Genomic DNA, 57,671 nt, shown 5'->3' with positions numbered 1-57,671 from the left:
GAAATAAGGCAATAAGCTGGGAGCGATGACGGCTGGCAATAATGGGGCGCATCATAGAACCAGGAAATGGCTCTCAGACCAGCATGCCGAGGTCTTAACTGAAGCGATGATCGGCCCGGCGGCGGCCAATCCTTTTTATCGCGAGGTTCTAGCGGTCAGCCCTACCCACTACTTTGGCTTGCGCGTGCCTTTGCTGAAGGATGGAGCCATCGAGTCGATCTTCGAGCCTGTGCCAGTTCAAAAGCCTGATGCCATTGTCAGCAGGGCTTTGGCGATGCCCGAAATCCGTGGCTTCGTCAATTGGATGCGCTTTCCAATTTACGAGGTTCAAGCGCGACCTCACCACCTTTGGAGCAGGCGCCTTCTGAGCTGATCCTCATACAAAGACGGTGGATCAAGATTCTCCCCCGCTCCTATGCCTTCTTTCCAGTCGACTGGTTCGGTTTTTCTGCCCCCTGGTGTGGTCACCTCGTGGGCCGGTCCCTGGGTTCCAATGATGAAACCAGGACCCCACTGCTGGGAATGGACGATAGTCGATTGCCCTGTCCTATAGCGAAGTCCATGAGTATTCCAAAATACAGATTGGGTGCTTGTTTGCCCATGCTTCATCGTTCCATAGTCACGATATCTCGCTTCGAGTTGGTCGCCATCCACACGCATGGAATCAAAGAGAACGGCCTGGGAGAGATGCATGTGAAAGTCGGTCGTCATATACCCCTCACGCGCTTCGCAACGCAGGAAAACGATCCCACTTGAACCCATGGACTTCACATCAAAGTTATGACGCCCGCCGGTTGCCTTCGAGTTTTTGACCAGAACCTCCTGGGCATTCTGCAATTCAAAAAGGTATCCATTGCCACCGGCTCCCTTATACTGCGGGTAGGAAAGCTCACTCCCATCAACGGTTATAAAGCGAACTTGATGCAGGGCTATCCCACCGGACAAAAGATGCACCGGGCTTTTATTTTCAGGCAATTGAAAGCTGCTGATGCCATGGATCCAGCTATGCTGCACATGATTGAAGCGGAGCAGGAATGCCCGGTGAGACTGATAGCCAGCTGTACCCTGCTGGCTGAAATCATTCTCACCCAAGCCTGGAATGGTTTGCTCCGCCATGCCAAACGCCAAATTCTCAATACCAATTTCCAGCAGAGGTGCTTGAACCTTGTGAACGCGAGCCATATCTCGAACTTTAAGTGGGAAACGCAGGGGAACATCGACCAGGACGCGTCCTGTCATCGGATCAATATCGACAATCTCACGATAAAAGTGAGGGCCTTCAAGTCGTTGGTCCCACAATCCTTCCATTCCAAGTTCTTTGGCAAAATCCAACGTCACATCACTGCGGATGATGATGGCATCACCTTTCTGAAGACCAGTATGAGTTTTCAGATCAATGAAACGTGAGCGTTCGGCGCTGTCACGGACTAAAAAATGCGGAGGTTCCTGGCTCGACTGTTTCCACGAAGCGACAGGAGGAGCGACACGAATCAGGCTATTATCGCGCATCTTCGTCTCTCTCGTGAAAAGCTGGGTCGCAGCGCCTTCACCCCGCAGAATGATGCCAGAACTTTGTATTTTCAAGGCAGTTTTCTGACCCGGCGGCACCTCAAGTTTAAAGCGACCCGCGGGAATCAACACGACACCTCCTCCCGCTGCCGCTGCATCATTGATCGCCTTTTGAATGGCAGGGGCTGCATTGGATTGCCCTGTTGCATCCGCAAAATAAGGCGCATCGGTCACCCGACGGATGGATGCTTGGCTTTGATCGGCGGTTCTCACCTCGCTACGTTGGTAACCGGCAAAGGAAAAGTCATGCAGGAAGTTGCCTTTGGGATCCGTCCACTCAGGGGTCCAATCATTGGGATACAGAGCACTTCGCCAGTGGGATGCGGGGGGCCCGGTTTCACCATGCATCGGATAAAAAGGACAAGTCACAGCCAAAATCATGCCAATTAAAGTTTTGCGCACTTTCACCTCTCCATTCTTTGCGTCGTATATGACATGAAAGGCTGGCGCGAAGCACGAAAAAAATTGAAATGCTTGGCTGAAAAAACCGAGAAGAATCGTCTCTATTTGCGAACATGCAAGTTCAATATCAGGTCAGACTTTCTGCTGTTGTCAAAAAGAAATGGACGGGACTCCTGCGCGAAGCCTTCCCGGATGGACAGTTTTTCGATCGAAATCCACGCCCCCAATAGCGTATAATGACCAAAATCCTTCGCGTTAACGTGAGTCGCTGCAATCGTGAGCTGATCAGGACGCAAAACAGGGAGTTGGGATGGGAAAGTTGCGCTTGAGTCTTGGTTGCATAATCCTAAGTATTATTGGTATTTTGCCCCTCCATGCGCAGACCGTGACGGACCCCTGGGATTTCTATTGGCAGCGATTCATCGAACCTGAAGCCCTGACTGAGGCACCTGACTACAAAATCAGCGGCAGCAGTGGCTGGAATAAGCTCCTGGATAAAACCAGCGGCAAGCCTCTCGGTCCGGAAGGTTACGGGACCTATCGTTTGGAACTGACCCAGCTGAGCCCTCGCAAGGACGGCTATGAGCTGCATTTCCCATTTCTATCAGCTCATGATCGCCCTGCTGTCCATGTTCGCGTTGGTTGTGATGGTGCGGGCCATCCGCATGCAGATGGAAGGCGCGAAGCTGGCGCTTGGCAGTGCGCTCGTTCTCGTGGTAACGATAGCCTATGATATCCTCGTCTCGTACAATGTGTTTCCTCAGCCTTATATCATGCAGTATGGCATTGACGTCTTTGTCTTCCTGCAGAGTCAGGTCGTAGCTCGACGCTTTGCGACCGCGTTTCGAACTGCTGAACGCTTGCAGAATGAACTCCAGATCGAAGTGGATCGCCAGACACAGGATATTCGTTCCCTCATGGAGCATGTGCCTCAGGTGATTTTCCTGGTGCTCGATGATATGACTATCCAGCCGCATTATTCCCGGTATCTCGAAGATATTTTGGGTCAAAAGGAATTGAGTGGGCTGTCGGTCACCGAACTCCTCTTTCAGGGTCATTGCATCACCCCGGAACAAAGATCCATCATTGAGACAATTATGCTCAGCGCCTTTGGTTCCGACTTGTACGCCTGGGACGTGAACTCCTGGCAGTTGCCGCGCGAGTTGAATTTCACCCGAGGCGACGGACAGCAGCGCATCCTGGAGATCGACTGGAACGCCGTGGTCAGTAAATCTCAGGAAGTGGAACGGCTTCTCATCACCATCCGCGACGTGACCAGCATGCGGGCGTTACAGGTGGAAAAGCAGCATCGACAGGCGGAACTCGACTGTCTGATCGAGCTCCTTGGCGCGGAGCTCGGGACCCTGCCGCGCTTCTTCGAGCTGGCGAATATTCATCTGGAAAAAAGCCGCAACAAGCTGAATTCCACGGAGGCGACTGATCAAATCAAGCGCCTTGTGTTCATTGAGTTGCATAGCTTGAAGGGTCTGGCCCGATCCCAGGGACTCAGGCGCCTGACCAGCGCCGTGCATGATGCCGAGCAGCATTACGGCCCCAATGAAAAGTTCCAACGCGAAAAATTGCAGTCGGACCTGACTGAGCTCGCGGCACGCCTGCAGGAATATCAGCTGATCTATCAGCAGAAAATCAGCCGCGAAGCCAACAGTGGCGCCGAACTGCCTCTGGAAAAGCACCACCTCGTTCTCTTGGAATCGAAGCTGCACCCGCTACAAGATAACCTCCCGCTCGATGCGCCTTCGCGGGAACTGATGCATGCGGTGCAGGACTTTCTGAGTGTCTACCTCTATCGGTCGGCCCAGCATGTCTTCGATGGGATGTTGAAGGAAGTCGATCGACTGGCTGTGGATCTTGGCAAGGAAAAACCCCGCGTGAGTCTCATCGGCCTGGAAAGTCTCATGCTTCGGCCCCGAACCGAAAACATGGTGCAGTCCTCCTTTTTGCATGTTGTGCGCAATTCCCTGGATCATGGGATCGAGAATGCCCAGGAACGTCTGGATCAAGGCAAGGCCCCCCAAGGTCACATCATGCTGGTGGTGCGTGAAGTCGATGGCCGTTTTGAAATCACCTACGAAGACGATGGCCGCGGCGTGCAAATCTCCAGGATCGAAAAGAAAGCCCGCGACCAGGGCCTCTGGAAATTGACCCGGCCCATGACCGTTAGCGAGGCCACAGAAATGCTCTTCCATCCGGGTTTTTCGACCAAAGATACGGTCAGTGAAATCTCCGGGCGCGGGGTGGGACTGGATGCCGTGCGGATGCAGTATCGGGAACTTGGCGGCGACGTCATCTTCAATCTGGACGGCGTGGATATTGAAAACGCCAGCAGCCTTCCTTTTCGTCTCTGGGCCTATCTGCCGTCTCATGTGGCGGCACGGGTGTCCTGATGCACCCGATGTCCCTCAGCAGGTGCATGCTTTCATATAATCCTGGGTGGGCAACTTCCTATTTCAGGGCTTCAAACAGACCCGCGCTTCAGAAAACTCCAGACCGGGTCGGCAGACATATCCAGTTCCGCAATCACTGTCCGCTTCACAAAAGCAATCATGGCTTCGGGCACAGGCTGGATAGCGGAGACTGACGTCCTTGCCTTTCAAACTGCGGAAGAAATCATTCTCGAACAAGCCTTGGGGATCCAGGTTCTTTTGGACCTTCAAGAAATTGTGCCAATCCGGATAACGCTCACCCACTCCAGTAAAGACCGGCCGGCTGTTTTTTCCCCAGTGCGGGCGACCCTGGTATTTATGCAGGCTTAACTGCAAAATTTCATCATAGACTTGGACGGACTGTTCAAAAATATCCTGCTTGTCCACGGTTGGGATATGGATTTCAAACATCACAGTGTCCTCGCCGCGCGCCATGGACATCCAGGATTCCGCAGCTGGACTGAAGCGCAGGTAAAGACCAAGCACAGGGAAACAACCGTGATCCTTGGCGAGCACCTGCCGAACATCTTGCATCCAATTTTTCAGCTGCGACAGAGGAATTGCCACTTCAATGCTTCGATTTTTAGCACCGTAATCCCAAGGACACTTGCCAGCAGCACAAGCTGATCCCAGCATTTTATAGGCAAAACCCACAGGTCTTTTCCAATCGTCGGAACCTACATTCTTCACAGGAGCCAGCCAGACTCGTGAACGTATAGCCTCACCGGTGCATTGCAAAATGCGGGGGCCAGCGTTGATGAGGGTATATGGCAGATCTCCAACCCAACGGAAGGCTCCGGCGGTGCTGCTCCAAAGATTATTTTCTGAATCACCGTACTTGCTGACCGGAACCTTATCAAAGTATTCCAGGACATAGCGTCCCGCACCGGCAAACCAGGATACCCGACCATAACTGTGCTGGCGGACAAGCGTTTCAATCGTGTGTTCCAGGCTTTCATCGCTTTCGGCTTCATAGCCATACTGCAGTTTGAATTCCGGCTCCACGCGCAGAGTGATTTGCGTTACCACGCCCAGGACACCCAAATGGGTTGCATAGCGCCGGGCTTCTGCTCCTGTGTAACGATGCAGTTCACCTTGGGCATCAACCAATTCGAGAGCTTCAACATATTCGCTCATGCTCACCGGCAAAGTCAGAGAGGAATGGTGGGCGGCAGTGGCAATTCCGCCGGCAATGGTAATACCGGTGTAATCCGCAGTCGTGGCAAAACTCAAACCTTGGAGATGCAGGGCCTGGCCTAATGCTTCCACTGTCACACCGGGCTCTACAGTCACAGTCAGAGCCTTCGGATCCACGGCCAGAATCCGGTTCAAATGTTTGACATTGATCAGCAGGCCGCCTTTTTCCGGACAAAGAATTTCACTGTAGCTGTTGGGTTTATCAATGGAGACGACTTTAATCTTCAGCTGACGCTCTGCAGCCAGGCGCACTGCGGCCTGAACAGCTTCCAGATTTTCTGGTTCAACTATGCTTTGGGGATAGCATTGAATCGATCCCGAGTAGTTGGCAAAAATCTTTTGGCCCAGAGCTTGAGGATCCACTTCCCCTGCTTCGTTTAAATAGCCCGTGATATAAAAAATACCTCGGCTTAAAAGTTCCGCGAATTTCGGGTCCAGCTGCGTGTTATCATCGTGGCCCAGAGTGGTGGCGAAGATTTTGGCTTTGCCGGCCTGATGCAACCAGGCAACAGTATGATTACCCGATTTCAACAAGGGTATGACATTCTCCTGCAATTTCAAAGTCTGGTAACGCTCATCCCGCGCCAAAGTCCAATGTTCAGGCAAATTTCGAATGATCGGATGTGATCCCACTTTATCGACGGTAAAAGGACCGATCAAATCGTGATTAACAGTATCCATCCCAGTCAGCTGCCAGAATGCAGGAAATTCTTCCTGAGGCCAGGCCTTTGACCAGGATTTCTTCAAACGCTTGGTTTTGCCCAATCCGTGGACGCCAGGATCCGTTGAGCTCCAACGGAAATTGTGCATCGCGCAGTGCAGGAATACGGTTGGGACCCCGCTACTGCGAATTTCCTGATTCAAATTTCTCAGCAGAGCCAGATCGGTGTTATCGGCAAAACAGGCATTATAAATGAACAGCTGATAGCCTTGCAAAAAACCCGGCTTTTTCAATAAGTCCAGACTGTCCTTGCTTTTCCGCCCCACCACGGTAAGGTCGAGGTTGATGTTTTGGTAAAGAATTTTTTGCAGATTTTTTTGAGTTTGATTGTAGTTGTGATAGCGATTGTTAAAATCGGTCACATACAGCGTGCGCAATCCTGCGTCCGCAAAAGCCAGCCCTGCACTCAAAAAGCAGCAACTCATAACCAGATATCGAAAAAGGTATGACATCATACTAGGGGTCCCTCAGCGTTGTGGGGGGCATTATTAATGGAGTCCGAGGAAGGCGTCAAGGCCGCATCGTCCGTTTGGATAGGAATTCAGGGTCAACCTGGAGCCAGGATGGAGAAGTTTTGTAAAAAGCCTCCGAAACTTTGAGTGCTTACAGGACAAAGATGGAGTTGGCATCGTAAGTATCGTCTGGAAGCATGGCATTCATTGGCCATACAGATGGTCATGGGAGGCGAGCCCCCACTTTAAAAATTATTGTAGCTGGAATGGATAGAGTCCGACCATGAGCCTCACATCCGCATTCTTCGGCCAGGGCGTTCCACGCGGGATAATCTGCTCGATCACGCGATGGTCACCGGCGCCCGAATGCACAGTCGGCCCCCGCATGAAACTTATCGTCCGGCTTTGGGTCCGATCCGTCACCAGAAAATCGAAATCCTGGTCAATCCCTCCGCGCACTTCGGCCGTCAACAATCCATCCTGAAAAAGGTTCGGAGCGCGGATTTTTAACGAAAGAAGCGCAAAATCCTGCGGCTTTGGCACCGATGGAGAGTCTGCGGTCAGAAACGTGCCTGCCATCGGCATGCGCAGATCCTTGTTGAGAAGCCCTAAGCCGGCAATGGCTGGGACATAGGTCCAGTCACTGCCAGCTGCCGGATTGGCAAAGAAGCTCGCCATCGAACCCGATCCCTGATCGGCCTGGAGCTGCCCCCGGAATTCGAGGGACTTCAATTTCACCTTGATCCCTTTTCCACCAGGCTGACCAGCCAGTAATAGCTATCAAAACCGATCTGATTCAAACTCGGCATCATGGAGGGCTGATTGACCGAGAGGCGGCGCACTTCAAGAACGTCCGCGAATGCAGCTGGCGAAGACCAGGGCAGCGCCTTCAAATGCTGATCTGTGACCTTCACCTGCAAGGTATCGGTGAATGCCGTGAATCGGCTGCCACCGATTTCCAAGGCTCCAACCTTCAGCCCATGGCTCATCCATTGGCTATCGATCGACACCTCATACGTCTGCCCCGGCGTCCAGAAATCCCGCGGTCTGATGAAGATCGTGTCCGCATCGGCCGAGACCTGCCATTCGAAGGGAATCTCCGGATTCAGTTTGATTTTGGTGCGACCGAGCCAGGCATTGACACCACCTGGCTGCCTCTTGCCATCCTTGTTTCGTTCCAGTTTCAAAGCCATGATCGAGGCAGCGCCGATGGCCGAGGATTCGCCTCGTGGAACAATGCGCGACCCTGGAGTCAGGACGTGCGCGACGATCCCATCCGGAGACTCGGGCAGATTCACGAGACTTCGAGGATCCTCCGGATGCAGGAGGGGGTAATCATACGGCACCGACCAGATCGTCCCATGTTCCCCACCTATGATCACCGCAGTATCGGAAAGAGTCGGCGATGCATTCAAATCATTGCGATCCGCCAGCTCAGAACTCCTGGAATTGGTGTCAAAGGCCCAGCGCAGCCTGCCATCGGCATTGACCGCGTAGAGCAGGCCGTTACCACCGCCGAAATAGATCACATCCTCTCCATCCGGCCCTTGATTGACCACCGGCGATGAACGAACCACATCATGACTGTCAAAGGACCAGAGCTGTTTTCCAGTGAAATCCAAAGCGTAGAGCCGACCATCCGTGCTCGTCGCATAGATCCGCGAACCCGTTACCGCGACCGAACTGTAGATGTGGTCTTCTGAGTTGAAAGTCCAAAGAATATGGCCGCTATTCCGATTGAGTGCATAGACCTTGTGATCGAACGAAGTGCCGATCACCATATCTTCAAACAGAGCGAGTGAGCCGGAATTGAAACCCAGGCTGCGCTGCTCCCACATCACCTTGCCGTCCGATATCCGCAGCTTGCGAAAGTGAAAATCCAGGGAAGCAATATAGAGATAGCCTTCCTGGTCGAATGCGGCCGCTGACCAGTTCATATTTCTCGCCGGAAAGGACCAACGCAAGGATCCGTCAGCACCGACCGAATAGAAATTCCAGTTGGTGTTGCCCGCGTAGAGATTACCATCAGGCCCGATCGCCACATTGCCTTCGAACCAGTTGTAGCCCTTGCCATTGGGATGCGGGTGAGCGGCGGCATCAAAGGTCCAGAGCTCCTCAGGCTGCGAGCGGCTGTCTTCCTGAAGTTGAAGCTGATGCAGATACCCGTCACCTGAGGGCACGGTCAGATAGCGACCGTTCGCGTCGCGACTGAGGGCTGCGGACGAATCGATGATTTCACCAGTCTTATAGCGCCAATTCAAGGAACCATCGGCAGCTATCGAATAGAACCAGGTGTCAGCTGATCCTACAAAAATGGATCCCTGATCATCGATGACCGCGCTGCTGAAGATGCCTTTACCAGTTTGATAGGACCAAGTCTGGCGCATCGCGTCGGATTGGAAACGATGATTTTGGTGGCCATTGTTCCTTGGATCCCCACGAAACAAAGGCCACTGCCCATGCGGAGTCAGGCCCGCAGCGGACAGCTCGGTGCAGAAGCTTAGAATTATTCCTGCCTGGAATAAGCGCAACATGGATTCTCCTTTGCAGTTGAACTGTGGGAAGGTATCTCATCCTGCCATTGAAATCCTGAACAAAGTAGGGAACGATCCGAGAAAATATGTTTTCCTCGCTTTGGAATATTTGCTGGACCCAAAATGAAACATTGTCTTTACATCGCCAGGTGTATAGGACGATGAATTATCAGTCGACGCTGACAGCAGGTGCAGCTGAAGCAGGTTGGTCGACCGCGCCCTGCCTTGGAATTCTGATTTTGTTCAAGACCGATTCCACTTGCGTCGAATCATGGACCAGGCCTCCCGTGATCACTACCGAAAGTGGGACACCATTCTTATCGCATGCAAGGTGGATCTTCGTTCCGAATCCACCGCGGGACATTCCTAGCGCATGACCAGAGGGTTCGCTCTCAGGACTTTTTTTTGCTCCGGCGGCGGATCGACTTGATCGGATTATGGTGGAATCGATAAACGCTTCCGATATATCAATGTATCCATTCTCGTCCAGTTTTAGATGAAATCGAGACAGCATTTTTTCAATGGTTCCATCTCGACCCCACCGACGAAATCGGTCGTATACTGTCTTCCACGGACCATAGCGTTCAGGCATCTCACGCCATTGAGCTCCGCTGTATAGAACCCAAAACATCCCGTTTAAAAGCTCGCGGTGATTTTTCCACTGGCCACCTCTGTTGCCATTCATAGGAAGCAGATCTTCAATCAACTCATACTGCTCTTTACTAAGCTCATGCCGCCGCACCATCGCCTCCTTGCGAGATCGCGGCAATGTATCACAAAATTAGGCAATCGTCAGACACAGCCTGGAATGACGAAATCTTCATCATAAATAGGGTAAAGGTTTTAACCCATTGGACGATGGAGGCAAGCATATCGAAGGGGGTCGCTGATGCGGATTTTGTCCCGTTTTCGCAACCTGCCCATGCAAGCCAAGACCTTTTGGTCCCTTGGTATCATCGGCGGATTGAGTTTATCCGGCATGGGTTTGGGGTTTTTATGCTCCCGGATCGTGGCCGCGGACTATGCTCATATGGTGAATTCCAACAGCCGCCTGGAAGTACTATCGATTCGCATCGCCGATCATATCCATCGTGTGTCCCGTGACGAGTTCGCCTATATCATGAAACGTGATCAAGCTATGATCGAGCGGCGCAAGGAATCCTTGTCTCATGTTTTTGAGGATATATCTGAGGTGAAAGCTTTGGACCAGGATGTGATTCCACGGACCCAGGTTGAATCCTTCGAAAGCGAGATCAAATCCTATCAGACCTATTTCGATGTCATCAGTCAGCGTTTGGTTGAAGAAGGCGATGCTTCCTCGGGGTACCTGGGCGAATTGCGTGTTGTCGCACATAGCATGGAAAAAATTCTGAAGGAAAATAAATCACCGGACCAACCGCGGGTCATGGTGTCCTATCTGACGATTCGTCGCCATGAAAAAGATTATCTTGCCAGACGGGAGCGATCCTATATTGATAAGATGGATCAGGAGATAACCTTTCTCGAAAAATTTCTGAAAAATAATTCTCATTTCAAACCAGAAGAACGTGCCGGCATCCTTTCCGGTGCTGCCGCGTACAAGGAAAAGCTGGGTTTGATCAATAACGGTTATACGGATTTGATGGCACAAAGGCAAAAGCAGGAAGGCGCGCTCCAGAACATTGAAAACTTTATTATCAAGGTCAATGAGCAGGTCCGGATTTATAACAACGCGCATATGAATTCTCTCCAGACGCTTGTCAGTACCGTGAACTTCATTTTCCTGGGCGCGGCAATCCTGACCGTCCTTGTCATTATTTTGTCCACCCGCGAGTTTTCTGCTTTGACCCGCAGCTTAATCGATCTATCGCACATCATCCGCAGTTCCGGCGAAAAAAATCTGAAGGCTTCAGTGTCTTTGCAAAGCACATCGGAAAAAACTTCAACTGCGGTCAGTGAACAGGCGTCTGCCATCCAGGAAACAGTATCGACCATCAACGAGATATCCGCGATGGTGGACAAGAGTGTCGAGAGCGCGAATATGTCGGCGCAAAAAGCCGAGATGAGTCTTCACATTTCCACGGAAGGCAAGGCTTCTGTGGCCAATATGCGGGAAGCGATGGAGGCGATTCAAGGCGCCATGTCGGGGATGATAGACCAGAATCAGGCGGGGAACCAGCGTATGGTGGCCATGCTGAGCATCATTGAAAAGATAGCCGAGCGGACTCAGGTCATTAACGAGATCGTTTTTCAGACCAAGCTCTTGTCTTTCAATGCTTCGGTTGAGGCAGCGCGAGCAGGCGAGAACGGTAGAGGCTTTTCCATAGTCGCAGAGGAGGTCGGGACCCTGGCCCGTATGAGTGGTGAATCGGCCCGCGCTATCACAGAGCTCCTGCGGACCAGCCGTGCGGAAGTTGCTGCCATCATCGAGGAGTCACGCGGTCAAACGGAAAGGCTTTCCCAGGCAGGTGCTGATAAGGTAGCGGTTGGCATGCGCATTGCCAATCGTTGCGAAGAAATCCTATCGGAAGTCGTTGAACACGTAAGTTCCGTAAAAGCGCTGATGGGCGAAATTTCATCGGCAGCTCGTGAAGAGGCTGATGGCATTCATAATATCACGACTGCGATGAATGAACTCGATGAGACCACGGCCATCAATTCCAACATGGCCCATGAAACGATGACGTTGTCCAGCATGCTCAATCGGGAAGCCCAAACCCTCAACCGGGCCGTACTCAATCTCAGCGGGATCGTCCTGGGCCAAAATCATTCCGTGGCAGCCCAGCCGGATGATCGCGAAGCTCCAGCCGATTTTGATGAAGATGATCATGATGAAGAAAGTCCGAAGCCGCTGCACCTGGCGTCCTGACCAAATTTCGATCTGGATTCAAGCTCCCGATGCACGAATCAGGAAGAGGGTTTGCACCGGGGCCTGAGCACTTTATAAAGAGCCATGACAATCAAAACTAGGCCACTACCGAACAGCACAATATTCGCGGCTGTATCCCAAAAACGCTTCAACAGCATCGATGCATGAGCCGCGAAAATCAGCAGGACAAACAGCAGCTGCAGGCTATCATTGCGCGAACGATGCGCGATGGAGGCTCCCAATTGAGTGCCCCCAATGACATCCGCCATGAGCAGCAGGGCAATGGGAATATTCGATAGGCCAGCTCCATAGGTGATGGCGGCCATTGGCACTCGTTAAAAATACAGTCGCGAGGCTGGTGCCCACGGCTTCCTTGATGCTGCAGCCGCCTAATAAAACAAAGGCCGGAATATAGAAAAATCCACCACAAAGACCGGTCAGAGCCGAAAGAATGCCGACCAGAAACCCCACTATATCAGGGGCCACCAAAGGAATCGCATGAGGATGCCCGCTCGAGCTTATTGTCGAATTTTACTCGAAATAAGTTGTTGGTATTATTTGGTTTCTTTTGGAGAAATCTCGAAGAAGCTCGATAGCAAAGAAAGACCCCAAATGGCGGAAGCTGTTTGGGGCTTTTTTTAAGGAAATGTTCTATCCAACCATTCGATGTTCGTCGCGGCTCATAGGAAACGCAGTTGACCACCAACTGTCTGGTATAAGTTTTTGCTAAGAAATCCATGATTGCAGGTCTTGAGGCTCAGATTCACCATTGTGAACTCTTATAGAGCCTTACGATTTTCATTCCGGTCGAGAAGCGACAGTCCTTTTGTGGCCAGGGGATTTGCTGGGACGAGGTCAGATGGGGTTCGTTGATGACGGGTTTGTATTTCCCTACAGCCTTATATTATTTTGCGGATCGGGGATTTGATCAGTATCGAAATCAACTTCAAAAATTTGTTGAACTCGACCGGTTTGTCTATGAAAAAAACATTTTCATAGACCTTTGCCGAATCCTGGATGATTGGCACGAAGGCCGATAGAAAAATGACAGGAACAGACTGATTCGGTATTTGCAGGTTGCGCAGGATACTGAGGAATTCCATCCCGTTGATCACGGGCATCTCGTAATCCGTGACGATCAGATCGAACGTGTGTTTCATGCAGGCCAGCAGAGCTTCAGCACCATGATTGCTGACGATGACCTCCTGCACCTGAAACGACTCGCTTATAATATTCTCAAGCAAATCCGATATATCCTTGTTATCATCGACAATTAAGATTTTCACAGTCAACCCCTCAAATATTTACCATAAATCCATCATTTCATTTTAGCTGAAAGTTGATTTTCGGGAAGTGCATCAAGAAAAAATAATTCCAGGCGGGTCCTGGACAAACCGCCTTTGGACTGATTCAGTTTATGGTTTCGAATTTCCGGCAAGAAGTACCCCCAGCAAAGACCAATGAATTATTGAAGGGCCGTTTCCACAATGGATGTTGCTGTCCGATACATGGCGGAGGATAATGGACTGCTGACGCTGGAGCCTATCGGGTGTGCACTGCCATTCCAGGTTCCTGCGGTTAAGCCAAGGGCACCTGTCGAGAAATCACAGGAGTTGCCGCCAGCGGACACGAGATAGCCCGACAGTGGAATGGCTGCGGCGCTGCTCGGATCAGCCGAGGCGGTCTGCAAGGCTGCACAGTGAGGAGCACTTTGAGAGGAATACATGCCGTCAATAGTCGCGCCGAGGAGAAAACTGAACGTCCCCCCGGACGCGTTGGCTGCAGTATTGCACGCCCGTAACAGGGATTCCGCACCTGAAATTCTGGGGGCAGTTTGATCCGTGTCAACGCCTGGTAATTCCCGAACCAAATAGTAGGGGGCGGCGAGTACCCGGTAGGTTCTAATAGTGAGGTTTTGGATATTGAGGCCGGTCAAGTACCAGCTGTCCTGATAGGTAATCCACATCTTGTCGTCATCACCGCTGGCATCCCCTGAAGTTGAGACCTGGCTTACAACCGGACCTTTGAATGCAGTGCCCAACTCGATAGCACCAAGAATGTAAGTTCCCTGGTTCACGTCGGTTCCGTCCGATGATTTCACAAAACAAGCCATCTTTGCTTTTGTGGCGAAGTCCACATTCTCCACATAACGAATCCTTGTATAGAGTTCCGTAGCCACACGGGAAGGGAAGTTGGTCCACGGTCCATCTTGAATCTGAGACACATCAAAATCTGAATTCGAGTACGTTGTGCCAGCACTCGTGATAACCGCTTCGTTGATACGTGTATGATAGCGGGGGAAAAGGCTGGTCAAAAGCCCATCCGTTGCAGTCAGGGTATACTGGTCAATGCCCGTCGAGTTGGGCCGAAAAATTGTAGTGCCGGGTTGGTTGTTGACAAAACCCGAATAGAGATTGCCTTCCGCATCAGCTTTAAGACCAGAAATATTTTGGTAGCGACTCTTCTCTTCGCCGCTGAGGGTCGCCCAAATTTCAACTTCATACATATCGACCAAGGTCACAACACCCGGTCCATCCCCGTTGGGAGCAGACAGCCAGACACGTATGCGATTGAGAGTCATATCCTGTCCTTCGATGGCTTTTTCAGGGTAAGCATCCATGACAAGGATGGCATTGCCTTCCTTTTCTTCCTCATCCTTCTGACAAGACGTAAGACTTGATGAAAGAACTAAAGCAGCGATGGCGCTCACGAAGCACTTTCCAGACATCATTTGATTTGACTCCGTTGATTCATGAAAGCCTTTTCGGCTTTCCTTCTGGCAACCCACGAAGAACCCGCTAAATAGCTAATTTTGGTCAAAGAGCATCCTGCCGACGGGATTCGACTCTGAATTTTGCCGTAATTGAGTGCCTTTATAATAGTTCATGTGGATTGGAATCAGGCCGGGTGCGGATGTGAGCGCATGGAGGAGCTTACCGTGGCTCAGGTTTCAACGGAATGCATTACATTGATAATATACTGCCTGGTAATGTTGATATTGTCGTAACAGGAGCGAAGTTTACTTGAATTATTCGGAATTCATCCTTAAAATTGGCATGATTTCGAGAATAATTCATTCAATTTCTGAATCTGGTTGGGGTGAAAATGCGAAAAGGAATTCTATGTGCAGAACTCTTTCTGGTCTGTTTTATCTTTTTGCCAGTTTCCTGCAAAACCAATAGCTCTGTCCTTCAGCATGACAGCGGCCAATTTACAAACCAAGCTTCACCCTGGCAATGGCTGGCTCGCGATCGTCAACAATTTCTGGCTATGAATCAATTCCGACTCGATTTCCTCGGAAAAACGCCAGTTGAATTCTCTGATCCTCGGCAGGCCAAGGTGCAGATCATGCTCGATCGCATCCACCAGCAGCTCAGTCAGCACCATCCTGCAATCAAGGACATTCCCAAGCCCCAAGCTATTGTACTCGTCAATTCGGTTGGTGATCCCGACGCCAGCCTGAATGCAGCGGCTTGGGATGGTGGTCACTGCTACAATCTCGCGATCGAAACCAAAGTCACAGGCGCAGAAGGCGGTTCCACTGGAACATACCCGCTTCGATTAAATACCGCCGGAGGAAGTTTGGATAGACAATGGACACCCTGTGATCAGGCTCTGTCTGTCAGGCAGGAGAGTCTTGCTTCTCTGCAAAGTTGGTTGCAGTTCCATTTGCCATCCTGCCTTATAGAAGTTCGTAAACCTGGACTTATTTTCCGGGACCAGGACCAGCAAAAATGTCCTATGGCTATGTCGGCAAAGCAGCTTCAGCTTCCGCATATGCTGAACTGGATCAGTGTTGACGCCGGTCTCTTGAAAAATTTTTCAGAGGCCGAGATTTATGCGGTGTTGGCTCATGAGGTTTCTCACTACTATCGCGCTCATACTGTCCAACCCCTGGGCGCATATTCCTATTTTTTCGCCAATGATCGCAATCGAGTGGGAAAACCGCTCCGCGACCCTCAAATGGATGAGAAAGGCCGGAAAATTTTAGAAGCCGTTAAACAACTCCGTATTGATCGAAAGGTGGAAGGCTCCGTGTATCCACCGCTTCTGCTTGCCATAGCGGGTGAAGCCTATATAGGTCTCAATTTTTCCAAAAAAGGCTATTGCAGCCAACGCTGGTATAGAGAGGTTGCATGCACAAACCCTTGCAACGCACTGCATCAGTTGGCAGAAAATAGGGACTATTTCACAATGCTCGACCTTATTGCTGCGTTTGACGGCGATATCAATCCAGTTGCCTATCTTAACGCTGAAAAAGTGGCCGTAGATTGCTTTCACTCCTTGACGTTTAAGAACCCTGGCATCGCCAAAGGCTTTATCGATGCTTTAAATCTCCAACAGAAGTTGCTGAAATTGCCCCCCTTGAGCGAACAAAATTTTACCAGCCTCCATGAGTATGGAATTGCGCTCAACGTTGAAATGCCCAGGATTGTTCAAGAGCACAATGCTCCTGCTGTGGCTTTCCTGCAGGATGCTGCGATAGATCAGGATCTGGGATTCTATAGCAAGGAAGTCGAAGCTGACGAACTGGGGCTGGAAATCTACCTGCGAATGGGGTTTGATCCGAAGGTCATGATTGAAACTTTCGTGAAACTCGCTGAAGATGAGACCAACCTTGGTGTGCCTTTGGCATTTGGCGAAGTCGGGGGAAAAGAATGTCGGAAGCTCATGGATTTGGACTGGTCCAAGCGTCCACCCATAGCGCGCATGACAGACGAACATCTCTCGCCTTGCTACAGAGCTTTCAATATAGCGGAAGAGCTGCGCAGGCATCGTGAATACTACCAAGGATTCTCTCAACCTTAATCGATGACCTTTACATCCGACTGCCAACGACCTGAACGTAAGGCCAGGAAATACTTTTACCTCGGAGGATGGTCCGTTTGTGGTCAGGAAGGTGGCGCGTCATCTGCCTGGCATGCCCCGCCGTGAGCCTCCGCTTTTGCGTGCGGATTCGGGGTTTTGCAACAACGCAATGTTCAAGGCCAGCAAGGAGATCGACTTGGTTCTTTGATGGCCATGCAGGAGAATATTTACAGCCCGCTTCTGCGCCGGCGCATCCCCTGGCGGGCGGCCCGGAGGGATTTGTCACCCTGAAATGTGACAATTGCGTTTACTCGTCCCATCTTGCGCGTGCCGCAGAAAACAACTGGGCCAGGGCCTCATCCTTGAATTTTTGCATGCGGTCGGTCAAGGATCTTGAGAGCATACGGTTGTTGAAGGAAACCGATGGATTCTCGCTCGCGGTCTGCTTGCGAATGCTTTCGAAACCAAACACATTACACTTGTTAGCGCCCCACTTGTTGGCCTTGAAAATTACAGTCTTTTGGCGAGGGATAATCCAGGCCTCATCCGCAGACACCGCTGAGCGGGATCCCGAAAGTTGACCGTATATTGCCTCCTTCTGTTTCGTAGCCTGGAGCCCCGTTTTCGCAGCCCGACACAGGGCTTGCTACGGCTCGGGCGACGCTTTTTCAAAGCCATCAGGACCAGCACTCGCCACGCCTTGTCCAAAGGTCTCATGAACTTTAATCGCCGTGCTCCTGACAAGGCACGAAACCGCGAAGGGCTGTTTAGGTGATATAATGGTAGGAACATCGAAGTCGATAGGAAGTCATCCCCATGCAGCGAGTCGCAGCTCGAATTGAAAGCCTGCTCAAATGGGCCTACAACGTTACCGAGGAGCGTTTTCCGGATCTGGTCCACAGGACCGAAGTCGTCGGGGCCATCTGGTTCGCATTGATTGCCGTCATCACTTACATAGTCTACATTCCAGTTTTCCTTTTCGTGTTCCCTAACTTGCAAGCGGCGGCATCACTCGTCCTGGTTGGTCTCTCCAGTACCGCCCTGAGCCTCTGGATCATGCGCCGGTACAAAAGCCTGTACCATGCGAACCTGATAGGGTGCATCGGCGGGGCGCTCAATATGATAGCCATCTCCTGGGTATCGGGAGGCGCATGGAGCACGGCGTTTGCATGGATTGCGCTGTCGGTGATTTCAATCTTTCTCATAACGACCACGAAAACCGGCGTCTACTTCACAATAGTCTTCGCTTCTCTTGCCGGTGCTGTGGCGGTTTCGATTCATCCGCGAGAGTCAGGGGATTGGGGCTTTCAATTTCCACTCTTCAGTCAGCGTCACGTCTACTTCAATGCCATCATCCAATTCGGTTCCATCCTTTGGGTGGGGTACTTCGCCTATATCTTCAAGTCAAAGCAAACGGCGGCCCTCCTCGAGTCGGAAGTCGCGAAAAAAAGAGTGAGGACACTGCTTGACCATATTCCACAAGGCGTGCTTTCCATCGAGGCGGACGGCCGGATATCGAACGATTTCTCGGCCCACCTGGCCGACGTCCTCAACACGACCCCGGCCGCCGGAATGAGCTTTAAAGACCTCGTGCTGGATCGCTGCACGATGGGATCGGACGAAAAGGATCAAGCGTGGCAGGCCATCCTCAGCTCCGCAGGCGAGATTTCCCTTAACTTCGACATCAATGTGAGCAAGTTGCCGACCGAGTTTGTGTTCGTCGGAGGCGGGTCCCCCAGGTACCTGAAGGCCACCTGGAACGCTGTGATGGACGGCGGCTTCACGACTCAGATCTTGGTCACCTTGCTCGATGTCACCGAGGAGAAGGCACTGGAAAGGGAAACGCAGGTCCAAAGGAGCGTCCTCGAACTGATCCAGGAGCTCCTCATCGTGCCCGCAGGGAAGATGTCGCAATTCTTCTCGACCACTATCCCGCTCCTCAGCGAAAATCGAAGGATCGTGGAGAACGTTGAAGTTCCGCTGACGGATTCGTCCGTGCGCATGCTCTTTGTCAATGCGCATACGGTGAAAGGAGCGGCAAGGACCCTGCAGCTCAAAGCTCTAGCCCGTACGATTCACGACATGGAGGAACGTTATGCCGACATTATCAAGCGGGGTTTGCCAATCGATCGCAAGCGTTTGAAGGACGACGTCGATGAAGCCTTTCGCGTCCTCAATGCCTACGTTTCCGTGAATCGGGATAAGCTGAACCGGACGGACAGCTATAGCAAGGTCATCATCGAGCGGGATTTTTTGGAAAGCCACTGCCATGTGATGAAAGATATGATCAAAGGGCCCTTTGTTGATGTCGAGAAGATCGTGCTCTGGCTCAGGGACCAATGCGATGCGCTTACGAGCATGATCTTTGAACAGCTTCCGGGCATTTTCGATGGATACAAGGAGCAGGCTATCAAGATCGCTCGCGATATAGGCAAGGCCGATCCGATATTTGATTTCCAGATCGACCCAGTCTCGATCGGACCTGAGCAAAGGATAGCCATCGACAACTGCATGATCCACATCCTGCGCAACTCACTTGACCACGGAATCGAGATGCCAGCCGAGAGATTGGCGGCAGGCAAACCACAGAGCGGTTTCCTGTCCATAGCAGCGCAAGCCGGGGAGATTGCGGTCAGGATTACGATTCGTGACGACGGGCGGGGATTGGCACTTGGTAAACTCCGTGAAAGAGGTTTGCAGAGTGGCATGCTCAATAGCTCCAGCTCCGATCTGGAAGTGGCCCAGACCATCTTCGCTCCAGGCACGTCGACGGCCACCGCAGTTTCAGATATTTCCGGCCGGGGGATCGGGATGAGCGCGGTCCGAAGTTTTATCGAAAAGGTCGGGGGGACCATCACGATACAACTCAGAGAGAGGAAAGACCCCGCAGGGAATTTCTGCGATTTCGCGTTCGAAATCACGCTGCCCCTGGGTCATGGCGCTCACTAAAAGCGCGTTAAGCAAGGATTACAGTCTGCCGCCCGGCTGTTTTACGATGCAACCGCAGGCAAGTCATCAATTTCCGCAACTGATACCCGGGGCCGCTGGTTGTCCAGACATGGTCAGTGTCTGATCGAAAAGTTCCAAGGCAGAAGAGCCTTGATGTCATCGGCGGAAGTGGCCCTGGTATACCTACCCCGTCCTCGCCTTCTTGAGCACCTACAAATACGCATGGGGTCGACCTCTGACAGCGTAATTTCAGAACATCCAACTCAAAGATATCCTGACAGCTGTGAAAGACGACAACAGTCGAGGTCTATTCAAGCTAAAAGGAGTTGAGAGCGAAATTCCACTTTTTGCATTTAAGTATGATATTGAAGTCACAAAGAAGATACATAGGTTGGATTCTGCTATGGGTGCGAATGGAGCTGCCCCCCTGGCCGATGGATCGCATGATTCTATGGCATCGCCAAGGAAGGTTGAAGTGAAAGCACAGAAACGAATGACCTATGCTGACTTTCTAGTAAAAAAGCGTGCATTGAGCTCTCAATTGAAACGCAAATTCGCAGACATGGCGGCCGGGGGAGGATCGATGCTTGCCATCGTGGCTCTTGGGGGAGGAGATCTGATCCTGACCAGCGTGAGCGCTGACGTTAACGGCCATGATCGAATTCATATTGCGAATGGGATTGCCACAATTTTGTACTTACTGCTCATTCTAGCCTGGTACATATGCGAGTATATTTCCATGCGAAGACGCATGATTCTTCGATTCTGCCTGGTCGTGTTTTTCTTTGCGTTCATACACGAAAGCATGATTTTGCTGGGTCCCTTGCTGTCGATGAGGATCATTTATGAATTCCTTTGTTGGAAAGCGATCGTGAAAAACGTTGATTCGCCAACTTGAAGCCTTTGCGCACCCCTACAGTCATCCATTCCAGTTAATGCACGACGAGGAGCGCAAAAAAATAGATTCCCGCCACTCTCCAACAAGAGACGTCCGCTCGAACTGCAGTCTCGGAAACTGCTAGCCAAACCCCATCACGATCCTTATATTGAGTTTCAATTTCATTTACACACACAGATGGAGTATCAAATGATCGTCCATAACTGGAAACTGGGTGTTCTCCTCATCGGAGCGTTGGCAGGTTGGAAGGCGGAAGCAGCTCAGTTGCGTGACATCGGTGTTATAGGGCTTATGTCTCATGATATATTTTCGTGGGATAACAAGAAAAATGAGAACACCGAAAACGGCCGCTTGGATCTGAGTACTATTTTTGATTATGGCACGGGCAAGAGCTGGGAAGCGGGCGGCAATCCAAAAAATTGCGAGAACGCCCCTGTCTGCACGATCACAATGAGCCTCGTGGGCCACTATCAAGAGAAGCTGAAGACAGAAACCGCTGATGAGGCCCGACGCAGCACAGTGGTGCTCTTTCAAACGTGGGTAAAAGAAAGCTATGTGCGCTTGAGTGGACTGGACCTGCCGACGGAAGCCCGGGATGAGCCCGCGAACAATGTGGAGCAGGCTGCCCTGCGCGCCATGCACGATATTCTGCCGGGCAAAGTCCAACTCTTTAACCGGCCCTTGCTCAAGGATCTGGATCTGACGAACGTCTTATTCGCCAAACTCCAGCTCAACGAAGACGAGCTCAATCAGGAGATCGCTCCATTTGATGGTGATTATGATCTGGAATATAAAGCCATCAAGATTCCTTTCAGCAACGTGGTGGTGAACCTGAAGGAAGTCGACCGCAAGTTCATCGAAACCTACAGCACCTATAAGCAGGCCGATATGCTGGCAGAACTCCGAAGTGCAGGCTTAGGAGAAATCAAAGTCCAGGACGTGTTTTTCATGCACCATATTTCGGATTTGGTCGCCAAAGCCTTCTGCTCCAAGGACAATGCCTGGATGCCTAGCGACCTTCCCTGCCTTTGACAAAATGGTGTTATCGCGGCATTCCCACGCCGCGCGAGCATCGTGCAGCCACTGCACGCGATTGCGATCGGCTGCCGCGCGAACTTTTCGTGATGGAGTATTAGGAAGCGGATTCCTTACGCTTGTGAGCGTGGAATTTCAGCATCAGAACGGTGGAGTCATCCTGCTGCTTGCCTTGCCAGTCCGGATGGTCCGTGTACTGCAGAATATCCTTCTTCAATCCATGGAGCCCCTTGCCGGCTGCAATGAGCCGCTCCAGGCTTTTGGGGTTCAGGCTGTGTGACGAGCGGCTCCCGTTTTCCACCAGACCATCGCTGTAAAGAATGATCATGTCGTCTGCCTGCAGGGGGACATGGATGGTTTGAAAGCTCGGTTGGGTGGTAAAGCCCAGAACACTGCCCCGACGCAGATGAGCTTGCACAGTGGGGCCTGATTTCACGAAGATATTCACATGCCCGGCATTCAAATACGCGCAGGTGAGGGTCACCAGATCAATCACAAGAAGCGTGCAGGTCATCATCGCATTTTGTCTCGCGCCCACCCGCAGGATGGTGTCGTTGAGTTGCCTGGCGAGTGATTGCAAGGCGGCTTCCATGCTGAGGTCATGGGCGAGGCCCATCACCGCGGTTTGAAAGCTGCCGGCGGCGGAGCCGGTGATCAGCGATGTGGCGATCCCGTGACCCGTGACATCACCGAGGCAAACATAGAGCCTTTGCTGATCATCCCTTTCCATGGAGGCGAACCAATCGCCGCCCAATGCGTCCGAGGGACGATAGACGAAATCCAGTTCCACCTGAGTTGTGCGGAAGTCGGCCAGGAGAAAAGATTCCTGCACGACCCGCGCCACTTCCAAACCATGCTGCAGATCCTTGCGTTCCTGCGTGAGCTGCCGCATGCGATCACCGAGAGCCACCGAGAGCATGATCACTTCCAGGGCGATGCCCACGTGCAGGATGTAGATGTTCGTGCCATTGGCCGTGATAAAACCAAAAATGATGGCCAGGTAGTAGAAGGCAGCGAGGGTTGGAAAACTCCAGGAGGCTAGGTAATAGCGGGCCGGGCGGAAACCACGGCGAAACACCATCAGCGCCACGGGTGGAACGCACAGGCAGAAAAAGATCGTGCAGAGTCAAGCCAAGAGCAGCATGGACGTGTAGGGAAGAATCAAGGCCGCAACGGTCAGGAGCAGCTGCGAGACCAGCCAAACATTGATCATGCGGTTGACGCGGGGCAGCATTTCATAGGTGCGCAGGAACTCTTTGGCAAAGAGAGTGCCCCAAAGCGTGCTCATGATGATGGCCAGAACATAGGCACGGTTGGTCCACCAATCGCTTTCGGGCCACAGCCAGGCAAAGGCGTAACCGTCGAGCGTAAAGAAGAGAGAAAACCAGGCGAGCAGGTTGATCGAATAGATCAGATAGGCCAGGTCTCGGGAGAAGATAAAGACGATCAGGTTGAAGATGAACATGACCCCGATCAAACAAAAGAGCACGCCGGCCCAATATTCCTTCAGGCGTTCATGCTCATAGTGAGCTTCCTCAGCTCGCAGGAAGAGCGGCATGATGAAGGCGTCCGCAGTCTTGACCCGCAGATAAAACACCTGTTCGTCCTGCGGCGGCATAGGAATGAGGAAGGTCGGAAGTATGGAGTGAATGGATCGACTCTTGAAGGGTAGTAGATCACCGAGCTCTTCGCGTGACCATTGGCCAGGACCTGTCGGCCGATACAGAGTTACAGAATCGAGCCAGGCGCAGCCCAATTGCAAAAAGAGTTCTCTTTCCTGGGCCTCTGGATTGCGAAGGACAAAGCGGAACCAGTAGCTTGAGTCTGTGAAGCTATAGAGTGGTATCTCATTGCCCAGGGATTGAAAGTCGGCCGCGTCCATCTCTTCGATCGTCTGAGTGCCATCCTTGTCCTCAAAGACGTCCAGATATGGACCCAAGCTCTGACTGCGAAACCCACCATCCAGTGTAAGTACGCGCGACACGGCCCAGGTCTCAGGAACCAGTCCCAGCAGAATAGAAATGATGATGACCAGGGTCCGCAAGATTCAGGGCCTCCAGAGACTCTCAGTTTTGTGAGATCTTCGGTCATCCCAGTATTTTCTTGAGAGATTCCGCGGACCTGAAGTTATTATCTAGGAGTTTTGAGGGATAACGTCGCACCCTGCTCCTTGGAATTGCCGTAGCGATCGTGGCCACGCTCCGCGGGTCACGGGAACGTCGGTGGATTCTTCAAGATCCGGAAAAAAGCCTCCGCTCCGATTCTGGCAGGACGCACGAAGCTCCGCGAGATCTTAACGATGACAGTACACAAGGATAAGCAATACGACCCAGTAATTTTCAAATGCGCGCTTTTGTCGATGCAGTCATTTTAACATAAATCGATGATTTCACTAACGTATTTAAAAATATCGGAGGCCTGCAGCGACTGCAATATCCTCTCGGCGGCAGTGTCCGTTGCCTATGTGGTCGTACCTTGCGGCCAAAAACCTAATTGTTAGAGGCAACTATGGCCCGTCTTGCGATTTCAACGTGCTTACTTTTTATTGGTCTAGTATCCAGCAGCGCCTTTGGGGAGAATTTCGAAAGGATTCTTGTCATTCAACAAGCTGCGGTTAAAAATCTGGAGCGGAAAGTTGAAGCCCAGGAAAAGCTGATTGGCAGCCTGATGTCGCAGCTGGCAGCCAGCAAAGATGCAGCTGACAGAAAATTCGTGGTTCAGGAGCAATCTATTGAGAAACTCAATTCTGAGTTGGCCTCGTCTGTTGCACGCGTTCAGAACCTCGAAGCTTTCGATGCTTCTCTCAGCAACGGAAGTCGCAGCCTCTGGCTTCAGAACGTGAAAGTTGTCAACGACATCACCGGCCATCATCTCTACATTGATGATGGTAGCTTTAGGATCAACTCACCTGCCAAAACTATTTCAGGCGCGTCCAAAATCGAGACCTGGGACTTACAAGCGGGTCATGTCTACGGCACTATGCACCCGAAATGATAAACCGCGGGATAGTCCGGGCACAATAACCTAATGTTTCAAAAAGATGCTGCTTCCGCCTGAAGGCTCGAAGAAGCTCAATAGAAAAGCGTATAAAAAGACCCCGAATGGCGAGAGCTGTTTGGGATTTTTTTTAAGGTTTTGCCCCTCGGGCTAGCTTGCCACAGGCGCAGGCATCGTGAATACTACCAAAGATTCGCTCAACCTTAGCCGGTAACGTTTGCATCGGCTGGAGTTCACCTGGACATCGCCAACGTTGCCGATTGATCCTGAGGACCTGAAGTTTCCACTCAAGGTAAAAAAAAACAGCTGACGAACTACAGCACCAAACCCAGTTCAAGATAAACTCGTCGCTGTCGGTGGAATTCGTCACGTGCATCGACTTTGAGCCGGTTCGAGACATCGAAATCGTTCCCGTAGGTTTCCACCGTTCTTGTAGATAGTCCGTAGTGATATGTTGCACGGAGGGCGGTGGAGACTCGCCAGAACTGAAGCGACAGGCCAAAGGACATGAAGGCGCCATCGGTTTCATGGGCATCAAAGTAGTATGAATCCATGTAGGCTCGACCAGAATCACCCATTCGCGGATACTGGCCTTCGAATTGTCGGTGTCGGGCTTTGAAAAGACCTATCTCCCCGAAAAGGACTTCATAATAATGTCGGTAGCCGATTTCATAGGTCTTGAAATCGATGTCGCTATTGGGACTCAGATGCCAGGTGTAGCGTCCCAACAACAAACTGTTGTCGCTCAAGAATACGCCCGCGGCATAGCTGCTTCCGTAAGAACCCGTAATGCCACCCTCCACCAGTCCGTACCTGGATTTACGGCTGTCGGAATAATCGTCGCCATTCCTGATCACATGAGCAACTGAGGAAATCGTAAGATAAGCCAGACCATAGGCCGCCGCTGCGAGAGCCAGATAAGCGAGAGTTTCATTCGGGTTTGCCTGATAGATTCTGGATTGAGCGTGGACCTTGGGCTGAACAAGCATGGACATCACGATTATGACAGAAATAATACCGCCCATGGGAGCTTGGTTCCTTCTCCGTTAAGAAATGCAAACGTTGATTTTCTTATCGGAAAAGGACGTTTATGGAATTAAAAGTCAGGCTTTACTTGATGATACATAGAAGGTGGGCTGGCAGCATTACATGATGTCCTCATCTTTCCCCATACCATGCGTAATAGATCTCACAAAACAATTCTGGACTTTTCTTTCGCTCCCCACATATAAAACGTGAACCATCAACAAACGCAAAAGGACGTGTCATGAAACTGGGAATTTTCTTGTTGGCTGCTTTTTTTTCATGGGTTGATATTCCTTATGTTTTTGCAGATAAAGTTGAAACACAGCGTGAAGCTTTAGGTCAAAGCCCCCTGCAAGATTTAGAAAGCACCGAAGCCGTGAGCTATTATCAGAACATAAAGCCGATTATAGACGCGCATTGCGTCGGGTGTCATCATGTCAACGGTCAGGCACCCTTTGCTCTGGACACCTATGCTGCGGTGAAATCCCGGAGCTCTTGGATTGCCGGTGTCACGGCAGCTAAAATCATGCCGCCTTGGGGCGCCAATCCCATCGCGGGCCATGAGCTGAGTTATGACACTTCCTTAAGCGATGCAAAGATCCAGCTCATCCAGGACTGGGTGCAAGCCGGAAGTCCTGCTGGAGATCCGTCACGACCTGGTCCTGCCTTGCTGCTGCCTACGCCTCAACTGACGGGAACTGACATGACCTTTCAAATGAAGGAAGCCTGGACAACAGTTGCCGGCGAAGAGGATGAATATCGCTGCTTTCCCGTTGTTGTTGATGCACAGGACGAGTTTTATGTCACGGGCTATAAGCTGGAGCATGATAACGCAAGCCTTGTGCATCATGCCTTTGTCTACTCGTTTGATCCTGAGTACGCACCTCAGGTCGAAGCCATGGAGAACTCGGATGACCGTTATGGATATCCCTGCATGGTGGCGCCGACCACCGACGAATATGCAGGCATTCCACCGCATACCCTGGCGGTCAGTGGCCTTCAGGGATATGAATTCACATTTCCAAAAGGCAAGGGCGTTTTGGTAAAACCGGGTACAACCCTGATTTTTCAGCTGCACTACAGCAAGCGCTTGATGCACGTCGGACACAATGATGCTACCCATGATACCAGTCGGACCCGGATACACTTCAGTACAGAAAAGAAAGTCGAGAAACCCATTGAACTTGCGTATTTTGTGGATCTCAAATGGATGGAGCCTGATAGTATGAAGATACCGGCTGGAGAGAAGGACGTGTCTTATTCCTATAAGGAATACGCGACCCAATCGATGGCCTTCATGATGACCAAGGGTAACCTCAACGTCGATAGCGGCTTTTTTATCAACGGTATTTTTCCGCGTCAGCATCTCTTGGCTCGTGGCATGAAGGTTTGGGTGGAGCGCAGCAGCGGCGTCAGTGAAATCATCTTTGATAGCATCGACCGCTACAATTTTCACTTTCAGTCGATTTTCCAGTACGAAAAACCCATCTTTGTCGCCAAAGACGATCAGCTCAAACTTACCTGCACCTGGGATAATTCTGCAGAAAATCAGCCGATTGTAGATGGAGTGGCATTGGCACCCATCGACGTTTACTGGGGCGAGGAAACCAAGGATGAAATGTGTGTGGCCACACTTATGATTTTTGAGCCCTAGTCGCCACGAATGGTGCAAGGACCACCGGAGCCGAGTGAGAGAAGCCTGATGTTTCACATCAGATGATAGCAATGGGGATTGACTGGCATAAGTCATGTATGTTGTTCAACATCCGACTCAAGCCAGGAAAATAAATTGTTCTCGAGCGGCCGCTTCCGCAGAAACACCGAAAAATTTTCCCCAAAACGCCGAATAGCAGTTCAGGAGAATGCCATGACCCTGCTGCTGCTAAAAAGGTTGTTCTTCCTGCTCCTCTTCGGGGGCGGATGGTGGGACGAGGCTTGGGCGGAACGCCGGGTGAAAAGTTTTCGCCCGGATCTGACTCATGAAGAATTCTTCTTATTGGGTCTCGATGATCCTACGGGCCTATTGGTTCAATCCCGTGCGGAACTGCAGAAAAGGGCAGGGGCAACGCGGGATATCGTGTGGGCCCGCCTCCTGGCCGCGCAATTGCACACCGAGTGGGAACTCAGTGAGATCGACAATGACTACTTTCAAGCGCCTCTGATCGAGGAAGCACGAGCGATTGCCCTGAAGTCCGGCGACAAATGGCTCGAGCTTCGCCTCGCTCATCTGCAGGAAGGCCTTTTATTAAAGCAGGTGCACATCCGTCCGGTCGATGTCGAGGCCGCTCTGGTCATTGCTGAGGCACGCGCGCAACGTATGGGGGGTGGCCTCTTTTTGGTTGATACCTGGCGGGAATACGCAAATTTTTTCAGCTTCGCCCAATCACACAAGAGAGCCCTGGAACTCGATCATAAAGCCTTGGAATTGATTCGGCGCGAAGGGAATCAAGACGACGACCTGAGGGCGTTGATCCACAATGATACCGGCATTGTCCTCGCGGAATTGCAGCAGCATGTGCAAGCCCGTGAGATGTACAAGGAAGTTCTGGCTTTTTGCCGACGCATGAAACTCCGGCACCTGGGTGCAGTCGTCAGCCATAACCTGGCCCGTATTTACGTCAAGAGCAGTGACAGCACGGAATGGGACCTCGCGGCCGAATTATTCCAGGAGTCTATTCGAACGTCCGCTGCGGTGGGAGAAAAACTGGTTCTGGGTTATTCGACATTCGGTCTCGCCGACCTGCGCGTTGTGCAGAAAAGATGGAACGAAGCGCTTGAGCAGTATCAACAGTCGGAACAGGCCTTTGAATCGATACAGGGCGATGACCTGGCAACCCATACGCTACGTGCTGATGTGAATGAGGCCCGCGCGAGGATTTTTCTGGAGTTGGATCGATGGGACGAGGCTCTGGTTCAGATCAATCGGGCGATTCAGCTTTATCCCGGCACCATGGTCGGTGAACAGGCTGCAGCTTACCGGACGCTGGCTCGAATTCAGAACAAGCGTCGTGACCATGAAGCTGCTTATAACGCACTCCATCGATTTACCGTCATGTTCGAAAGGATTCAGGAGGAAAAAAAGCAGCAGTCGCTGGATAAACTTCAGGTCAGCCTGGGGCTTCAGGTCGAGGAACAGCGTAACAATCTTCTGAGCAAGGAGAATGAGCTACAGGCGCAAAAACTGCGGTCGGTTGAAATGCAGAAGCGTGTGGGGATGAGCCTGCTGCTCTTCAGTATTCTGGTCATCGGGTTTCTCGCAAGCTTCTTGCGTCAGGCCCGGCTGATCAAGAAAACGAGACGGGAAATGCAGCGTGTGCTCGACAATATCGAGGAAGGGATCCTGACGATTGGACGCGACCTGCAGGTTGATACCAATTTTTCACCCTATCTGGCTAACCTTCTGCAATTGTCCGCGAACGACTTGCATCGCCGGGATCTTTTTCTGCTCCTTTTGCAGCGGTCAGATTTAACCCCTGATCAGCAGGCCACGATCAAGAGCTCATTGGAAGCGTCGATCGGCGAGGCGCCCTTGACCTGGGAGCTGAATGTGGGCCAGTTGCCCCATGAACTCGTGGTGGATCAGCGGGTCATCGCCTTGCATTGGCAGCCGTTGCTCGATCGGCATGAGGTGATAGTCCAGATTCTGGTCAGCCTGCGAGACCACACAGCGCGGCGGCAATTGGAAATCCAGTTGCATCAAAAATCTGAACGTTCTCATCACCTGGTGAGTCAGCTCCGCGACATCCTGCAAGCCGACGTCAGGCGTGTCAAGCAACTGATGCAGGAAATGGAAGGAGCCCTGCCGATCCTGGCCGTTGAACTGCGGCAGAGCCTTTGGATTCGCAAAAATTTCCGCATACTGCATACCTGGAAAGGGGTGGCGCGTACATTGGGGCTGAAACCATTGGCTGCTGCCATCCATAGCGTCGAAGAAGTCCTGGATGCCATGCATGATCGCGTTCGTGATTCTGAGGTCCTCGATATTTCGTTGACTCAGCTCACGAACGAGGTTGGGATGTACTCCGAGCTGATCCTGCAGATGAGCCAGCTGGGAGGCGCCGCTATTCTTCCGGAACGCGTGATGAATCTGCATGAAATCGTCGGTGAAATCAAGACCCATGTCCAGAAGCAGTTGCAGGTTGTAGGATTGAGCCTGGACGAAGTTCAGGTAATCGATGGGATCAGTACCTGGACATCAGCCCTTTCCAGGTCCGTACAGGAGGTTCTGAGTCACGGGCTCAGCAACAGCATTGATCATGGCTTTATTCGTCCCCTGCAGGAAGGGCGAACAGTGCGACCGATTCGGCTCTTTATCAGTGCGCATGCTACGAATAATCGTCTGCAGTTGCGCATCCGCGACAACGGAGTGGGGTTGGACAGGGCCAGGCTTGAAGAACTGGCGCGAAGGCATGCCTTTCATCCGAAGTCAGAAGCCGAACTTTCTGATATCCTCTTTCTCGATGGCGTGACGACGGCGGATGTTGCGACGCAAAGCAGTGGCCGTGGCGTCGGACTTTCTGCAATTCGATCCCTATGCACAGAATTACAAGGCGAAGCCCACATTCACCCGACTTCCGACGTAGGGACGGAATTGGAAGTCGAGTGGCCGCTCACAGGATGATGGGCTTGCTTGTTGGAGGTTTTCCCCGGGAGGGCTGATTTTCCATTCTCCTTTTACTATCAGAAATATCAAAACCAACCAACCGATAGAGAATATTGGCATCAAGCCTCCGATGTTGGCAAATTTTAGGTTATCAGGTATGAATATTTCACCGGGAATTTTAACTCCTTGATTTGCTCATTATTGGTGATAACGATTAGGGGGATTGCGTTCACACCGGCCTTAAGGTGAATGCAACAGTTCGCTACTATTGAAAACTATCAAGTCCCTCCTTCCGTTGTCGCGGTGTCGGGGGCGTGCATCAGAAAGGAAGATTTTCATGAAGCTTCAATGGCTGCTCCTTCCCCTATTACTTGTAGCGTGTCGCTCGAGTGATCCGACCGTCTCCCAGCTTTCCCATGAAGTCAAGACTCCCGTCCTGGATGCCAATCCCTTTCAGTGGGTGCGCATTTCTCAGAGCGAATATGCGTCGGTTCTTATGTATGATCACGAAACTGAGTTTAACCTCGTCAAATCCGGGATTGCATCGATCCATCATCCGGCGCGGCAGCGTCTGCAGTATTGGGTGGATGTGTTTGAAGCTGCAATCCGAAGTAAACAAGCCGATGCGATGTCGGGCGTGCCCAAGCCTAAGGCTCAGCTGATTCTGACTGCGGAATCCAATGCGTATGTCTACCCGATCAGCGTCTGCCTCGATCGAAAGGGCAGCATGACCTCGCAGAAAGCTGGTAGGGCGAGGTTCTGGCAGTTTGAGCCCACTGACCAAAGCTTTGTTCCGGATCAGGATCCCCAAAAACTTGTGCTCTGTCTTCACCGGAAGTTTACGGCCAATGAGGTCAAGGATCTTCTGAACTGGTCGCTTGCGGGATCATTTTTTATTCTTCGGGACGATACGATAGAATTTACCTCCGGCAGTGAAAAGTTTTTTCCTGCGTCCGCCCCCGGTGCAGCTGACAATATAGCGATTCAGCAGATTCCCGATGTGATCAGCTTTTACGCGGGTTTATTTCTGGACGCGGATGAAACATCACTGGCCTTTTTCGTTGCTCATGAGCTGGGGAACTACTATCGAGCGCACGGACTTCTGCCGAATGGCACGTTTGGAATTTACTATGATTTGAAGCAGAAAAATCCTCTAAAAAGACCCGTGCAGTCAGCTGACTCTGCCGACTTTGGTCGGCGTATGGAAGCGCTGCGTAAACTGATGCCGACTGGCGACCTTGCGACTTTGAACGCCAGCCAGAAAAAGGAATGGACAGCTTTAAATCGACAGGCGTTTGAGCAGAAGATCGGACAGTATACGAGCGAGCAGGAGGCGGACGAGCTTGCTCACGAATGGATGCTCGACCTGGGATTTAGTAGTGACGATTCCATAAAGGCCCTGCTGTCTCAGCTCAAAAATATACCGGAAAAGAATTGGGACTACAAACGTTGTCAAACGGCTTATGACAATGATTGGAAGGAAGAAGATGAACTTCCCGTATTCGTGCCCGTGGGCGATTATCTGGACGAGCATCATTCCAATTGCTATCGCGCCTTCAATCTCCATCGGGAAACGACGGCCCATCGCTATCCCTCCCGGCGTCGTGTGGCTCTTCCGTCTTTGCTTACGACGGAGGCATGGTCGAGTCTTGTGAGTCGTGTGCGGACAGACGTTGTGGCTATCGCGCGCTAGTCTAAGTGATCCAGAGTACCTTCTCGATGCAACATTTCGATGGCCTCGACACTGGATTTTCCAAGACTTTGGCCTGAAGCATTTTAGCGCTATCACTTTACGCTTGCAATCTTTCAGCAGGGTGACGCGGTACACTTCGCCCAAATGACCAATGCCGAGGGGATCGATAATTTCGATCTCTCCGTTGTCCTGCAATTGGCCTGATTTAAGCAGTCCTGTCATTAAATTTACCAAATTTGTAAAAAATCTATGAGTGCAAGCCGCTGAAAGCGCGAGATCCAGAGTCAATACATCGCTGAAAAAATTTGAAGAATGCCTGTGATACCAGACTATTTTTTTAGAGGGACATGGTAAAATTTTCTTAACAGCATTGAATTCTCTTGCAGAGATACATACCCATGTCTGTTTTCTTAAAAAGTCTGACAATGCTTCCCTTGCATTGGACGTCTGTGATTTTTGCTGCGGAAGCCATTCCCATTAAAATTGCTACTGGAGACAAATATTGGCATATGGTCGATGCCGCCCTTCCGGAAGGGGGGCCTTTGACACAAAATATTCGGGCTATCTTGAAGGGTATGGGCTATGCCCCAGTTGTGGAGCATATTCTCTGGAAAAGAGCGTATTCTGACTCCGCTCAAAATATTTATCAGGCGACTTTTCCCTGGTTCAAGGATGCTGAACGGGACAAGGACTTTTATTTTTCCGATCCCATACTGAAGATGTCTGTTCTGGCTTTGGTGCGCAAAGACTCCAAGCTCAAGGATCTGACGTTGGAAAATATTCGCGGACTTTCCTCCTGTGATTTGCTGGGCAGTCAAGCTTATGAAAAGATATTTGTCTCTTCGCAGCTGAAGATGATTTATGTCAAAGACTTTATCCAATGCATGACCATGCTGAAAAACAAGAGAATTGATTTTATTCTGAGCACTCCAGAAGTTGCCAAGGAAGCTGACAAGTTTGACTCCAAAGTCATTCCCAATAACTTTGATTTGACCTTAAGCCTTTATCTGATGGTGTCCCGAACGAACCCGGATGCTAAAAAAATTCTAAAACAATTCAATGCCTCACAATCAAAGCTCCAAAGCCAAAAACTGCTGCTCGAGATCAATCCCTGACACAATCTTGCCAACGGCTCTTTCTGCGAGGGCTCGCAAATCATACCTCGCAAATAGTCTGCATGGATGAGTGATATTCCTGGGAATTTGGTTTTTCTGCTGCCTTTTTTTCGGCCTGCGTCAAAAGAGTTTGCGTAAACCGCAAGCGCATCAAGGGTTCTCAGGAACTGCACGGAGTCGATCACTTTTTCGCCGAAAGAAGATCGAACACTGGGATGTGCAGGTAAGAATGATGAATTATTGGTTTGTAACAGCTCTATGCCTTATCGCTTCTGCTTTGCAGGCGGCCCCCGTCCGTTCCCCTCCGCTTGACCTCGAGGATCGCCATGGGCTGGAATGGGCCCTCAACGATGACCCCGTTGCAACCCTTCCTTGGGCTAAAAAGCAATTCGAACAATTGGATAAAGACAAGGACCCCAAGCGCTGGGTGCGGGCCCTCTGGTTTTACGCGGCCCTGGTGGAGGAGTGGAAGGAAATTCCAGGCATCAGGGCGCTGGTGGAAGAGGGCGCAATCATTGCCGAACGGGAGCAGATGCACGAAGAATTTCTGGCTTTCCGTGGATTTCTGCCCGGTATCATCACTGAGGAAACGCAGGGCATCAATGCCAAATCGGAAGATTCAGGTCAGACCGAAGCGGGCTATCAATCCATGATTGCCGAAGCGAAACGTTTGGGCGTTCAACGTGTGGAAGCGGATGCGATGGCTTCCTATGCTTTCTATCTCCGTGACCTTGGTGAAACCAATCGCAGCCTTCAGTTGCTGCTCGATGCGAATAAGCTGCTCGCCGACGATCTGAAGGCCACGGATCTCAACCGCATGAGTATGAAAAACAATCTTGCCCTGGCCTTTTCCTATCAAGTCCAGAAAGACAAAGCGCTGGCTTTGTACCAGGAAATCGATGGTTATTGTTCGCGGGTTCGTCTGCGTTCGTTCTGTGTGACCAACGACTACAACCTCGGCAAGCTGCTCCTGGACGATGATGATTTGAAAACGGTGGCGAAATCCGAGGCCTATTTCCTGAAGTCCTTGAAAAGCGCCGAGCAGATCAAGGAACGCTGGTCGGTGGCGACCGCCCACTCCGGGCTGATCACGTTTCACACCAAGTTCAAGAATTATGATAAAGCCGTACGTGAAGCCGAGCATGCGATCCAATTATTTACGGACATCAGAAATGATGTTTGGCTGGCAGACTCCTACAAAAAAGGCGCGAAAGCTTTGATCGGAGCACGACGTTTCCAGGAAGCCCTCGAATTCATCAAACTCGCCCGTGAAACATTTCCTCCCGACTTTCGTCCGGACTTTGATGATTTGGAAGATCTCAGCTACCAGGCATGGCGTGGGTTGGGCGACACGGGTCGCGCTCTCGAGCATCTGGAAAAGCACAACACGGAATTCAAAAAGATAGCGAAAGGTCGGGAGAAATCCGACTATTCGAAACTTATGGTAGGCATGGGACTGCAGATTGAAGAAGAAAAGAACAAAGTCCTGAGCATCGACAATGAACTGAAGAATCAAAAACTTCGGGAAACGGAACGCCTGCGCCTGTTCATGCTGGTCATGCTGGGTCTCTCCCTTCTGGTGATGGGTTCCATGGTGCTGGCCGTCATGCGTTCCCGCGAAGTCAAAGTCAGCCGCATGAAGATGCAGCGGATTTTGGACAATATCGAGGAAGGCATCCTGACCATCAACAGCCAGCTGCAGGTCGAGAGTGAATACTCCCGTTACCTCCAGGTCCTGCTGGGAAGTCAGGAGAACATGACAGGACGGGAGGCTCTCCCGCTGCTTTTGGAAAAAACCACTCTGAACGTTGAAGATCGCAGCATGATCCATGAAACACTGCGGGCCTCATTAGGCGAGGACGAGCTCCAATGGTTTGCCAATGAGCAGCATCTTCCCTCGGAGCTTATTTATCCCGAAGCCCGCGGAACGCGTATCGTGGCCGTGCATTGGCAACCGCTTTTCGATAAGAATCAGCGGGTGCAGAGTATTCTGATCGGCCTGATGGATGTCACGGCCCGACGGCATTTGGAAGCTGAGATCGCTTTGGAAAGACAACGCTCGGATCGACAGGGGCAAAGGATTCGTGACCTGGCGCAAGCGGATGCGCAGCGGGTTGACGATCTTCTGCATCAGGCCCAGACCCTTGGCACCCGTCTGCCTCTGGCCCTTGAGAGCGACACGCAACGAATGTCCGTCCTGCGGGAGTTGCACACCATCAAAGGTATCGCCCGCACCTTGGGTCTGAAGGAGCTGAGCGCTGAATCCCATGAACTCGAGGAGCAGCTGCAAAGATATTCGGCGGCCACCCTGGGTCTGATCGAGGAGCACAGCGCACGCTTTAAAGATACAGTGGAAGGGTGCCTCGGCATCACCACGCAGATTTTTGGCCGACGGACGCAGAGGCAGGTGGCCACCCATCGCCACCTGGCTGAGGTCGTCGATCGAATCCTTCCGGACTTGATGGAACGTTTGCAGGAAGCTGGTATGCAATTGCGTGGGCTGGAAATTGTGGACCAGGTGCTTCCCTGGTCGCCCGAACTTCTGCAGGCGTCGGAACAGATCCTGCTGCATGCTTTGACCAACGCCGCCGACCATGGGTTTATCCTGCCGAGGCAGCAGGGACTGCCAACGGAAGCCCCCCGCTTTCACATTGAAGCTCATCGTCGACGGCACACCATTGAATTCATTGTCAGAGATAATGGTGCAGGGCTGGATTTGAAAAAGCTGCAGGCGCTTGCTGATAAACTGGGATTTATCCCTGATCCCGGCCGATCCGTTGCTGATGTTGTTTTTCTGGATGGCTCCACAACTGCCAACCAAATCAGCCGCACCAGTGGTCGAGGCATAGGCATGGCCGCCATCCGAGGGATCTGCCAGCAATGGGGCGGTGAGGTGCATATGGGAACGAATCCTGATGGCCATGGCGCCCAGCTGCTGGTGACACTGCCGGCCTCCATGCTGAAAGCTTCAGCATGAAGCGCCTTGAGCCCTAGCTTGTGCGGGTCGACGGATGTCGGAGCGCATTCTCAGACCCGCGTCTATATCAATCGTGAGCACGAATTCCGGTCACTACGATGTATTCCGACGGAACTTGAGTGGTGCCGTTCGCTGCAACATTGTTACGCTGCCAGAGATCGATCAAATCTTTACGAAATTGGTCTCGGCCTTGTTCGTTGAGTTGGGCATAGGCGCGATTCGTGGGGCCGTAGTATTCAATAAAGAAGTCGACGACCGTCTCTGGGGGGAAAGGAAAGTCCAGCGGATACGAATGACGAGAAATCTGCAGGTCGCTCAGAAATGATCCAAGGCGCTGACGACAAGTCTGCTCGTTACCCCACAGGAGAGGTGAAGGCATAAGGCTGGGAGGTGGGACATGCTTTCCTACAATCTTGAACATCTGGCCTACATGTCCCTCTGGAGTCCAATTCCCCATGACGATTTTTCCGCCCGATCGACACACGCGAGCCATTTCCTTGGCGACTAATTCCGGACGCGGTGCAAACATGACACCAATTAAGCTCATGACGACGTCGAAGGATGAGTCAGGGTAGGGAAGATCCTCAGCATCCCCTTCATCGACTTGAATCTGCAGTCCTTCGGCCTTTGCCCGGCTTCTTGCTTGCTCAACTAGATTTGCAGCAAGGTCCAGACCTGTTACTTCTATTCCTTTTCGTGCCGCAGGGATGGTGAGTTGTCCTGCGCCACAGGCTAGATCGAGCAAGCGATTGCCTGGAGCAATATTAAGTCGATCAAAGAACTCAAGCGCACCTTTCTCAAGATGCTTGGCGAATATTCCGTAGTCGCCTGCTTCCCATGTTGCCTTGAGCCGAGCTTTTAGATTGGAAATTTCGGGACTGGGAGTTGGTGTGGGGTCCATGGTGATCTCGCCTTCCAAAATTGAATGATGTTTCTCGTTTAATTCAAAGTCCTATTATTTACAAGATCGGCCGTAAGGAACATTTTTGAATAAAGGGCGTGGATAAAAGATTGGCCAGAGCCGTTCCACCATTTTAGCTCTATGTCCGTTCGGCTACGCATTCCACTCTTAGATCTTGCGCAAACCAGCGAAACCGTTCACTATCGCGCATAAAAGACGATGATCAGAATGGATGGCACTGGTATGACGATAAATGAAGCCGAAAAGGTCTCGAATTTCCCGAACGAGAAAATTCTAGTCTTCATTCCTGTGTACAATTGCCAACAGCAGATCCCACGCGTGCTGGCGCAATTCAAGTCGCTGACCAACACCTTCTACGGCATTTTGATAGTCGATAATCGCAGCACAGATGCCTCTTTGGAAGTTGCGAAAACTGCAGCGCAGAACCTGGCTTTGCCAGTGACTATCCTGCTCAACCGTGAAAATCTGGGTCTCGGTGGATCTCATAAAGTCGCTTTCCAGTATGCGATTGACCATGGTTACGATTACTGTGCCGTGCTTCATGGCGACGACCAGGGCAATATACATGACTTGGTCGCAGCGTTGGATGCCGGCTGGCATCGGACCCATGATTGTCTCCTCGGCGCTCGATTCATGCGGGGTTCACAGTTGCAAGGCTATTCCCGGCTGCGTACTTTGGGAAACCGAATCTTCAACTGGATTTTTTCTGCGGTATCGGGTCGCCGTCTGTATGATTTGGGATCCGGACTCAACCTTTATAGGGTCAGCCGTCTGCAGAAGTCCCGATTCGCTGGTTTCGCCAACAACCTGACCTTCAATTACTATCTGATTCTGGCCAGCGTCCAGTGGCAGTGGAATATCAAGTTTTTTCCCATCTCCTGGCGCGAAGATGACCAGATTTCGAATGTGCGGCTGTTTCGGCAAACCCGGCAAATCTGTGCCATCCTGTTTGACTTCTGTTGTCGCAGGAACCACTTTCTGCACAGCAATAATTCGGGGCGGGCCTATGATAGTTATCAGTCCGACACTGTATACTCGGTGCCGATGCGCGCCGCAATCCAATGAATGAAGGCCCTTTTGTATTGCGACCTTTAACTGGCACATAGAGGCGAAGAATGCACATGGATTTTGGCCGAAAGCTCTCTTATTGGGCTTTCCTAGGATCGTTTCTGGTCCTTTTGGGAGGCTTCATCCTGTTCCAAGGGAAATTCCTGGCCGCCCGTCCGTGGCTTGATATCAGCAGCCTCCTTCTGCCCTTCGGAATTTATGTGATGGCTCATATGCTGCGTGCGGTACGCCTCAGTCTCCTGCTCGGCGGACCCCGATTCCGCACATTGCTGGTCCTCTATTTTTATGTTTCCGCCTGCTCGGCACTGATTCCTTTCAAATTAGGTGAATTGGTGCGTATCAGTGAGATCGTCGGCTGGTTGAACGATTTCTGGCGGGGGCTTCTGATCGTTTGGATCGAACGTCTGTTTGATTCCGTTGCCCAGGGAATCATGATCCTGTTGCAGATTGCCTTCTTCGGCCAGGACCCGCTCGCGGTTCGTCAACTTATCGTCGTGATCGGCGCTTTTGCCTTTATCTCCATCCTGTTCTTCCTGGTTCTACCGGAACAGCTTTACAATTTGAATCTGCATATCATCCGCAGCTACAAAGGCCGAAAAGCCATTCGCTTGCTCCGCATCGTGGACTCGATTTACGAAGTCTCGCAACGGATGCGACCGCTGCTGGCCGGTAAGCTGGTGAGTCTGACCCTGCTGACCGGATCTATCTGGCTGCTGGAGTTGCTGGCCTTGGCCAGCCTGTTCAACTCTGATCCGGGGCAGCAGGCTCTCCTGAGTCTGACCGGTCAATTCACGGCCTTGATGAGTTCAGCCCCATCTGTGACTTTTCCAGCATCTTCTTTAACCTTGGCGTTTGATGCCATGAAAATGGAAGCTCTTGGCGGTGTTGGTTTACTTTTGGGTTTGACTCTCTACCGGCGACTGCGGTTGAGGGGGCTCGCTGAGCGTCCGTTCGCCTCCGGGAAACCCTTTTGGAGTGTCTCCTCTCAGCATCGAAGGATGGAATGAATCGATTTCTCTTCTATGACAACGGATCAGTCCCTTCCGATGAAATTCGCCAGCTGCTCGGCGTCCAGCGCTTTGCCGACGTCCGCTATCGCAGGCGTACCCTGGCGCAGAGGATCGCCGATATAAGTCAGAAGGCTGAGCTGAAGCTCCTGCCGCTCGAAGGGCAAAGGGACCGCTTGGCCCTGGAAAAAAATCTCGACGCGAGTATCACTGTTCTATGGGTGAGTTCCGCGACTGCTTTTGGTTGCAGTGACGAGGACGCGGCGCTGTTTTTGAAAAAACTAAGCATGAGCCGCACCTCGCTTCTGGTCGACTCGAACGGCCATCGCCAGATCGCGGTGCTGGTCGGCGATTTGGCCCGGCAGTATCTGCGATCCGTCGATGGGCCGGAAGGCTCACAGGATTTTTTACAGGAGATCGGTCAAGAGTTCAATCGCGTGCCTAGTGATGTCACGCTCTTTGATCTTCGCGATCAACGGCAATTTACGGATTATCTGACCAGCAATTTCGATGTGAGATTTTTCAATGCCGTCGACCCGGTGAATGACTTCGTGGTCGAAAAAAAGTCCAGTGACCATGATAAACTAAGGAATGAGTTCACCTATTACGGACTTTTGCCGGACGAGATGAAAGCTTTCTTCGTTCAGCCCTACGATTTCCAAACCACAGGTACGAACTCTCGTTACAAAATGGAAAGGCTTTATATCCCCGACATGGCTATCCAATGGATCCATGGCGCTTTTGATGAGATGGGGTTCGAGCGTTTCCTAACCAAGGTCTTTTATTTTCTTTCGATAAGGCGTCAACAGAAGGTGACGGCTGAACAAGCCAGGGAAGTTCATCTCGATACATACAGATCCAAAGTTCAGCGCCGCCTGCAGCAGATGCGGAGTGATCCGAACTATCCTGCGATCGATGCCTATGCAAGGGCGGGTCTGCGTCCTATCGATGGCATCCTGTCGCGCTACCTGAGCTTGCTCGATCAGCAAGCGGCGGCTCCGGTGTCGGCGCAGCTTTGCATTGGCCACGGGGATCTTTGTTTCTCCAATATCATCTATGAAAAATCAACGGGACTCATGCGTTTCATCGACCCCAAAGGGGCAGCGACCGAGAAAGAGCTCTATCTCGCGCCGAGCTATGATGTAGCTAAGCTTGCCCATTCCATTCTGGGCAGCTATGATTTCATCAATTACGGGCTGTTCCGCATTGAAATCAATGCAGATTTGAAGCTTGAATTGATCCTTGATACGGCTCCGCATCCGTGGGCGGCGGCCCTGTTCAACCGGAAGCTTGTGGAATATGGCTATCAGCCCAGGATCATTCGCTTGTTTGAGGTATCCCTGTTCCTGAGCATGTTGCCCATGCATACCGATCAACCCAAAAAAGTTTTGGCCTTTTTGATGAGGGCCGACCAAATTCTTGATGAAATAGAGTCGCAAAAATGATTTGTAAGGAACGATGCATAGTCATGGATGTCGATGGCACCCTCTGCCCGATCAAAAAAGAGCACGAAAGCTACGCGGATCTTCCGCCCATACCTGAGGTGCTGGCTCGACTGAAATTTTATAAGGAACAGGGATTTTATGTGATCTTGCATTCTTCGCGTAACATGCGCACCTATGAAGGTAATATCGGTCAGATATATGCACGGACCGGCAAGACTTTGCTGGAGTGGTTGGAACGGTTTCAGGTGCCCTACGACGAGATCCATCTCGGCAAGCCCTGGCCGGGAAAGGGCGGATTTTACGTCGATGACAAGGCCATAAGACCCGATGAATTCCTATCCAAGTCTTATGATCAAATTCTGGGGCTGATCGGGGATCGGCAGGAGAAAGCAGACCAGTGACCAACATCGTTATCACCATGGCGGGATTTGGACAGCGTTTCCGCGACGCCGGCTACGATAGGCCCAAATACTGTATCGAAGTTCACGGCAAGTCCCTTTTCCACTGGTCTTTGGCAAGCCTGCGGAGCTTTTACGAAGTGGGTAGCTTTTACTTCATTGTGCGAGCGGAGGACGCAAGCTCGGATTTCATCAGACGCGAATGCCAGATCCTTGGGATCCGCACTCCGCATGTCATCGAAATCAACAAACCCACAGATGGACAGGCGACCACGGCTTTGCTCGCCGGCGAGTTTCTGCAGGATCCCAAGCAGCCTTTTTTGGTCTATAACATCGACACCTTTGTGCAACCTTCGGAGTTGCCAAAAGCCGCTGTGCGTGGCGAAGGATGGATTCCCTGTTTTCCTGGCAAAGGAGAGGGCTGGAGCTTTGCCAGGATTTCAGATAATGGCCGGGTCGAAGAATTGCGAGAGAAAGTTCGCATTTCTTCGCACGCAACTCTGGGCCTCTACTGGTTCGCATCATTCGCGATTTATCGGGCAGCCTATGATGCTTACTACAGTGATCCTGCCCGAATGGAAAAAGGGGAAAAATACATAGCCCCGCTCTACAACCATATGATAGCGGACGCTCAGCCTGTATTTATCCACGAGGTTCGCTGGGAATCCGTCATCCCGCTCGGGACTCCTGCTGAAGTCGAGGCTTTTGCTCGACAAACGGCCGTGGAAATCCACTGACAACTGCGGAGTCGAACTTGAAGCTGAAAGTCCTCAACTCTGCGGGGCTCATTCTTATTTTGAGCAGCCTTATCGCGATTATTTATCAGGCCATGCAACCCGTGCAGGGCTATGATCTGCTCAGTTTGAAGGTGCCGCCCTCTTCATACTGGGATGGCCCCACCATCACGAGTTTGCAGCAAGCGTATGGGCCGGGTGTCATGGTTCTCGCTTTGTTCATCCCCTGCTATCTTCTGGGGGTACGCTTGCTGCGCAGCTTTTCTCCGGTTGCTGATTGGGATCTTATTAGGCATGTAGGCGCTTTGGTGCCGGGCTATTTTATTTGCATCGCTCTGAACCGACTGATCACTTTTCTCCTCCCGAATGAATATGCCTGGCCTGCGATTATCATGCTTTATGCCGGCGTAATTATTTATTCCTTGTACTCCAAAGATTTGCAGGTACGCTGGCGGCCCAAGTTTGTCGTCAGTGCCTTGATTATTGTGATCGTGGCTCTTGTGTATCAGGTTCAGTATGGAACAGCACACGTCGTCGGTGATGGCAACTCCTACTCCTTCAAACTCCTTGAACCCAAAGGAGGGGAAGGATCACTGTTCCAGAGTGGTGTTCGCTTCCCTGTCTTCGGCCAGCACTATGACGAGCTCATGTTCCTTTATCCCGCGCTCTACGCGGCGCGGCATGTTTTCGAAGATTCAAACTATTTTGCTGAACTTTTGCCTTTCTGGTGGAGCTTCAATGCTATCATGCGCCTCGCGGTTTTCGCCTTTCTGCTGGCTGCTTTGCGCAGTTTCCGTGAAATCGGGTTTTGGGCGGCTCTGATCCTGACCCTTTTCGTCCACTTTGGTCCTTTGATGATCCATCCTACGCAGCGCGCTTTGATTTTCGACAGCGGCAATCCTTTGGCCTATTGCCTGCACATTGGACGAAGTTTGGGAGCGGTACTGCCCGTCATGGCGCTATCCCGATACCTGGATTTTTCTCAGACGCGCTCCTTTCGACCCGTCGACAGCCGTGTGTTGCCATTTCTGTTCGGCATCGGGCTCGCAGCGACGACGATCAGCAATCAGTCCTTCACGATCGCTCTGCTGGCTCTGCCTTTTCTGGGCCATATTCGCAACAGTTCCCATCCGCTCCGCTTTGCTGGTGCCCTGTCGTGCATGAGTGCAGGATTGATGATAGCTCTGTTCGGTGCCCAAGGAAGCAGCGAGTTTTATCAAAGTCATGGATTGAGAGTTTATCTCTTGGGGTTCATCCTCTTTCTGATCGGTTTTTTTCTCAGTGTTGATCTATCCAAGGCCTCGTTTGTCACCCTGTGGAAGATCAAACGCCGGATTTCACCTGCGGTTTTGAGTTTTCTCATCGGTAACTTCCTGGCTCTCTTCCTTCTCGGCAATATAGCCCTGGAAAAAATCCTGCAATTGTTGCCTCTATGGGGACGCATTGCCCCGACCCTCAAGGTCCGGGAATTGGTCGCTGTAGCTTCGAATCAAGCTGCCTTTGGTCCTTCGCCTTATTGCCCATTGGTCATAGCGGAGCAAAGCACGTGTCGCAGCTGGGCTGAATTTTCGGTCAAATTCGGTTTGCCAGTCGCGATCTTTCTCATTGTTCTTCTCAGCTGGTATTTCTTTCGTAGATCAAGAGTATCGGAGCGCGAACCTGACCCCGAAGGGATTTATCGAGAAGTCTGTTTCTGCGCTGTCGCGCTGCTTCTGACATATTTCATCTTCGACTTCATGAACGGTTCCGCCAGTGCGTGGCTTGGGATTTGGGTCAAGACCAGGCTGTTTGAACCCTGGTACTACAGCTTGCTTATCATGGGCTTGATAGCGCTACTGAAGAAGTCGCGGGCACTGGACCTCGCGCTTGCAAGCTGGATGGTGCTGTGGCTGGTGATTTTTCAATACAAGAACGACTTTGTCGTCTTTCGGCAGCTGCTCGTGAATGTCCAATACCTCGCGGGACTCTTGTGATCTTTGATATTCGGCGTTCAACTTTGCTTTGTGCAGGTACAGCACTATATCTGGGATCTTGCGGACTCATGCGGATTACACTTCATGAAATACGCTCGAAGTATCGCTCCGGAGCAGTTCGCAAGAGCACGCTATGGCTCATTCCGCTTGTATGCGCACCTGTGGGCGAAAAGGCAGGGTCCATTCCATCAAACTTGGTGAAATAGGGTGGGTTCAGTTCAGGTGAAGTTCTGCAGTCGGGTGTTGCAGTTTTAGCTGTCAGCACCGAGACAGGAGATTTTTTCTTGCACATTGATGCAGTGGGCTTTTAACGTTTAAGTTGAAATACAGGAGTTCGCTCAGGGATTCTGAATAGTTGGATTCCAGCAGCTTAAATCTGCGCCTCATGGCGGATATGGAGATCGCGCTGCGGAAAAGGTATCTGGATCTTATGTTTACGAAAAGCTGCATCGATGGCAAAGCGCAGGTCACTGGCCACGACTGGCGCAGGTCCTGGATCCGGTAACCAGGCAGCCAGCTCGAAGGCCAGAGCGCTTTCCGCAAAGTCCCTAAAGAACACTTGCGGAAGAGGCGTCTTGAGAACAGGAGGGTGGGAGAGAGCCACCTCCATAAGCACGTCCCTTACGAGCGTAACATCTGAGCCATAGGCGACGTTAACGGCTACCTGAACCCGATAAGTGCCCATTGGGGCCGTTAGATTGATGACTGTTTCCGAAATCAACTTACTGTTGGGCACGATCAAAGCAACATTGTCGCGGGTGAGAATGCGCGTGGCACGCATGGAAATAGCATCGATCAAGCCTATGGTACCATCAATTTTGATGTAATCTCCCTTTTGCACAGGCCGCTCGATCAGCACAATAATCCCGCTGATAAAATTCTGGGCGATATTCTGCAATCCAAAGCCAATTCCAACCGTTAATATAGCTCCCAGGGCAGCGAGGGCTGTAAGCGAAATACCGATGTTATCAAGGGCGATCAGGATGCCGGCTATGGTGACTGCATACTGCGTTATATTCCCTAGAGAATAAGCCAAACCGCGCTGGGCCTCGGTTCCCTTCTGCAAGGTTATTCGAAAAACGAATGTGCGGGCCAGCCGACCGAGAACGACGGAAGCGATGCAGATCATCAGAAATATTATCAAGGAAATGATGGTTACCTTGGTGTCAGAAATAGTAAAAAGCGGGTGAGAAAAATACGAGATGATCCCCGAAAATGACTTCAAAATCGAATCCATAGAATCTTCGACTCCCAGATAAATGCCCATTGACCGACCGAGTTCTCTGTCCTGATCCCTTAAGGCAGAGCTTCTTTCTCTTGCAATTTTCAGACAGGACCTTGCCTGCAATGCCAATCGCGACGGAATCTATCGCAGGCATCGGTTCAGACTTTTCTTCAAGTCAGGAAGGAATTGATAGATTAGGCCATTTTCCTGTGGTGCTGGCAAGCTTTTCCACCCTCGTTGGTCTCGAAATGTGTTCGTCCATCCCAATAGCAAGACATAGTTCGCGGTCATTGCTATGACAGAAATCGAAAAATTTTGCATGCTCTTGCTGTTCCGAATCATAAAACGTGCCTCGTACCCTTTCATCTCCGGCACTGAGGGTATCAAGCTGAGTCCTTCAGAATTGATAGCAAAATTGATTGATCTGATGCCTCCTCAATTGAGTCCCTGGTCCGATAGAGAGGTGTTTTTGCACCAAACTTCAAGCGCCGTGATGAGATTATTTTATGTCCCGGAGTTCGTAAGCGGAAGCTGTCAACGGGGTTCGGGTGTTTGGAGAAGAAGAGTCATCTCGAAAGGCAGGAGAGAGAGTTGGCCCCGTCCGCTGAAACGAGTGTCTACAGTGGATGTACCGCATTGCACAAGTTGCGGCAAAGACCTGATCATAACCTCCGCGGTACGGTGGGTTCATCGAGGCCATTGGGCTCTTTAAGGACGTGCCCTGACTCGACAACTTCGACAGTGGGTTTGCGGAGTTCAGGGGGGCGACCGATTATTTTCATGTTACCCTTTAAAAGTTAAAGGCAGGTGACATGAAATGGGCGGAGCTTAGAGTGCTTTCACTTTGCTGGCCGTATCGATATTGAAATAGAGCGTCGAACCCTCCCAGGTCACGCCTACAGAGTTATTCCCACCCTCGGACTTCAGCCGACTGCAGAGATCTGCGCTACTGGCGGAATCCGCGGATGCAGCACGGGTCGCGGTGCCAGCAGTCGTGGCAGAGGTGGCTGTATTTGCAGAGCCAGCGCTCGTTGCATAGTCGGCAATCACTTTTCCTTCTGCGTTCTTGAGTACGATGGTTTTATCGTTGATCAGAGCCTGAAGAGCATCGTGGTGGGTTTTAAGCTGTGCTTCTAGTTTTTTGATATGAGCCTGCTGAATTGCGACCATGCGCGTTAGTTCTGCCTCGTCAGCAAAAGCGGATGGGGCGAAAAGTGCGAAGCCAGTGAAAATTAAGGTTCCAATCATGCGCATGGGATGCAGGCCTTTCTTAGGTGCAGGGTGATTGGAGGATAGAGAGTGGGGTTGAATATTGCAGTCGCCGCGGAAATATTATCAAAATACGTCTAAATGACATATAATCCAAGCAACGGGAGAAGATTGCCGGTCTGCCCGAATCGATATTTGAAGCAGAGTTGAACTTGGTCTCGGCAGAAGGTGAATCTTGGACCAGAACGCAGAGATGAGGATTAATTTCAGATTGATGGACACAGCGTCTCGAAATGCCTCCTACTGTTGCTTCCAAGGGAAAAGTTCAAGCGACATTTGATAGAGGACGATCTACAGCACCAAACCCAATTGAAGATAAACTCTTCGCTGGCGGTGGAATTCGTCGCGTGCATCCACTTTGAGCCTGTTTGAGGCTGCGAAAACGTTCTCGTAACTCTCCACCGCTCGCGTGGATAATCCGTAGTGGTAGGTTCCACGGAGGGCAGCAGAGATTCGCCAGAGCTGAAGCGACAGTCCGAGGGACATGAAGGTCCCGTCGGTTTCATACCCATCAAAGTAGTACGAATCCATGTAGCCCTTGTCAACATCTGCTCTTCGTGGGTACTGGCTTTCGTATTGTCGGCGACGGGCTTTGAAAAGACCTACCTCTCCGAAGAGGACTTCATAATAATGTCGGTAGCCGATTTCATAGGTTTTGAAATCGATGTCCCTGTTTGGACTCAGATGCTGGGTGTAGCGTCCCAACAGCACGCTGTTGTCGCTTAAGAAAGTGCCCGCGGTATAGCTGCTTCCATAGGAACCCGCAATGCCACCTTCCACCAGGCCGTACCTGGACTTACGGCTGTCTGAATACTTGTCGCCATTCCTGATCACATAAGCCACCGATGAAATCGTAAGATACGCCAGGCCATAGGCAGCCGCAGCCATAGCCATATATGCGAGAGCTTCATTGGGGTTTGCCTGATGGAGTCTGGGTTGGGCGTGGACCTTGGGCTGGGCAAGAATAGACGTCACTGGGAAGAACGCCCAAATTTAAAGGTCCGAACTGAGTTGATAGAAACATTGATGGCCCTGCAACGTGGGGCTGACTGGACGGTCAGCTAACGGACCTTAAAAAACAGGTATTTTCAGTGGAATTCTCCATGATATCTCGACCGTCCGCCCACCTTGATGAACCAGCTTAGCGCTCATTCACCAGATGAAAACCAATTTTCAATAAACGCTTCCTCTACCCCTATAACGCATGTATATAGCGTCCTCGGTGAGTTTGCACACAACCACGCTTTGAAGGATAACTATGTTACGCACGACTGTACTCAGCATCTGTCTTCTTGTTAGCGCCAGCGCCCTGGCCAGCTCGCCAGTCAAAAGATGTCAGCAAGTTCGGGAAGCTGGTCAGGTTAAATTAGTCTGTGAAGTGTTCGTCGATAAAGAGGCCGTGTTGCAAGATGTTTCCGTTAGTCCAGCCAACGGCGGCATCAATCCAGATTTTTCCGCTTATACTATCAGCGGCATGGCTGTCATTGGCAGCAACAAGTGTGAAGCACAAGGCCTCAAGGCTGCCTTTGTTAAGAAGAAAGTCAACGGCAAGAACCTGTTGGTTGCTCGCGTGACCGGCTGGCGCCCAGAAGGCCGCTTCTGCACCCGTGAATACCAGCCAGCTTTGGTTCCGGTCAATACCACTGTTCGCGGCAACAGCCATCTCATCTCCAATACCTTCATTAAGAATGTTGATGAGCGCGATACGGAAGTGGCCGTGGATTCCACCTGCTTCGAGCCCACGATGTGCACCATGGAATACCAGCCCTATGTTTGTAGTGCTGAAAACGCCGACCGCCAGTTCGAAGGCAGCAATGAGTGCATTGCTCGTGATCAGGCGAGCCGAAGCGCTTGTTTCCGCAATGTCGAGCTCGTTAACCTGAGCTGCGAGGCCGTTCCAGCCGAATTCATTTCTCCCATCGAGATCCTCGAGTAACCCTTAGGTTATACCCTTGGACTGCTGGTCAAGAGCCGGCAGTCCGTGCCAGCTCCAGCCTCCTTCCGATCATCTTCTCCCAAATTTACCCTGCCTTTCGCCATCACCTACTCAATCAGAATTAGTTCAACACGCCGGTTAAGGGTTCGACCCTGCGGAGTCTTGTTATCTGCGACGGCGTGTGAAGACCCGTAGCCCTTACCACGCAGGCGTACAGGTGCGATTCCTTTGTCTGTCAGCCATTTGACGACCGCTTCAGCTCGCTTTGTGGAGAGCGCCTGATTGTGCGCCTGCGTGCTGGTCGAATCCGTATGACCTTGAACTTCCAAACGCAGAGTATTCTGATTCTTGAGTACGGCCAGAACCTCATTCAATGAATCTTCGGACTCTGGCAGGGGAACATGGGAATCAGATGCGAAACGGATTCCATAAAGCACCGCGCGCTTTGCGCTCTTCAGGGACGTCGCTACAGGATTGTCAGATGGAGGACGGCACTTGGGACCTTCATTGGGTTTCAACTTTGGGCCGTCCCATCTTCCACCAAAGCTGCCGTCAGTCGTATACCATTCGCCTCCCAGACTCTGCCCTCCATTCCCCAGAACAACGAGGGCTGTTCCGCTGCTTTTGTTTTCCTCCTGCCGCCATTGAAGCGTGGCGACAGAACCTTTGACCCGACCTGTGAGCTGCCCTTGCTGATAGTCATAGCAGCCTAGGATCGCATCTCCCTTTTGCTGGAATCGGATAGGCCCATCAGCTGTTCCAAATATGCCTGTGAAATCGACTTTCGGCACTGGCCCCATCGGAACTCCTTGGATTGCCGTTTCCATTAATTGGGTGTAGTGGGGATTGCCCCAGTTGGATAGCACGGTAATCTTGAGCCAACGGGCCGTAGTTTTTTCAGGAAGTTTCACGGATTTGCTGTCACCTCCCTTGGCTAATTCAATGGTCGTCACAGGCTTAAAGCCCTTGTTCCTGCTTTCCATTGATACGGATAACTGCATTTTGCGGGCAGCTATTCCAGGATAAGTATCTTCTTGGACAGCTTTGGAATCCACCATCCATTCTGATAAGGCGTACGGCTGAGCCAGCTCAAACACAAACTCATGGGGAAAAGCGGCACCTTTGGCGCTACCCCATCCCCTGTCTTTCGCGTCATCGAAGACGGAGCGAGCAGGCCAGGAGGCAGGATCGTCCTCACTGGTCCCAGGCAGCAACAAAGTCCCGAGCGAGAGGTCAAGTATGTCGACCGCCGCCGACGGAGCAGCCTTGGGTTCCGCAGCCAGGAGGGTTGAGCCAAGGGTCAACATCAGAGCACATAGAAACCGCAAGACATGATTCCTAGCGCTATAGCTTCTTTTATAGGTGATCAGCATAGGCTTTCCTTATTCCATGGGTCCATTCACTTTCGCCCAATGGCGTTCTGATTTTTATACGGGAAATCTGCAATGAGTGACAGGCGTCAATCTCAATGGATCCGCTATTTGGAATTAATATCATTGGTTTATCCAGCCTAAATTGATTACAATTGAAACGTGCCATCCACAGCGAAAAAGGTCCTGCGACAATGATGAAATGGATCATCTCCCTTCTGCTGTTCTCCAGTCTGATCACGCGCAGCAGTCAGGCTGAAACCCTTGAGGTTGACCTCGAAAATTTTCCTGCCCTTCAAATGCTTTATCTGGACGATCCCCGCCACGCGTTTGAGATGATCAAGAAGCGAGCCTCTCGGCTCGATCCAGACAAAGAGCCTGTGCCATGGATCCGAACCCTCTGGTTTGCTGCTAGACGTGGTGAGCTCCCAACCCTGGCCAGCCCGCAGCAGATCGAGGAAGGGATACAAGGCGCCTACCAGCGCGGCATGTTCATCGAATGGACAGACTTCAGGATTATAAAAATAGAAGACGAGACTTATGAAGGCGACTCCTTTGAACCCAAGAAGGGACGCTACGAGGCTCTGATCAAAGACCTGCAGCAAACTGGTGATCATCACGCCTTGGCTCTCGGACTCGCAAGTTATGCTGATTTTCTTCTGGTGAACCTGAATTTGGATCAGGCAATGCTTATCATTGATCAGATGAACCGTCTTCTTCCCGATGATAGCCAGACACCACTGATCGTCTATGATATGGCGAAGTATGTCTTTGCCCTGGCCCTGCGTTATCAGGGCCAGCTTGATGCCTCCTTGGCCATCCAATTGGCTATGGAAAAACGCTACTTACAACTGAATCTACGCAGCGCCCGTGCGTTCAACCTATATGATCTCTCTCTGGCGTTCACGGATCAACCTATCGATCAGGTTCAAAAGAACCAACGAATGATCGCCGGCTACCTTCTTGAAGCGATTCGATTGGGATTGGAAATCGGCGACCGTAAGCTCGTCGCTATGAATCAATATGGGCTGAGCTTTTTGCGATCCAAGCTAGGTCAGTACGATGATGCTGTGAACTCCGCTCGGAAAGCTGCCACGTATTTTGATACCGCGACGGATGAGGACTGGCAGTCGCGGGCGCACACCCGTCTGGCCAGTGCGCTCATAGACACGGGGAGTCATGAGGAAAGTTTCAAGCATCTTGATAGAGCCGAAAAATTCACCTCCCGATCGAACAACACGCGTTTAGCGGACATCGAGGAATTTCGGTACAAAGCCCACCGCAAACTGGGGCATACCAAGGAAGCGCTCGAGAGTCTGGAAAAATACATGACTTTGTACAAGCAATACACCAAGGAGCGCACGAACAAGAATTTCAATCAAACGGCCGTGAAGCTCGGACTTCAGTATCAGGAGGAACGCAACAAGGCTCTGGCGAGGCAGAATGAACTGCAGGCGGAACAGATCAATCTCCTCAAAAAATTTCGTCTCGTTTCGATCATTGCGGCGACCCTCTTCCTGATTGTTTGTGGGGCCCTGTTCATCGTCTGGCGTCAGGCGTCTGCTATCAGATTCAGCCGCCTGCAGATGAAGGAGGTCCTGGATCATGTCGAAGAAGGCATCGTGATCCTTGACCGCCAGTTGCTGGTCCGTAGCGGCTACTCCTCTTATCTCGACACATTATTCGCTCGGTCCGCCAATAGCCTCCAGGAAGCTTCACTTTTGGAATTCCTCTTTCCCATCGGGTCACCGGATCATGATAAAGGTGTGATGGTACGGGATATCCTTTCCACCTGCATCGGCGAGGAGGCTCTGAATTGGGAGCTCAATCACGCGCATCTTCCTCATGAAGTGAGCCTTCGGGATTTGATACTGCAGCTGCACTGGCAGCCTCTCTACAATTCCCAGAAGCAAATCGCGAATTACCTGGTTTCCATTCGCGACATCACGTCACTGCGAGCGATAGAACGCAAGATGAAAGAGGAATCGCAGCGTGTGGAACTTCTGCAGGAAGAGCTTGAGGAGGTCCTGAAAGGAAACACTAGCCTGATTCGCAACCTGCTTCATGACCTCGAAAAGGCCTGGCCAGATCTGACGACACAGGTTTTTGCGCCTGATCAGCAGGCCGCAGCTCTTCGCCGTCTGCATACATGGAAGGGCGCGGCCCGCACGCTGGGCTTGAAGCATTTGGCCACAGCCATCCATCACATGGAAAGCGGCCTCGTGAATTCTGCAGATGCACCTTCCATACTCGAAGGTCAATGGCATTCCTTGACCAAGTCCTTTCAGGATTATCAGCATCTTCTGAATGCGGTCCTGATCAGTGCTCGGGCTGGTGATGAAGGCGCAACGGACCTTTATGCTTATGCGCCTCTCTATGCCCGGGAGATGAATGAGCGACTCGATGGGGTAGGGTGCCCGCGCGAGGGCGTTATGGTGCTTGATAATGTGCAAGGCTGGAATCGGGAAATCCTGGCTCGCATTCATGAGATGCTGCTGCATGCCGTTTCCAATGCTCTGGATCATGGATTTATTCGACCTTTGCAGAAAAGCCCAAGATCTGCACCAGCTCTGATTCAAATCAGGGCCAGCCATGCTGGTGAAGGCATTGAGTTGATGGTTAAGGATAACGGGGCAGGTATCGACTGGAAACAATTGCAGCGAAAAGCCGAAGAAAAAGGTTTCCGGCCTCAACCTGGTCAATCACTGACCGATCTTTTATTCATGGACGGCGTGACCACAGCGGAATCCACTACGGAGACCAGCGGACGGGGAGTGGGTCTGAGCGCTATCCGCAGTATCTGCTCAGAATTGGGTGGACAGATTACGCTGGGAAATGCGGAAGAAGGCGGGACCGCGCTGCGCATCACCCTGCCGCTGTAGTTGTGTCAAGGTCCTATTCCGATCCATCGAATTCCGTTATTTAAGGATCGAGAATACCATCGATCAGGAGTCCTGTTGAAATCTCGCGGGCGCCAGTGAGTAGATCATGGTTCTCCAGCATGCCGAGACCACTGCTGCTCATCATATAGAGACGTTTGGCCTCGATGTCGATGGCCAGTCCAGCGATGGAGGAATCCTGAAACGTGAAAATACGTTCTTCACCTTGAGGAAGCTCCTGCACGATGTATTGGACTTTATCTTGGAGTAAAAGCGCAAGGGGCAACTGACCGGGATCATGAGTCTGCATAGGTACGAGGCACGCAATCAAAAGATGCGTGGCGTCAAGTGAGAGAGCACCCATTGGAAGTTGGCAGGAGGTGGGCGTGCTCGCCATGATGCTCCAGGTTTTACTGTCGATTCGGGTGATGAGCCCGGGCTGACTCACCAGGAGCTGTTGGCTCTTATCCTCCTGTATATCGAGAATCGCGTAGGAGTTGGGCAGCGTGATCTCGGGAAGCAGGTCCTGTCCTGCACAGCCGTCTTCTGGTGTCAGCTGGTGGATGCGGCCCTGCTGATTGCCAAGATAGATTTTGGATTCATCCTGGGCCCAGCGCACGGCTCGTAAGTTTTCATTTTGGGCTAGTGCGGCGAAGGCAGGGCAGCCTTCCAGGACAGGCTTCATACGTCCTGTGGTATCTTCCTTGTGGATATCAAACGCATTTCCATTGAGATCAATCGCGAGCAGTTGGCGACCGCTGGGACTGAAACTCGTGACCAGCTCAGGCTGTTCGTTCATGTCACCCAGCGCCCAGCTCGGCTGAAAGGTCTCGTTCTGCCAGCTATGATCGGTGAGAAGTTTGATGATTCTTAAAGAGTCGCCCGTGCTGCTGACAAACGTAAAGGCCAGGCTGCTGCTTGCCGCTTGCGCATAGCGCGTGAACCCGGAGATATCGAAGCTCTGGGCAGCGGTTTGTTCCGTGATATAAAGGCTTTTCTCACTCCACAAGGCCGCGCCCGCAACCTGAGGCAGTGTGAAAAATTCCTGATAACCAGGAAGGTTTTGTCCCCAGACTTCCCGCCCTCCCTCAGGAGCGATGACACTCAAACGTCCTGACGTGCGACCATAGCTGACAAAGCGCTTTTCCGAACTCAAAAAGCTGCGGGCAAGACCGATTTTAAAAAGCAGTTTGTCGCTGAGTGTTCCACTCGCGTTGGGATCTCGCGCCACGGTCCCTCTGCTGCAGGCGAGAAGAAACGTGCTGATGAGCAAAAGAAGATTCAGATACTTCATTGAACTCTCCTGGCTTTACCACCGAAATGCCAGCCCATGCCAAGACCAGTTTCCCAGCGCCGGCCACTGAGCTTTCCGATACGACCATAGTCCCAGGAGCTATCCGAAAATCGCTGCCAGACGCTCCAGGCCAGGCTCCCCTGCGGACGCCAGGTCAGTCGCAGGTCAGCGCTGAGTAACAGGCTGCTCTCATCAAAAGGCATGGATTGACCAAACTCATCCTGAAATGTGATAGCCATATCCTGTTGTCCGACCCCGAGGCCAGATTCAAGAGCAAAGGCATTTGAAAGTTTGAAAGTATACGCTCCCGTCAATTGCGTTAGCTCAGTTTTCATTCTGCTTTTTAGCCCCGGGCGTAGTGTGCCCGTGGCCTCGATTGGGGGCTGATGCATAAGACCCAGGCTCCAGTTCCTGTAATGCCAATAGGCTCCCGCTGTCCAGGCCAGAGTCGAGGTCTGTCCGGCAAGCTTGGGAAAAATAGGATCCTGCCAACTGCCTGAGCCAAGATCGAGTCGCACTTCGAAAGGATCAGGCTGCAGGATAGTTTCCAGATCAATAGCTTCGCCTGGTACGGCATCGACCTCGTAGACAGCCATAGCTTCCTCTGAATCAGGGCTAAAGATCTTGATGATGTTCTTCTTTGGTTTTAAAGGAAAGGCCATCGGCAGACGGCCTTTGACACCGTCATTGATCCGAAGGGAAAAATCCTTGAAATGATCAAGGTAGGCTTTCAAAACAGGCAGCCCAGGGCGTTGGCTCTGACCCTTCAAGGGAATGTCGGCCTTGCCAATGGATTTGGCTTCAAATGTTGCGCGCTGTCGTCCCTGCGAATAAGACCAGGCTTTCTCCTGCGCGTAGTCATGAGCTTCCAAGGCAGTTACGAGTCCATCCTGATTGCGATCATAGGTTTCCAACGCTTCGATAAGAAAATGAGTATAGACGTCTCCCTGGAGGGAAGGTGATTCGTGAGCGGCTTCGCCCTCTGCTGCTGCAGAGAGGATGAGAATTCCCTCGGACACCTCTGCCAGAGATATCGTGGGCCCTTTGCGTTGAGCCAGTAGAGCGCTGATTTCCGGTGAAAGACGGGACTTTCCCACACCTGAATGACAGCTGGCAAAGATCATGAGATTGCGTGAAGACGAAAGGCTGTCCGCCCAGTTTTTCAGGAAAGCGTGACTGAGACCCGTCGTGCCGAGCTGCTCGTGCCGCGTGTCATGCGTTACAACATACTTGCCCAGCAACCCCTCCTGGTTCATGCTGAGAGTGCCATGTGACGAGATATAAAGGATGACCGTGTCCTGTTTGCGAACCTCTTGGCTGACTTCGATGAGCTTCCTTTTAATGTTGTCCAGGCTCGCGTCAGCATCAACCAGGATGCGCCTGTCCATGATGTATCCTGTGCCCTGACCCAGCTTGTCGATGACCTTGCGAGCATCTACCTGCGCCCATTTTAAGGGGGTCCAGAAGGAATCCTTGTACTGATTGATTCCAATCGAAATGACGAAATAGCGGGGGGGGCTCCTGCTTGACCTTTTCCAAGGGAAGCAACTTTCCAGCAGCCATGGTCAGGCCGTTGCCGAGTAGGAGCCAAAGGCAGACAATGCCGTTTATTGTACGGAAAGCGTTTGGCAAAGCTTTGCTCCTATCCGAGGCCAATGCTGCATGAGGTTGTCCATCCTTTGTTGCAAATCGTCACGATTTCTGGTGGCAAGCAGACAGAATTTCAAAGTCTGTCCTGGCTGATCCAGCTGGTAGACAAAAGCCTGTTCTTGCTCGGCCAGGATTTGATCCTGACCTGTCACAGGACTGTGCAGCTGGAATTGCACTTCCGGAATTCCTCCATCGATCTGCAAAGCCAGGGCCAGATATGATGCTGTCGGACTGCTGACTTTAAACAGCAGGGTCTGACCTACATGTCCCTGTTCGACTTTCTGAGGACGCCCATCCACATTCAAAAGCTGGATTTCCAGCCGCGCGTCAGTCTCAGAGGTCATTCCTTTGATTCCAAGTTCATCCTGATTGTCCAGAATCTTCACCAAGGGTGCAAGACCAAGGACCACAGCAGCCACAAGCAACCAGCCGCGATGGAATTTTGTTCTCTTCGTCGGAAGTTGTCTTTTAATCCCTGACCAGATCCTTTGTTTCTCGAGCTCATCCACCGGGGTCTGGGAATTCTTATACTCCGCTTCCATCAAACGGAGAATATCTGCGTCATCCAACAAGGTCTGTGAAGTCTCATCCCTAGGATTATTGTCCATGGCTTCCTCCCTTTTCCAAACGCTCGAGGCGCTGCTCAAAAACATGCCGGAACTTCTGCCTCAAGCGCCCAAGGCGGGTGGTTATGGTGCTCACGGCTTCACCGCGTAACTCGGCAATTTCACGAGCCTTGAGCCCATCGATGTAGAAGAGTTTGAGCGTATCATCCTGTTCCTGGGAACAGACTTCCTGAATCAGATGACCTACGAGTCTAATCTCAAGCTCGTGATTATGCTGGGCCTGGGTCTCATCGGCTCGCTGCGATACCGCATGGTTGGCATCGGGATCGGATAGGGAGATGAACTTTTTTCTCCTTTGATAATCCACTGCCAAATGTCGGGCACAACTGACCAGCCATGGTTTGATAGCCGCAGCGTCTTTGATTTCGTGCGCTTTGGTGTGGAGCTTGAGAAAGGTTTCCTGGATCAGATCCCTCTTCTCCTCATGATCGACACCACAACGCTGTATGATGTATTGGATCAGGCCATAGTAGGCCTCATAAACCTTTTGAAAGCTGGGCTCGTGGCCCTTTTGTAGGAGCTGAAACTCCTGTTCGGATAGAAGCTGATCATTCGCCATCAAGACGTCCCGATAATGCCGCTTAGGCCGCAGCATGAAGGATTGATAGCCTTCTATCTTAACAGAGCTTCCGCTCGTCTTCACCATATTCTCTCAGGGCGGCCCCTTCCAAGGTAGAATGCTGAGAAGTTCGAGCCGTCCCTGCTCATTCCGATACTGCCAGATTCCACTGTCTGTCGTTGCAATCAGGAGTCCCTGGTGCGGAATAAGATCGTTGCAGTTTTGTCCGAGCAGGGTGTCGGTAAGCTTCAGATCCAAAGGATCTGCCACATCGAAAACCTTCAGGCCGGCTGCCCCGTCACAGACAAAGAGTTGTTGACCATCGATAGCCAAACCTGTTGGCGCAAACATGGGCACTTTGGAAATACGGCGGGGACGCTCGCGCTCCGAAACATCGACCACCTCGAGGACATTCTCGCTGCCACCGCAGCGGTTTCCTGCTTTCAAAGTGACAAAGGCATTGTTCCCTTGCACCACGACGGGATCGCAAGCCCGCTGATGCGTATGCTGGCCAAGCAAGGTTGGCACATCCGGATCATTCAAATCATAGATATACATGCCCGTACTAGCGCCGAGATAAAGAGAGCGATCATAGGGAAACATGGTTTCCACATCCCATGCAACCTGCATTTGATTCAAAGCAACTGGCTCTTCTGGTTTTTCCAGAGAGAAAGTGATCAGTTGAGATCCAGCCAGCGTATAGAGTCGATCCTCGACGATGGCAAAGCGCGCTGTCGAGCCGCCTTTGCCAGCGATGCCAGCGTTGGCACCAACCGGATTCCCTCCCGCTGGAGCTTGACCGCAGGCATGAAGTAGAACGACAAAGACAAGGTGAATTAATTTTTTCATGGCTTAGTTCTCCCGACTTGAGGACGCGGTATTTGATTCAAGACCTACAATTACGCCCTTGCGTGGATCGGCGTCGGACACATACTGTCCTGGATACCAGACCTCAGGCTGCCAGGGGAAAATATTCTCGACGCGTTGCAAGAGCTTGGGCGTTGCTGGATCTTCAATGTCAATCACCAGAAAATCCACGAAGCTATC

43 protein-coding genes and 2 pseudogenes are annotated in these 57,671 nt (G+C 51.6%); 22 read left to right on the top strand and 23 right to left on the bottom strand.

Going from position 1 to position 57,671, the window contains the following annotated elements; translation table 11 throughout:
- The first annotated feature begins 25 nt into the window (after positions 1–25).
- Positions 26–373: a hypothetical protein gene (locus tag VE954_RS16555; protein WP_324954696.1), complete on the top strand. Its 348-nt coding sequence runs from the start codon at positions 26–28 to the stop codon at positions 371–373.
- Here VE954_RS16555 and VE954_RS16550 read toward each other — a convergent pair.
- The gene (locus tag VE954_RS16550; RefSeq protein ID WP_324954694.1) at positions 340–1,971 is read right to left on the bottom strand and encodes a glycosyl hydrolase family 28-related protein; all 1,632 of its coding nucleotides are present in this window, start codon (positions 1,969–1,971) and stop codon (positions 340–342) included. The two genes, VE954_RS16555 and VE954_RS16550, sit on opposite strands and share 34 nt — an antisense overlap.
- Positions 1,972–2,281: 310 nt before the next feature.
- Here VE954_RS16550 and VE954_RS16545 point away from each other — a divergent pair, with 310 nt between their 5' ends.
- Together VE954_RS16545 and VE954_RS16540 are read left to right on the top strand one after the other, a co-directional pair.
- On the top strand, positions 2,282–2,704 hold the full coding sequence (locus VE954_RS16545; protein ID WP_324954692.1) for a hypothetical protein: 423 nt from the start codon (positions 2,282–2,284) through the stop codon (positions 2,702–2,704).
- The gene (locus VE954_RS16540; protein WP_324954703.1) at positions 2,601–4,376 is read left to right on the top strand and encodes an ATP-binding protein; all 1,776 of its coding nucleotides are present in this window, start codon (positions 2,601–2,603) and stop codon (positions 4,374–4,376) included. Before VE954_RS16545 ends, VE954_RS16540 begins: the two co-directional genes overlap by 104 nt.
- A gap of 63 nt (positions 4,377–4,439) precedes the next feature.
- Here the strand turns inward: VE954_RS16540 and VE954_RS16535 are convergent, their stop codons facing one another.
- From VE954_RS16535 to VE954_RS16520, 4 genes are all read right to left on the bottom strand, one after another.
- Entirely contained in the window at positions 4,440–6,788 is a 2,349-nt protein-coding gene (locus VE954_RS16535; RefSeq protein WP_324954690.1) for a D-arabinono-1,4-lactone oxidase, read from the bottom strand.
- Between the two features lie 249 nt (positions 6,789–7,037).
- Positions 7,038–7,523, bottom strand: a complete 486-nt coding sequence (locus tag VE954_RS16530) for a hypothetical protein (protein WP_324954688.1) — start codon at positions 7,521–7,523, stop codon at positions 7,038–7,040.
- Entirely contained in the window at positions 7,520–9,319 is a 1,800-nt protein-coding gene (locus tag VE954_RS16525) for a PQQ-binding-like beta-propeller repeat protein (RefSeq protein ID WP_324954686.1), read from the bottom strand. The genes VE954_RS16530 and VE954_RS16525 overlap by 4 nt, the downstream gene beginning before the upstream one ends.
- Positions 9,320–9,488: 169 nt before the next feature.
- Positions 9,489–10,064 carry an IS5 family transposase gene (locus VE954_RS16520; RefSeq protein ID WP_324954684.1) on the bottom strand — a complete coding sequence of 192 codons (576 nt, stop codon included), beginning with the start codon at positions 10,062–10,064 and terminating at the stop codon, positions 9,489–9,491.
- A gap of 144 nt (positions 10,065–10,208) precedes the next feature.
- Between VE954_RS16520 and VE954_RS16515 the strand changes: the two genes are divergently transcribed.
- Positions 10,209–12,167: a methyl-accepting chemotaxis protein gene (locus tag VE954_RS16515; RefSeq protein ID WP_324954683.1), complete on the top strand. Its 1,959-nt coding sequence runs from the start codon at positions 10,209–10,211 to the stop codon at positions 12,165–12,167.
- 38 nt (positions 12,168–12,205) lie between these two features.
- Here VE954_RS16515 and VE954_RS16510 read toward each other — a convergent pair whose 3' ends face one another.
- The 4 genes from VE954_RS16510 to VE954_RS16500 form a co-directional block, all read right to left on the bottom strand.
- Entirely contained in the window at positions 12,206–12,493 is a 288-nt protein-coding gene (locus VE954_RS16510) for a hypothetical protein (protein WP_324954681.1), read from the bottom strand.
- Positions 12,375–12,662, bottom strand: coding sequence for a sulfite exporter TauE/SafE family protein (locus VE954_RS43825; RefSeq protein WP_349263827.1), 288 nt, complete (start codon positions 12,660–12,662; stop codon positions 12,375–12,377). Before VE954_RS43825 ends, VE954_RS16510 begins: the two co-directional genes overlap by 119 nt.
- Before the next feature lie 404 nt (positions 12,663–13,066).
- The gene (locus VE954_RS16505) at positions 13,067–13,453 is read right to left on the bottom strand and encodes a response regulator (protein ID WP_324954679.1); all 387 of its coding nucleotides are present in this window, start codon (positions 13,451–13,453) and stop codon (positions 13,067–13,069) included.
- Between the two features lie 179 nt (positions 13,454–13,632).
- Complete coding sequence (locus tag VE954_RS16500; RefSeq protein ID WP_324954677.1) at positions 13,633–14,877, bottom strand: hypothetical protein; 1,245 nt, start codon at positions 14,875–14,877, stop codon at positions 13,633–13,635.
- 395 nt (positions 14,878–15,272) lie between these two features.
- On the opposite strand from VE954_RS16500, the gene VE954_RS16495 reads away from it, so the two are divergent.
- Entirely contained in the window at positions 15,273–16,976 is a 1,704-nt protein-coding gene (locus VE954_RS16495) for a M48 family metalloprotease (RefSeq protein WP_324954675.1), read from the top strand.
- Positions 16,977–17,283: 307 nt separating this feature from the next.
- Here VE954_RS16495 and VE954_RS16490 read toward each other — a convergent pair whose 3' ends face one another.
- The gene (locus VE954_RS16490; protein ID WP_324954674.1) at positions 17,284–17,532 is read right to left on the bottom strand and encodes a hypothetical protein; all 249 of its coding nucleotides are present in this window, start codon (positions 17,530–17,532) and stop codon (positions 17,284–17,286) included.
- A gap of 260 nt (positions 17,533–17,792) precedes the next feature.
- Between VE954_RS16490 and VE954_RS16485 the strand changes: the two genes are divergently transcribed.
- The 3 genes from VE954_RS16485 to VE954_RS16475 all read left to right on the top strand — a co-directional run bounded on the left by VE954_RS16485 (position 17,793) and on the right by VE954_RS16475 (position 21,855).
- Positions 17,793–19,925, top strand: a complete 2,133-nt coding sequence (locus tag VE954_RS16485; RefSeq protein ID WP_324954672.1) for an ATP-binding protein — start codon at positions 17,793–17,795, stop codon at positions 19,923–19,925.
- Between the two features lie 283 nt (positions 19,926–20,208).
- A complete protein-coding gene (locus VE954_RS16480) occupies positions 20,209–20,823 on the top strand; it encodes a hypothetical protein (RefSeq protein WP_324954670.1) in 615 nt (204 codons plus the stop codon).
- Positions 20,824–21,012: 189 nt separating this feature from the next.
- Positions 21,013–21,855, top strand: coding sequence for a hypothetical protein (locus VE954_RS16475; protein WP_324954668.1), 843 nt, complete (start codon positions 21,013–21,015; stop codon positions 21,853–21,855).
- 100 nt (positions 21,856–21,955) lie between these two features.
- Here VE954_RS16475 and VE954_RS43820 read toward each other — a convergent pair.
- Positions 21,956–23,842, bottom strand: a pseudogene (locus tag VE954_RS43820) (7TM diverse intracellular signaling domain-containing protein).
- A 524-nt stretch (positions 23,843–24,366) separates the two neighbouring features.
- Here VE954_RS43820 and VE954_RS16460 point away from each other — a divergent pair.
- The gene (locus VE954_RS16460) at positions 24,367–24,852 is read left to right on the top strand and encodes a hypothetical protein (protein WP_324954666.1); all 486 of its coding nucleotides are present in this window, start codon (positions 24,367–24,369) and stop codon (positions 24,850–24,852) included.
- Between the two features lie 317 nt (positions 24,853–25,169).
- On the opposite strand, the gene VE954_RS16455 is transcribed toward VE954_RS16460, so the two are convergent.
- Positions 25,170–25,880, bottom strand: a complete 711-nt coding sequence (locus VE954_RS16455; RefSeq protein WP_324954664.1) for a hypothetical protein — start codon at positions 25,878–25,880, stop codon at positions 25,170–25,172.
- A gap of 242 nt (positions 25,881–26,122) precedes the next feature.
- Between VE954_RS16455 and VE954_RS16450 the strand changes: the two genes are divergently transcribed.
- From VE954_RS16450 to VE954_RS16430, 5 genes are all read left to right on the top strand, one after another.
- Entirely contained in the window at positions 26,123–27,535 is a 1,413-nt protein-coding gene (locus VE954_RS16450; RefSeq protein ID WP_324954662.1) for a hypothetical protein, read from the top strand.
- A 213-nt stretch (positions 27,536–27,748) separates the two neighbouring features.
- The gene (locus VE954_RS16445) at positions 27,749–30,502 is read left to right on the top strand and encodes a tetratricopeptide repeat protein (protein WP_324954660.1); all 2,754 of its coding nucleotides are present in this window, start codon (positions 27,749–27,751) and stop codon (positions 30,500–30,502) included.
- 319 nt (positions 30,503–30,821) lie between these two features.
- Positions 30,822–32,177, top strand: coding sequence for a hypothetical protein (locus VE954_RS16440; protein WP_324954658.1), 1,356 nt, complete (start codon positions 30,822–30,824; stop codon positions 32,175–32,177).
- A 398-nt stretch (positions 32,178–32,575) separates the two neighbouring features.
- Positions 32,576–33,292: a transporter substrate-binding domain-containing protein gene (locus tag VE954_RS16435; protein WP_324954656.1), complete on the top strand. Its 717-nt coding sequence runs from the start codon at positions 32,576–32,578 to the stop codon at positions 33,290–33,292.
- A gap of 229 nt (positions 33,293–33,521) precedes the next feature.
- On the top strand, positions 33,522–36,269 hold the full coding sequence (locus VE954_RS16430; RefSeq protein ID WP_324954654.1) for an ATP-binding protein: 2,748 nt from the start codon (positions 33,522–33,524) through the stop codon (positions 36,267–36,269).
- 67 nt (positions 36,270–36,336) lie between these two features.
- Here VE954_RS16430 and VE954_RS16425 read toward each other — a convergent pair whose 3' ends face one another.
- Entirely contained in the window at positions 36,337–37,170 is an 834-nt protein-coding gene (locus VE954_RS16425) for a class I SAM-dependent methyltransferase (RefSeq protein ID WP_324954652.1), read from the bottom strand.
- Positions 37,171–37,413: 243 nt separating this feature from the next.
- Here VE954_RS16425 and VE954_RS16420 point away from each other — a divergent pair, with 243 nt between their 5' ends.
- From VE954_RS16420 to VE954_RS16395, 6 genes are read left to right on the top strand one after another with little or no spacing between them, the layout of a single operon-like run.
- Complete coding sequence (locus VE954_RS16420) at positions 37,414–38,256, top strand: glycosyltransferase family 2 protein (RefSeq protein WP_324954650.1); 843 nt, start codon at positions 37,414–37,416, stop codon at positions 38,254–38,256.
- Between the two features lie 56 nt (positions 38,257–38,312).
- The gene (locus tag VE954_RS16415) at positions 38,313–39,266 is read left to right on the top strand and encodes a hypothetical protein (protein WP_324954649.1); all 954 of its coding nucleotides are present in this window, start codon (positions 38,313–38,315) and stop codon (positions 39,264–39,266) included.
- On the top strand, positions 39,263–40,711 hold the full coding sequence (locus tag VE954_RS16410; protein WP_324954647.1) for a hypothetical protein: 1,449 nt from the start codon (positions 39,263–39,265) through the stop codon (positions 40,709–40,711). The genes VE954_RS16415 and VE954_RS16410 overlap by 4 nt, the downstream gene beginning before the upstream one ends.
- A complete protein-coding gene (locus VE954_RS16405) occupies positions 40,708–41,112 on the top strand; it encodes a hypothetical protein (RefSeq protein WP_324954646.1) in 405 nt (134 codons plus the stop codon). Before VE954_RS16410 ends, VE954_RS16405 begins: the two co-directional genes overlap by 4 nt.
- Positions 41,109–41,846 (top strand): glycosyltransferase family 2 protein, encoded by a 738-nt coding sequence (locus VE954_RS16400; RefSeq protein WP_324954643.1) that lies wholly within the window; start codon positions 41,109–41,111, stop codon positions 41,844–41,846. The genes VE954_RS16405 and VE954_RS16400 overlap by 4 nt, the downstream gene beginning before the upstream one ends.
- 17 nt (positions 41,847–41,863) lie before the next feature.
- Complete coding sequence (locus tag VE954_RS16395) at positions 41,864–43,816, top strand: hypothetical protein (RefSeq protein WP_324954641.1); 1,953 nt, start codon at positions 41,864–41,866, stop codon at positions 43,814–43,816.
- 370 nt (positions 43,817–44,186) lie between these two features.
- On the opposite strand, the gene VE954_RS16390 is transcribed toward VE954_RS16395, so the two are convergent.
- The 3 genes from VE954_RS16390 to VE954_RS16380 form a co-directional block, all read right to left on the bottom strand.
- On the bottom strand, positions 44,187–45,041 hold the full coding sequence (locus tag VE954_RS16390; protein ID WP_324954639.1) for a mechanosensitive ion channel family protein: 855 nt from the start codon (positions 45,039–45,041) through the stop codon (positions 44,187–44,189).
- An 828-nt stretch (positions 45,042–45,869) separates the two neighbouring features.
- A complete protein-coding gene (locus VE954_RS16385) occupies positions 45,870–46,295 on the bottom strand; it encodes a hypothetical protein (protein WP_324954637.1) in 426 nt (141 codons plus the stop codon).
- A 306-nt stretch (positions 46,296–46,601) separates the two neighbouring features.
- Positions 46,602–47,285: a hypothetical protein gene (locus VE954_RS16380; RefSeq protein WP_324954636.1), complete on the bottom strand. Its 684-nt coding sequence runs from the start codon at positions 47,283–47,285 to the stop codon at positions 46,602–46,604.
- 283 nt (positions 47,286–47,568) lie between these two features.
- Here VE954_RS16380 and VE954_RS16375 point away from each other — a divergent pair, with 283 nt between their 5' ends.
- Positions 47,569–48,246 carry a hypothetical protein gene (locus VE954_RS16375; protein ID WP_324954634.1) on the top strand — a complete coding sequence of 226 codons (678 nt, stop codon included), beginning with the start codon at positions 47,569–47,571 and terminating at the stop codon, positions 48,244–48,246.
- 107 nt (positions 48,247–48,353) lie between these two features.
- On the opposite strand, the gene VE954_RS16370 is transcribed toward VE954_RS16375, so the two are convergent.
- The gene (locus tag VE954_RS16370; protein ID WP_324954632.1) at positions 48,354–49,574 is read right to left on the bottom strand and encodes an OmpA family protein; all 1,221 of its coding nucleotides are present in this window, start codon (positions 49,572–49,574) and stop codon (positions 48,354–48,356) included.
- Between the two features lie 236 nt (positions 49,575–49,810).
- Here VE954_RS16370 and VE954_RS16365 point away from each other — a divergent pair, with 236 nt between their 5' ends.
- Complete coding sequence (locus VE954_RS16365; protein WP_324954630.1) at positions 49,811–52,498, top strand: ATP-binding protein; 2,688 nt, start codon at positions 49,811–49,813, stop codon at positions 52,496–52,498.
- A gap of 40 nt (positions 52,499–52,538) precedes the next feature.
- On the opposite strand, the gene VE954_RS16360 is transcribed toward VE954_RS16365, so the two are convergent.
- The 6 genes and pseudogenes from VE954_RS16360 to VE954_RS16335 all read right to left on the bottom strand — a co-directional run.
- Positions 52,539–53,789, bottom strand: a complete 1,251-nt coding sequence (locus VE954_RS16360) for a hypothetical protein (protein ID WP_324954628.1) — start codon at positions 53,787–53,789, stop codon at positions 52,539–52,541.
- Positions 53,786–55,276, bottom strand: coding sequence for a caspase family protein (locus VE954_RS16355; RefSeq protein WP_324954700.1), 1,491 nt, complete (start codon positions 55,274–55,276; stop codon positions 53,786–53,788). Before VE954_RS16355 ends, VE954_RS16360 begins: the two co-directional genes overlap by 4 nt.
- Before the next feature lie 120 nt (positions 55,277–55,396).
- Positions 55,397–56,047 carry a hypothetical protein gene (locus tag VE954_RS16350; RefSeq protein ID WP_324954626.1) on the bottom strand — a complete coding sequence of 217 codons (651 nt, stop codon included), beginning with the start codon at positions 56,045–56,047 and terminating at the stop codon, positions 55,397–55,399.
- Positions 56,037–56,711: a sigma-70 family RNA polymerase sigma factor gene (locus tag VE954_RS16345; protein ID WP_324954624.1), complete on the bottom strand. Its 675-nt coding sequence runs from the start codon at positions 56,709–56,711 to the stop codon at positions 56,037–56,039. The genes VE954_RS16350 and VE954_RS16345 overlap by 11 nt, the downstream gene beginning before the upstream one ends.
- Before the next feature lie 6 nt (positions 56,712–56,717).
- Positions 56,718–57,473 carry a hypothetical protein gene (locus VE954_RS16340; protein ID WP_324954622.1) on the bottom strand — a complete coding sequence of 252 codons (756 nt, stop codon included), beginning with the start codon at positions 57,471–57,473 and terminating at the stop codon, positions 56,718–56,720.
- A 3-nt stretch (positions 57,474–57,476) separates the two neighbouring features.
- Positions 57,477–57,671 (bottom strand): annotated as a pseudogene (locus VE954_RS16335) (hypothetical protein); the annotation flags it as partial.

It is taken from the genome of Oligoflexus sp., assembly GCF_035638955.1.
In the GTDB taxonomy this organism is placed as follows: Bacteria; Bdellovibrionota_B; Oligoflexia; order Oligoflexales; family Oligoflexaceae; genus Oligoflexus.
Note: the sequence above shows the minus strand (reverse complement) of the source record. Positions and strands in the feature narration are given on the sequence as shown.

Bases quoted from the DNA above. Each gene is read 5' to 3' on its own strand.
- VE954_RS16555 (WP_324954696.1), top strand. From the start codon at position 26: ATGACGGCTGGCAATAATGGGGCGCATCATAGAACCAGGAAATGGCTC.
- VE954_RS16545 (WP_324954692.1), top strand. From the start codon at position 2,282: ATGGGAAAGTTGCGCTTGAGTCTTGGTTGCATAATCCTAAGTATTATT.
- VE954_RS16540 (WP_324954703.1), top strand. From the start codon at position 2,601: ATGTTCGCGTTGGTTGTGATGGTGCGGGCCATCCGCATGCAGATGGAA.
- VE954_RS16535 (WP_324954690.1), bottom strand. From the start codon at position 6,788: ATGATGTCATACCTTTTTCGATATCTGGTTATGAGTTGCTGCTTTTTG.
- VE954_RS16525 (WP_324954686.1), bottom strand. From the start codon at position 9,319: ATGTTGCGCTTATTCCAGGCAGGAATAATTCTAAGCTTCTGCACCGAG.
- VE954_RS16520 (WP_324954684.1), bottom strand. From the start codon at position 10,064: ATGGTGCGGCGGCATGAGCTTAGTAAAGAGCAGTATGAGTTGATTGAA.
- VE954_RS16515 (WP_324954683.1), top strand. From the start codon at position 10,209: ATGCGGATTTTGTCCCGTTTTCGCAACCTGCCCATGCAAGCCAAGACC.
- VE954_RS16510 (WP_324954681.1), bottom strand. From the start codon at position 12,493: ATGGCCGCCATCACCTATGGAGCTGGCCTATCGAATATTCCCATTGCC.
- VE954_RS16495 (WP_324954675.1), top strand. From the start codon at position 15,273: ATGCGAAAAGGAATTCTATGTGCAGAACTCTTTCTGGTCTGTTTTATC.
- VE954_RS16485 (WP_324954672.1), top strand. From the start codon at position 17,793: ATGCAGCGAGTCGCAGCTCGAATTGAAAGCCTGCTCAAATGGGCCTAC.
- VE954_RS16475 (WP_324954668.1), top strand. From the start codon at position 21,013: ATGATCGTCCATAACTGGAAACTGGGTGTTCTCCTCATCGGAGCGTTG.
- VE954_RS16460 (WP_324954666.1), top strand. From the start codon at position 24,367: ATGGCCCGTCTTGCGATTTCAACGTGCTTACTTTTTATTGGTCTAGTA.
- VE954_RS16455 (WP_324954664.1), bottom strand. From the start codon at position 25,880: ATGGGCGGTATTATTTCTGTCATAATCGTGATGTCCATGCTTGTTCAG.
- VE954_RS16450 (WP_324954662.1), top strand. From the start codon at position 26,123: ATGAAACTGGGAATTTTCTTGTTGGCTGCTTTTTTTTCATGGGTTGAT.
- VE954_RS16445 (WP_324954660.1), top strand. From the start codon at position 27,749: ATGACCCTGCTGCTGCTAAAAAGGTTGTTCTTCCTGCTCCTCTTCGGG.
- VE954_RS16440 (WP_324954658.1), top strand. From the start codon at position 30,822: ATGAAGCTTCAATGGCTGCTCCTTCCCCTATTACTTGTAGCGTGTCGC.
- VE954_RS16435 (WP_324954656.1), top strand. From the start codon at position 32,576: ATGTCTGTTTTCTTAAAAAGTCTGACAATGCTTCCCTTGCATTGGACG.
- VE954_RS16430 (WP_324954654.1), top strand. From the start codon at position 33,522: ATGATGAATTATTGGTTTGTAACAGCTCTATGCCTTATCGCTTCTGCT.
- VE954_RS16425 (WP_324954652.1), bottom strand. From the start codon at position 37,170: ATGGACCCCACACCAACTCCCAGTCCCGAAATTTCCAATCTAAAAGCT.
- VE954_RS16420 (WP_324954650.1), top strand. From the start codon at position 37,414: ATGACGATAAATGAAGCCGAAAAGGTCTCGAATTTCCCGAACGAGAAA.
- VE954_RS16415 (WP_324954649.1), top strand. From the start codon at position 38,313: ATGGATTTTGGCCGAAAGCTCTCTTATTGGGCTTTCCTAGGATCGTTT.
- VE954_RS16410 (WP_324954647.1), top strand. From the start codon at position 39,263: ATGAATCGATTTCTCTTCTATGACAACGGATCAGTCCCTTCCGATGAA.
- VE954_RS16405 (WP_324954646.1), top strand. From the start codon at position 40,708: ATGATTTGTAAGGAACGATGCATAGTCATGGATGTCGATGGCACCCTC.
- VE954_RS16385 (WP_324954637.1), bottom strand. From the start codon at position 46,295: ATGCGCATGATTGGAACCTTAATTTTCACTGGCTTCGCACTTTTCGCC.
- VE954_RS16375 (WP_324954634.1), top strand. From the start codon at position 47,569: ATGTTACGCACGACTGTACTCAGCATCTGTCTTCTTGTTAGCGCCAGC.
- VE954_RS16365 (WP_324954630.1), top strand. From the start codon at position 49,811: ATGATGAAATGGATCATCTCCCTTCTGCTGTTCTCCAGTCTGATCACG.
- VE954_RS16360 (WP_324954628.1), bottom strand. From the start codon at position 53,789: ATGAAGTATCTGAATCTTCTTTTGCTCATCAGCACGTTTCTTCTCGCC.
- VE954_RS16350 (WP_324954626.1), bottom strand. From the start codon at position 56,047: ATGGACAATAATCCTAGGGATGAGACTTCACAGACCTTGTTGGATGAC.
- VE954_RS16345 (WP_324954624.1), bottom strand. From the start codon at position 56,711: ATGGTGAAGACGAGCGGAAGCTCTGTTAAGATAGAAGGCTATCAATCC.
- VE954_RS16340 (WP_324954622.1), bottom strand. From the start codon at position 57,473: ATGAAAAAATTAATTCACCTTGTCTTTGTCGTTCTACTTCATGCCTGC.